We start from the raw sequence: 56,907 nt of genomic DNA on the forward strand, positions 1-56,907 counted from the left end.
GCGCTGAGCGCGATCGAGAGCGGCTCGAGCACCGGGGCCTTGGCCACCAGCGACGGCGTGGCGGTCGAGAGGGCCATCGTCACGTCGTTCCAATCCTCGCCGCTCATCTGCTCGATCGAGGCGTTGTACTCGACCATCACCTGCTGATGTTTGGTGTCGGTGCGGGCGTTATACGAAGGAGACCAGTTGGCCCCATCGACCAGATAGCGAAGCCGCAGCTTGCCCCCGGCCTCTTTCAGATTGACGAACACGACGGCCTCGCGGATCGTCTTGGCCGAACCGCCGGTCAGTACCTCGCGCTGGCGGTTGAGCGTGTTGAGCTTGTCGTTCAAGTCGCGCAATTCAAACATCAGCTTCATCACTTTTGTCGAAATAAGCTGTCGCTGGTCGAAAATGAAGGATGTTAGTGCCTTGAGCGTCTCTGCGTTCAACACTCCCTTCGTCAATTCCGCGTTCGCAGTCGGAGCGGTGAATTGCTCGAGCTTGTTCAGGTAAGCCGTCTCGGTGTTCAGCAGCGTGGTCTGCGCGTTGTTCATTTGGACCGAATCCTGCACGCCGCGAATCTCGTCGTCCAGCTTGCGGACTTCTTCGCGCACGTCCTGCTCGACCGGCCGGATGCGATACAGCACGCTGCGGACCTCGACCCCGTCCGCGCTCTCGGCATACAGGCTGGCCGGCTGCACCCGTTCGGGCAGTTCGGTGACAACCACCTCGCGCAAGCCCGCTGGGCCGGGCACCTCGATCAACCGAGTGACGAGCGCTTGCCCGCGATAGACGGTCACCTCGTCGAGCTTGCCTTTGGTCGAGAATGAATCGTCTTTGGGCTTTGCGTCGTCCTTCTTGGCGGCAGGATCGTCCGCACCGCGCCCGACGGAAGCGAAGGCCAGCGTGGAAAACAGACACACCACGGGAATGAATCGGCGAACGGCGTTCATAGTGGGCGCTCCTCAAAAATCGTGTCCGGGATGAAACAACGGGATGGTGAATTCCCACGACTTAGACGTATCATAGCCGCGGAAAGTTTCCGGCGATTGACAGATCGCCCTGCATGTTACAGCCGCGTTACAAGCACGGCGGATGCGGCCGGAAGACAATCACACGCGCTTGCTCAACCGATCCGCCAGCCGGCGCAGGGCGCTGCTGTGGTCGTCGAGCCCGATATGCGCCTGGATCAGGCTCATGCCATTGGTGTCGGCCAGGGCGCGGCGGAGCGCTTCGTCGAACTGGCCTTCGGTGCGAACCTCGTAGCCGGCGCCGCCGTTGAAGATTTGCGGCAGCTTATGGTATTGCCACGGGTTGATGTCGTTGAAGTTCCCCGGATGCAGCACCCGCTCGGTGCCGTAGCCGCGATTGTCGAGCACGATCACGATCGTCGGGAAGCCGTGCCGGACGATCGTCGACAATTCGTTGCAGGTCATTTGGAACGCCCCGTCCCCGACAATGGCGATCACGCGCAGCGTCGGCTGGGCGACCTGCACGCCGAGCGCCGCGGGCACGGCAAAGCCCATCGACGTGTAATAGGCCGGGGAGATGAACGTCGTGCGGGTGCGGACGACCAATTCCGTCGCCGCGAACAGCGCGTCTCCCACGTCGGCGATGATCGCCGTGTCGTCGGTCAAGGATTCGTTCAGCCGGGCCATCAGGCGGGCGATCGTGATCGGGGCGTCGGGCTGGAGCTGAAACCGCTCGTCCCGGCGCTTTGGCGGCGATGGGAGAGGGCGAGCCGGCGGCCTCGGCCGAGCCGCGGCGAGCGCCCGGATGAAATCCGGCAGCAGCACGCCCTGGAAATGATGATGCCGAATCCGGAGCTGCTCGCTCGTGGCGTAAATGCAATTCGCCGAATTGAGGTTGGCAGTGAAGACGCCGAGATTCAGATCGGTCATGAACGTGCCGAGCAAGATGACGCAATCGCTCTCCTCGACGAACGTCGTCACCTCCTCGTGCCCCATCGCCCCTTCATACAGGCCGACATAGAGCGGGTGCAATTCGCTGATGACGCTCTTGCCGAGAATGGTCGCGGCGAAGGCGATGTTCGATCCCTCGGCCAGAGCCACCACGTCGTCTTGCAGACCGAACCGATGGATCTCGACCCCGGCTACGATCACCACCCGCTGGCTGCGATTGATCCACTCGATCGCTTCGGCGACTGCCTCGCTCAGTGTTTCCGGTTCGCTCACCGGCTCCAGCGAACGGAACGGATAGGGCACGTCGGGGACGACGTTCACCATGTCGCGCGGCAGCTCGATATAGACGGGGCGCTTCGTGCGGGCGGCCGTGTCGAGCACGCGGTCGATCTCCCGAAACGCGGTCGAAGGCTCGGTCAATTCGGCGCACGCCGCGCAGATCTTCTCGAAGACTTCTGCCTGGGTCCGAAAGTCCTTCACCTTATGGTGCAACAGCGGATTATTGATCCGCTCGCGCATCCCGGGCGAGCCGCTAATGACGACCACGGCGGATTTTTCCGCATACGCCCCGGCGATCGAATTGCACAGGCTCAATCCGCCGACGCAATACGTCACGCAAACGGCCCCCATCCCGTTGACCCGCGCATAGGCGTCGGCGGCGAAACCGGCGCAATCCTCGCGCGTGCAGCCGACCATATTGATCGGGCTCTCGTCGAGCATGTGGTAGAAGCTGAGGATGTAATCCCCAGGAATTCCGAACACATCGCGAATGCCGTAATCCTGCAGGCGGCGGATGAGATACTCGCCGATCGACAGCCCGGCGAGGGTCGTGGCGGCGGAAGTCGCCTGGGCAGCGGCGATGCGCGAACGCGACATGGCAGACCCTTGATTTTGTGCTCTTCAAGCTCCGCGCGACGATTCCTCATGCGGCGTGTGAGGAACGCATTCGCCGGGCTCCTCGTCCTCGGGATCGCGGCGGCCGCGGCGAATCGCAAGCGCCGTCAGCCAAACCGCCAGGAAAATTGCCACGCATACGATCGTGGTCAACGAGCGGAGCAGATTATGATTTCGCAAAAAATCGCCGACTGCAAGATAGATTCCCCACACCACGAGGCCGCACACGATCCACGGGATGATTTGGCGGTGGGGCTTATTCTCGGGCATAATCGAGCGCAGAAAGGACAGAAAGGAACTGTGAACCAGCCGTCCATAGTAACCATAGCGGCCGCCAGAGAAGAAGCAAGCCAAGATGGGGCAAGCGGTTCGGCGCGTCGGGCATGACGCGGCGGCGGCTGTCTCGGAACTCGAATAATTGGTGAAGGCCGAGCGAATCATCGACGCATAGAATTGAATGGCTACAATATTGGCCGATACCCGGATTCTCGGATTCATCTGGAGGTTAAGAGCCATGAAACAACGGATATTGGTTGCCGATGCTAGCCGAGCGAGGGTTTTCTCCGTTCCCGAAAACAACAAACCGAACCAGCCGTGGCTCTTGAAGAAGGAACTGGACCATCCGGCAAGCCGCGCCAAGGCGACCGATCTGACCACGGACGTGCCGGGCCGCGTGCGGCAGAGCTTCGGCGCGGGAAGCCGGCCGGCGATGGATGATCCGACCGATCCCAAGGAAGTCGAGGCCCAGGCGTTCGCCCGGTCGCTCGCCGAGTTCCTAGAGCAGGGTTTCAATCACAATCGGTTTGAGCAGCTTGTGCTGGTCGCTCCGCCGCATTTTCTCGGCCTGCTGCGGGAGACAGTGTCCGAACAAGTGGCAAATCGGATTCGGCATTCGATCAACAAAGACTACACGCAATTGCCGGCCCGAGATTTGCCGAGCCATATCAAACTCGGTGAGGAGTGAGGGTCCCGCGGAAACCGACGTAGTCTGGCGAAGTGTGCGAGACCCTCGCCAAGAATCAATTGGCTATCCTTCGGGAAACATCTTGTCGAATGTTGGCCCGTCCAGCAAACTTTTCCACCAGCTTTTCCAGAACGCCCTCTGGTCTTCAACTGAGACCAAATCCAGATCGCCTCCCGTGGCAAAGATCCCCACGAGATCCGATCTCGTCGACACGCGGCCAAGGTATAGCTTATATGCCTTCAGACCTCTGCCCATGTCGCGAGCCATCCCCGACGGATAAACATTTCGACTTGCCCCATAACACGCTGGACGATATCCGATTGCTTCGAGTTGATTCCGAATCTGGCACATCGCTTCGAAGTAATCGAATGCTTCGCCCGTAATCTCGCCATCGTCGTGTCGAAAAGTGAGGCGACATTGGCGATGTGGCAAACCCGGTACAATCGCGAATACCCCTTGAAAAGTGCCGCCTTGTTGGTGGACCAGTTGAACTGGAAATTGTTCGCTAGCCATTGCGATCAACCTCTCCCGAATCGGGTTCGCATCCCGACGACCGGAAAGCCCGAGGACTGGGGATCATCCTTGCTCGCTAGAGCGTTGCCAGCGCGTCGATCACCTGCTGATCGTGCCCGGCGACTTTGACGCTCTTCCAGACCTTCGCGATTTTCCCGTCGCAGTCGATCAAGAAGGTCGAGCGTTGGATGCCCATGAACTTCTTGCCGTACATGTTCTTTTCGCGCCAGGCCCCGTAGCGCTCGGCCACTTTGTGATCGAGGTCGGCCAGGAGCGGGAAATTCAAACTGAATTTGTCGCGAAACTGACCGTGGCTTTCGAGCGTGTCGGCGCTGATGCCGAATAGCTTTGCCCCGAGTTTGGCGATCTCCGCCTTGCGGTCGCGGAAGGCGCAGGCTTCGGCGGTGCAGCCGGGAGTATCGTCCTTGGGATAGAAATAGAGCACGACTGGATGCCCCTTCAGCGCCGATAGCTTGACCTTCGTCCCGTTGTCGGAGGAGAGCGTGAAATCCGGCGCCTTATCGCCTTCCGCGGCCCAATCGCTCATGATCGAATCTCCCTATTTTCCGGAAGCGAACATTCTATTCAAATCCATTGTCTTCGCCACTGGATTGGCTGAAAGGGTAGAGTAAAATAGAGATGAAATCCCTTACGCGCCGGCATGCGGAATAGACCGGATGCAGTTTTTCTCACAACGAGGGCCATTTGGCAAGCTCCACCATCCGTCGGGCGGCGACCCCAGCCGAGCGCCCCGACCGCAGTCTGCAGCTCGCTTTAACTGCCGCCAAAGTCGCGGAAGAGAATCGGGGCCGCGACATCGTCATTCTCGACATGCGGGAGCTGACTTCCATCTTCGACTACTTCGTGCTGGTGACTGGTTCCAGTCGCCGGCAAATGCACGCCATCAGCGAGGAAATCGACCGCACCCTCGAGGAAACTCTAGGCGACCACCGGCTCGGGATCGAAGGCTACGTCGAGGGGCGCTGGATTCTTTTGGATTACGGCGACGTTGTGGTCCACCTCTTCGACGAGGAAGCCCGCGAGTATTACGCGCTGGAGCACTTGTGGTGCGGTGCGCGGCAGATTCCCCGCGAACCGGCTATCGCGAAACCGAAATAGCGAATCGACCTTTCCCTCACGCTTCAGGCTCGCAACTGAGCGCCATGCGCTTTTGCGCACGCGGCAACTACCGCGTCGCGAGCTTGATCGGCCTCGGCGCTGGTGAGCGTGGCTTTTCGGCCGCGCAGGATGAGCGTGAACAAGAAGCTCTTCTTGCCGATTCCCAATCGCTCGGGATCGCGATACGTGTCGCGATAGACGAGCTGCTCGAGATTCTCCCCCGCCGCGGCCTGGATTGTCGCGGCAACGGCGCCCCAGCGAACTTGTTCCGCCAGCACGAGATTGACGTCGCGCTCGACCGCCGGATACGGCGACAATTCGCTCGCTTGCGGGGCGAGATTGGCGATACTTTCCAACAGCGCGACGCGAACTTCGGCCACGGTGCTCGGCCCGCGAAGTTCGAATTGCTTCAAGCCATCCACCCCGATTTCGCCCACATAACCGAATCGCTCGCCGGCAAGCCGCAATTCGCAGGCTCGCCCGGGCGCGAATAATTTGTGCTGAAATTCGGTCACTTCGAGCGCGGCGGCTGGATTGAGGCTCTCGAGCACCGCTTCCAGAATCCCCTTTACCGCGAAGAAATCGCGGCCGCTCGTGATCGCCAGCATCATCTCCTCGATGGGCAATTCGCCCTCTCGCGGCAAATAGGTGCGAGCGGTCTCAAATAGTTCGACCGGCGGATTGGCGAGCGTTTCATTCGTGCGCCGCGCGATAAGCAGGCTCGGGATCAAACTCCGCCGCAAGAGATCGGCCCGGCGAAGGATCGGGATGGAAAGCTGCAGAGGCGCGGCGTCGGTCCAGGGGCTGAACGCCTCGGACGCGGCCGGCTCGACGACGCTGATCGTCATCGCTTCATCCACTCCGGCGGCGGCGAGGACCTGCCGCACCTTCGCCAGCACGAGGTCCAATCGGCCCCGCGCCGAAGCCGCCATCGGCACTCCGACATCCTCGGGAATCGCATCGTAACCATGAATTCGCGCGACCTCTTCCACCAGATCGATCTCGCGCGACAGATCGCGCCGCCAGCTCGGAGGAACGACTTCAATCCCCTCGGCATCGGCTCGAACCTCGCGATTGCCGAGCGATGCGAGGATCCGGCGGACCTCGGCGGGATCGATTTCAATACCGAGGATTCGCTTGAGTTGGGAGAGCCGCAGGACGACTGGTTCGCGAGGAACCGGTTGCCGGCCGACATCAACCACTCCGCTGGCCAATTCTCCGCCGGCCAACTCCAAGATCAATTCGCAAGCTCGGCGGCTCGCCCAATCGACGCCGTTTGGATCGACGCCGCGCTCGAAGCGATATGACGAATCACTGTGCAAGTTCAATCGTCGTGCGGTCGCGCGGATCGAGACGGAAGCGAACTCGGCCGATTCGATGAGCAAATCGGCAGTGCCGGCCGACACCTCGGTGTCCGCTCCTCCCATGACGCCGCCGATCGCGACCGCTCGGCGGCGATCCGCGATGACGCACATGCCGGCTTCGAGTTCGTATGACTTGTGGTTGATCGCCTCGAACGGCTCGCATGGTCGGGCCGCCCGGACGATGATTTCGCGCCCTTCGAGCTTGGCCAAATCGAAGGCATGCAGCGGCTGGCCCGTCTCCATCAGCACGTAGTTCGTGATATCGACGACATTGTTGATTGCAGCGATTCCGAGCGTCGCCAGCCGCGCGACCAGCCACGTCGGGCTAGGACCGACCTTGACGCCGCGAATCACACGGGCCGTATACCGCGGGCAAAGCGTCGTGCAATCAAGCGTGACGCGCGTCAACTCCGCGGCAATGGCTTTGCCCTCGCGCGGCTTGGCCTCGGGCAGCTTGAGCTGCCGACTCAACAGCACCGCCGCCTCGCGGGCGATCCCGATATGCCCCAGGCAATCGGGCCGATTGCTGGTCACCTCGAGATCGATGGCCAAGTCTTCGCCGATGCGGCTGGTCTCCTCGTGGTTTAAGCCGGCCAGCATCAACCGCCGCGTCAGCTCTTCAGCCGGCACATCGATCGCCGCATAGTCTTTGAGCCAGTTAAAGGAGACGATCATGGAGAGGGGCGAGGGATGAGGGGTTTCAGAACTGATGCAGGAAGCGGATGTCGTTCTTGTAGAATTCGCGGATGTCGGAGACGCCGTGACGGCGGGCGCAAACGCGTTCAACGCCGAGGCCGAATGCGAAGCCGGTGACTTCTTCCGGATCGTAGCCGACCGCCCGAAGCACGTTCGGATCGACCATACCGGCGCCCCCCATCTCGATCCACCGCTCTCCCCAGCTCATGTCCACTTCGACGCTGGGCTCGGTGAACGGGAAGAACGATGGCCGGAAACGGATATGCACGTCGCGGCCCAAGAAGCTGCGGGCAAACAGCCGCAGAACGCTCTTCAAATCGGCCATCGTCACCTGGCGATCGATCAACAGACCTTCGATCTGATGAAACATCGGGTAATGTGTCGCGTCGGCAGTGTCCGGGCGGTAGACTCGCCCCAGGGCGATGATCCGCACCGGTGGCGGCTGCTGCTCCATGACCCGGATTTGCACCGTGCTCGTTTGGCTGCGCAATAAGAGCGGCGATGACGCGCTCCCCGGCGCTGCGCTCTGGGTCGTGGCTAAACGACGGACGGCGCCTGCCACCTGCGTCTTGAGATCTCCGACCTCCGACCTCCGACTGCCTCCTGCCTCCTGCCGCCTGCCGAATTCCCTTCCCGCCGTCGCCAAGAAAAAATTCTCCAGCGGGTCGCGCGCCGGATGGTCGGCCGGAATGTTCAGCGCCTCGAAATTGTGCCGCTCGTCTTCGATTTCGGGACCGTCCGCCACGGTGAAACCGAGCCGGCCCATGATCTCTTTGAGTTCTTCGATTGTCTGCGTGATCGGGTGCAGATGGCCGAGCGTCGGGCGAATGCCGGGAAGCGTGGGATCGAATGGGGTTGCACCGCCGACAGCCGCAGTCGTGCTCAGTCGCGCTTGCGCCGTGGACAGCGCCGCCTCGAGCGATTGCTTCACGTCGTTGAAACGCTTGCCAGCCGTCGGCTTGTCGGTGGCGGGCACGGCGCCGAGACCTTTTTGGGCGGCCTTCAGGCGGCCGCTCTTGGCCCCGAGAAACTCGACCCGCGCCGCTTCGAGCGCATTGGCATCGGGCGCGGCGTCGAAGGCGGCCTGCCCCGCGGCTAAGAGTCGCTCAAGTTCGCCAAGGAAATCCGCTAGAGCCACGTTCGCGTTCTCGATCGTGATTCGTTGGTTCCGCAGGCCGACATCGGCGTGGAGCAGGAATCAACAAGCCCCGATCATAGGATACGCGGAGCGAGGCGCAAAGGAGAATGCCGACGACGGATCAGGCCGAGACGAGCGAACTCTTGACCTGTTCGACAATGGCGTCGAATCCGGCCGGATCGCTAAATGCGATTTCGGCCAACGACTTGCGATCCAAGCCGATTTGTGCTCGCTCGAGGCCATGAATGAATTCGCTGTAGCGCAGGCCGCGCTCGCGGACCGCCGCGTTGATGCGGATAATCCAGAGCTTGCGGAAATCACGTTTGCGCAGACGGCGGTCGCGGGTGGCGTAGACGCCAGCTCGGATGAGCGCTTCTTTGGCGGTCCGCAGAAGTCGCCGACGACCGCCGACGTAGCCCTTCACCTTCTGGAAAAGTCGCTTCTTAGCCCGATTACGCGGTACGGCACTTGTAGTTCGCATGGTTCAGATGCTTATGGTCGGTCGGGGACTGTCCCCTTTTGTGGAGTCTTCGGAACAAAAGGGGACTGTCCCCTTCGCCGCCAACACTCAGTAGCTGTCGCCCGCCAAGGCAATCGTGATCCGATTGGCATCCATCCCGTCGAGGACGCGGGTCCCGCGGAGGTTGCGGCGGCGTTTCTTGGTCAACCGGCTATTCAAGTGGCTCGTGCCGGCTTGGCGGTGCATCACCTTGCCGCGAGCGGTGATCCGAAACCGCTTCTTGGAACCCTTGTGAGTTTTCTGCTTAGGCATGGTCGTTCGCCAAATGGAGCGATCCGGGCCGCCGGCAAGCATATCGCTCGCCAGGGGCGGCACCGGAGAATCGCACATTATACGGTTTCCACTGACGGCGAAAAGAGGGTTATTTCGGCGAAAGAGTGCAGACGATCCGCTTGCCCTGCTGTTGCGGCACCGCGTCGACCTTGCCGATATCTTCAAGCTGCGTCAGGATTTGCTTGATCACGCGATGACCCTCTTCGACATGGGCGATCTCGCGACCGCGGAACACGACAGAAATCACCACTTTATCCTTATGGGCCAAAAAGCCGCGGGCCTGATTGACCTTGAAGTCGATATCGTGCTCGCCCGTCTTCGGCCGCACGCGGATCTCTTTGATCTTGCTGTGATGAATGTGCGTTTTGTGCTGCTTCTTTTTCTGCTGGTATTTGAATTTGCCGAAATCCATGATCCGGCAGACCGGCGGCCGCTCGTTAGGGGCGACCTCGACCAAATCCAGGTCGGCCTCGTTCGCAATTTGAATCGCCTGTTCGGTCGGCATGATGCCCAGCAAGGCGCCGTCGCCCGAAATCACGCGCACGGGAGTGATCCGGATTTGTTCGTTGATCCTCTGTGACCGTTCGATTGCCAATTCCTCCTTTGTAAGACTGTTGGACGAAAACTTCCGCCGCTGCAAGCCAATGCCGCACCGCCGATGGCGCCGCACAACCGAGTAAGTATCGGCTGGCGGCCGGTGTTAAGTCAACGGGTATGCGCGCATCACGTCGCCATTCGAAAATATAGCTTGTGCCATTTGAAAGTATGCGTCATAATACGTATAATGATACGTGTAATGCGAGAGGAGTGCGATAAAATGCAAAAGAAACTGACTATCACCGTGGACGAACGCGTTTACCAAGGGCTCCACACTGTTGTCGGAAGACGCCGCATCAGTCATTTCATAGAAACCTTGGTTCGTCCTTTTGTCGTGGGTAAGGACTTGGATCTCGCCTATCGGCAGATGGCCAAGGAAGAGACTCGAGAAGCGGAGGCATTGGAATGGGCGGAAGCCACCATCGGGGATATTGGCGATGAAGCGCGGTGAGGTCTGGTGGGTCAATTTCGAGCCGGCCGTCGGCGGCGAGATACGCAAGCAGCGTCCCGCGGTCATCGTCAGCAACGACGCTTCAAACAAGTATCTCAATCGGGTGCAGGTCATCCCTTTGACCTCCAATGTCGAGCGGTTGTATCCCAGCGAGGCGTACGTGATCGTTAGGGGCAAGCGGCACAAGGCAATGGCCGACCAGCTTTCGACTATCAGCAAAACCCGCCTCAAGAACTCTCTTGGCCGATTGTCGAAAGTGAGTTTGCAAGCAGTCGAACAGGCGATCAAAGTTCAGTTGGCGTTGGTTTAGGCGGTTAATACTCATTCGCGCTGCCATGATCCGCTGCCACCTTCGGCAGCTTGGCCACTTGCCGAACCTGTTTCGATTGCACTTCGGCGGCCAGCTTTTCGATCGCCGTTTCGAGCGGCATCGCCCCTAAATCTCCGTCGATGCGGTCGCGGACCGCGACAGTTCCCGCGGCCGCTTCCTTGCCGCCGACGACGAACATATAGGGGATCAATTCAAGCTGGGCGTCGCGAATCTTCGAGTTGATTTTTTCAGCCCGATAATCGCCGGTCGCCCGGAATCCGGCCGCTCGCAGCTTCGCCTCGACCTCGCGAGCGAATGTCTCCACTTTTTCGCTGAGCGATAGCACGCGCACCTGCTCCGGCGCAAGCCAGAGCGGAAACGCCCCGGCGAAATGCTCGATCAGCACGCCGACGAATCGCTCCATCGAGCCGAGCGGCGCGCGATGGATCATCACCGGCCGGTGAGTGTGGTTGTCCGCGCCGACGTATTCCAGGCCAAACCGCTCGGCGCTCGGCAGGTTGTAGTCCAACTGCACGGTGCCAAGCTGCCATTCGCGGCCGAGGCAATCGGCCACGACGAAATCGACCTTCGGCCCGTAGAACGCTGCCTCGCCGATTTCGGGAATGCAGCCGGGCAGGTTCATCTCGCGGGCCACTTGCTCGATCGCTCGCTCGGCCTTGTTCCAAGCCTCAGCGCTGCCGACATACTTATCGCTCGACGGGTCGCGGAAGCCGAGCCGGGCGCGATATTCGGTCAGCCCGAGCGCCTTGAGCACGGTCTGCGTGAAATCGATGCAGCCGCGGAATTCCTCAGCCACTTGATCCTCGGTGCAGAAAATGTGGGCATCATCCTGGGTGAAGCCGCGCACGCGCGTCAGCCCGCCCAATTCGCCCGACTGCTCGTAGCGATAGACGGTGCCGAACTCCGCCAGCCTCACCGGCAGGTCGCGATAGCTGCGCGGCTTAGCCTTGTAGATCATGATGTGGTGCGGGCAGTTCATCGGCTTCAGCAGATACTGCTCCTCGTCCGACATCACGATCGGCTTGAATTGGCTGTCGGCGTAATACGGATAATGGCCGGAGATCTTGTAGAGATCGATCCGAGCGATGTGTGGCGTGTAAACCGGCGTATAGCCGCGGCGGGTCAGCTCTTCCTTCGTGAAATTCTCCAATAGCCCGCGAATGACGGCCCCTTTCGGCAGCCAGAGGATCAGTCCCGAGCCGATTAGCGGACTGGTGGTGAACAATTCAAGCTGCTTTCCTAGCACGCGATGGTCGCGGCGCTTCGCCTCCTCGACCGCTTTGAGATAGTTCTCCAAGTCCTCCTTGCTGAACCAGGCGGTGCCGTAGAGCCGCTGCAACTGCTCGCGCGCCTGGTCCCCTTTCCAATACGCGCCGGCGATATTGAGCAGCTTGAACGCCCCGATCGCCCCGGCGGCCGGAATATGCCGACCACGGCAAAGATCAATGAATTCCCCTTGGCGGTAGAACGACAGGCTCGCCTGATCTGCCAGTCCTTCCTGGATATGCTCAACCTTGAAATCCTGCCCCAACTCGCGGCAGAGTTCCAGGGCCTTCGCGCGTGGTTCGTCGATCCGCTCGAACGGCTCGTTCTGCTTGACGATCCGGGCCATCTCCGCCTCGATCGCCGGAAAATCGGCCTCGGTGAGCGATCGCGGCAGCTTCATGTCGTAATAGAAGCCGTTCTCGGTCGTCGGCCCAAATGCCAATTGCACTCCATCGAACAGCCGCATCACCGCCCGAGCCATCACATGCGCGCACGAATGCCGCATGATCCGCAGGGCCTCGGGATCGCGTTTGGTGAGCAGTCGCAGAGCGATTTCGCCATCGGTTGGCAGCGGCGTCGTGGAATCAACCGTCTCGCCATTCACCGCAGCGGCGATTGTCGCCTTGGCCAAGCCGGGACCAATATCGCCGGCCACGTCGATAGGCCGGACCCGCTCCTTGTATTCACGCACGCTGCCGTCGGGAAGTTTGACTTTGAGCATCTGGACTCGGATTCGTTTGGCTCAGTGATTTCGGTGCTATCAAGAATTGAAAGTGCCGCTCCGCACATCCTCCCTCTGGGAGAGGGCCAGGGTGAGGGAGGTTCGCCGCGCGGGCCGCACGACAAAGAAAAGTATAGAATTGCCGCGGTTTCCAACAAGTGCGACAAGCGTGGCGGACTCTGAGAGCGTTCACAATATCATCGCAATTGTCGGCCACGTCGGCGGTCATGCTTGCCGAACCAAAACGGCTTGTTTACTGTCCTCGTCAAGCGATAATCGGTTGCACCATGAACATTCTGACGCAATTGCAAGAACGATTTCGAGCGGCGCTTTCCGCGATGACCGGTGATCGGCTCGGTGCGAAGGAATTGGCCGAGTTGGTCGAGATGATTCGGCCGAGTCAGGACCCGAAGTTTGGCGACTATCAGGCCAACTGCGCGATGCCGTTGGCAAAGAAGCTGGGCCGCCCGCCGCGAGAAATCGCGGCTGACTTGGTCGGCCGGCTTGATCTCGCCGAGTTGTGCAAGCCGCCTGAGATCGCCGGGCCGGGGTTCATTAATTTGCGGCTCAAGACTGACTGGCTCGAGCGGCAATTGGCGGCCGCCGCGGCTGATTCGCGGCTTGGGATCGAGCCGGTCGCGAAGCCGCGAACGTTCGTGGTCGACTACTCTGCCCCGAACGTCGCCAAACCGATGCACGTGGGCCACATCCGGTCGACTGTGATCGGCGACAGCTTGTACCGCACGCTCAAGTTCCTCGGTCACTCGGTGATCGGCGACAACCACATCGGCGACTGGGGCACGCAGTTCGGGATGATTATTTATGGACATAAATATCTTCGCGACGCGTTTTCTCTTTCCCATTTGAAGCGGAGCGAAGAGCTGGGATTCATCTATAAGAAAGTGAATCAGCTTGTCAGCTACCACGAAGGGCGCGAGCGGCTCCCGAAACTTCAGGCGCGGCTGACCGAACAGGAAGCCGCTTTGAATCGCGAGGAATCGAAGGCCGCCGCGGGAGACAAGAAAGCCGAGAAATCGCTCCGGCAATCGCGCCGCGCGGTCGAAGATGCGAGGAACGAACTCAACGAACTCCAAGTGACGCTGGCCGCAGTCGGAGATGATCCGACTCTCGCGAAACTCGCGGCGGCTCATCCGGACATCGGCTGGCGAGTGCAGGAAGAGACGGCCAAGCTGCACGAAGGGGACGCGGAAAATCTGCGCCTCTGGAAGGAGTTTCTTCCCGACTGTCTTCAAGACATCAGCGAGACGTACGAGCGGCTCGGCGTGCGGTTCGACCACACGCTTGGAGAGAGCTTTTACCACGACCGGCTCTCCGGGGTGGTACAGGATCTCTTGAAGCAAGGGATTGCGCGCGTTTCCGAAGGGGCCGTCGGAGTTTTCTCGGACGATCAGCCCGACTCCCCGCCATTCTTGATCCAGAAGCAAGACGGGGCGTTCTTGTACGCCACGACCGACTTGGCGGCGATCCAATATCGAATGAACGAGTGGCATCCCGACGCGATCCTTTACGTCGTCGATCATCGCCAGAGCTTGCACTTCCAGCAGCTATTTGTTACGGCGCGGAAATGGGGATACACGCAAGTCGAGCTGCAACATATCAGCTTCGGCACGGTGCTCGGCGACGATGGCCGGCCCTTCAAAGCCCGCTCGGGAGAGGCAGTCGGTCTGGCCGGCCTGCTGGACGAAGCCGTGACGCGGGCGAAGGCCATCGTCAGCGCGAACGATGACGCCAAACCGAGCGGGCCGGAGTTGCCGCCCGATGAGCGGCAGCGGGTTGCCGAGGCGGTCGGCATCGGCGCGCTCAAGTATGCCGATCTGTCGCAGAATCGCACGAGCGATTACGTCTTCAGCTACGACAAAATGCTGGCGATGAACGGCAATACGGCGACCTACATGCAATATGCTCATGCCCGCGTGCGGAGCATCTTTGCCAAGGGTCAGTTGCAGGCGGGAGGTCCGACGATCGTGGGAGGCAGCGCATTGAAGCTCGAACATCCGGCCGAGCGCGCGCTCGGGCTCGAACTGCTGCGGTTCTCAGAGGCGCTGGCCGCCGTGGTCAGCGATTATCGGCCGAATCATCTGACGAACTATCTGTTCGCGTTGGCCAATTGCTATTCGACATTTTATGAACAATGCCCAGTGCTAAAGGCCGACAATCCCGTTCAGCGCGCAAACCGCCTCATACTTTGCGATCTGACGGCCCGCACGCTGCGGCAGGGCCTCGAATTGCTAGGAATCGAGGTGGTGGACAAAATGTAGTGTGTTGTCAACAATCCTTTTGTGGATCAAGACTTACGCATTTTTTGACTTGTCGAAAGATTGCAATTCTCAGCAAATTGTCTTAGAATTTAGCGCACCATCTCTCAAGCAAGTCCTGGCCGCTTGCTTTGCCCAGCACTCGTTGGATACACGCAGGATCGCGTTTTGCCTCCAAGGCGGCGATCGGTTGTTTCGCAATCGCCGCCGTAGAGAAAGGAGTGCGCTATGCTAGCGGCTCAAGGAACTTTAACGATCAATGCTGCCTTCCTCCAAGAGATCAAGGAGGAGAACCGGGAATTGCGGCAGTTGCTCAACAATTGCGGCACGGCCTTGGCGGCAGAAGGCCGAACGCCGGCCGAGCCAAAGCGAATCGTCGAATTGCTGACCAAGCTTCGCGACCAGTTGGCGATGCACTTCGCACTGGAAGAGGCCTACGGCTATTTCGACGACGCGGCCCATGTCACTCCCCAGCTTTCCGACCGGGCGCTAAAACTCCGAGACGAGCACGGCGATTTGTTTCTGCACCTCGGGGGCATCGTCGATCGCGCCGAACACATGCTCTATCACGAACAACCGGAAATGCGACTGGTGAATATCGCCGAAGAATTCACGCAGTTCCAATCCCGATTCCAGGACCACGAAGCGCAAGAGACCGAATTGGTTGTGCAAGTGTTGCACGACGAGACGGGCTGCGGCGACTGAGGTGGGCTCAGTCTCGCGCGAAGCAGAGCAAGCAAATATCGTCGCTCTGCGGAGTGCCGCCGGTAAATCTCTCGACGTCCATCATCAGCCGCCGGCCCAGGGCCTCGACGTGCGGCGCGCCTCGGGCCACCAGATTGTAGACCCCCTTGATCCCGTAGAATTGCCCACCGGGGTCAGAGGCTTCGCTGATTCCGTCGGTGTACATGACGACCATGTCGTCGGGCTCCAGCCGCACGGAACAAGCGGCGTACGTCTGCTCGGCATCATATCCCAACGGCGGCCCTGCCTCGAGCACGCCAAGTTGTTCCACGGTGCCGGCAAGCCCATGCCGTAATAGAGGCGGGATGTGCCCGGCGTTCACGAGTGTGAGCATATGCTCGCGCGGATCGAGCACGGCCAACAGAAACGTGATGAACATATCGCCGAGTGTCGGGCCGGCGAACTCGCGATTGAGCCGGCAGATCGCCTCGACCGGCGTCTTCGACGTGCCGAGGCAAAGCCGCACTTCCGCGCAGAGCCGCGCCATCAACAGCGCGGCCGAGACCCCTTTGCCCGAGACGTCTCCCACCGCGACCGCCAATCGCCCGTCGGCCAGTGGCACATAGCCGAAGTAATCGCCCCCGATGTCCTCGGCGGCCCGATAGAAGCTGTAAAATCGATAGCCGGGCAGGTCCGGGGCTTGCTGCGGGAGGAAATGGAGCTGCACCTGCTGGGCCATCGCCAGTTCGCGCTGGCGGCGATCGAGCTTGATGCTCGCTTCGTGCATGCGGGCATACTCGACTGCTTGCCCGGCGACAGTGGCCACGCTGATCAGCACGTCGAGGTCTTCCTCCGAGAATTGGCGAAGCGGGTCCCTGGTGTCGATGTGGATAATCCCCAGCGGTGTATGTGAGGGACCCATCAGGGGCGCGGAAATCATCGAGCTGACCGGGCCTTCGAGCACGGACGACTCCCGTTCGGCGTCGGAGGTCGCGGTGTCGGTGCTGAGAATTGCCTTTCCCTCGGACATGACGCGCTGAGCGATCGACTGGCTGATCGGACCGAGCGTGAGCGAATCGCTCGGCTCGCCGCGGCCGCGTTTGACGGCCCGCGGAACCAGCCGCCCGGTCGCCTCGTCGCTGAGCATGATGTAGCCGCGATCGGCCTGCGGAAAGATTTGAAACAGCGATTCGATCATGTTGCGCAGAAACACATCGACCTCGAGCGATTTGCCCAAGTTGCGCGTGATTTCGAGCACGGCGCGGAGCTTGGCCTGAGCGCCGACATCGACTCGTGCTTCCGCTCGGGCGTCGATCGCGCCAACGATCGTCGTCGAGCGCAGTCCGGTCTGCAAGTCGTCGCCAAGCTGCGGCTTGGGCAGGGCCAGCGTGGCAGCCGACGAGAACAGGCCGGCTCGCGCCGCGCGCTCGTGAAATTCGAGCACAACGTCGTATAGTCGGATCTTGTCCTCGTCATTCAGCCGCAAGCGGCCGTTAATCCGCTGGCCGTTGACATAAGTGCCGTTCAGGCTGTTCAGGTCCTCGATGAAAAAGTTGTCGGCATCGCGGACGATCCGCGCGTGCTGCCGCGAAATACTGCGGATCGGGATCACCAGGTCGCAGAACTGCTCGCGCCCAAGCTGCGTTTGCTCGCGGGCCAATTCGTAGGTCTGCCCGGCAGTCGGGCCGGAGAGGATGTTGAGCAGCGCCATGTTCGGAACGTCGCGGACCGCCGGTCGGAGTGGATAAGCGTGCGGAAAGTGAGTGCATCTGCGGCTACTCCGACTCATTGTAGTCAATCGGAGATCGAAGCGGAATTCGGGGAGACATGACAGTGACGGGGTGACAAGGTGACCGACCGTCCTTTCGCCTGGTCAGCTTGTCACTCTGTCACCTTGTCACCTTATCAGCATCCCAGCCGTTCATAGCCAGCGGCGAACCGACCATGCCAGCCGGTCGCGGACTCGCTGCCAGAGGGGCCGGCTGCGGATTTCCGCAAGGCGAATGCGGCGGCTGTGGGACATTTCGTGCCGGCAAAAGGCGGTCGCCGCGGCGGCCATCGCCCGCGAACGAACCACAGCCAGAAACTCCAGATTCAATCGCAGGCTGCGCGGATCGAGATTGCAGGAGCCGACGACGGTCCACAACTCGTCGATCACCATCACCTTGCTGTGGAGCATGAAATCCTGCCGCTCGTAGATTTGAATTCCGCGGGCCAGCAGCCGTTGGCAGAGGTGCCGCGTCGCCCAATGCACGGCTTTCACGTCGCTTTCCGCCGGGACGACCACCCGCACTTGCACCCCGCGCCGCCGGGCGCGAAGCAATTCGCGCAGCACGCGCCCGACCGGTATGAAATACGCCATCGAAAGCGTGATGTTGCGGCGGGCGCGGCGGATCAATGGACCGAGAATCCGTGCGACACGTCGCATCCGCCGGCCAGGTCGCGACGCGAAAAAATGGATCGCGTCGTCGCTCACCGCTAGCATCCGGCCGATTTGCCAGTTCGTGCGACGATCGCGGCGGCGCAAGTGCTTCCAATTCCACAATCGCTCGAACTCCTCGGCGATCACCCCCTGCTTTGGCCCGACCAGCCGCAGGTGCAGATCGCGCCAGCCCGCCGACGCCGGTAGATTGCGGAGCTTGGCGTCGGACGGGGTGACGATACCACGCTGATCGACGATATTCATCCCGCCAAAGTACGCCACTCGGTCGTCAACGACCAACAATTTGCGATGGTTCCGACGATTCAGAATCCGGAAGAAACCGAACCGCAACAGATTGTCGCGGATCGAATGGAAGGTGTGGACCTCGACGCCGCCCGCCGCGAGCCGGTCGAAAAACGCCTGCGGCGTAGTCAGGCTGCCGATGGCGTCGTACATGACGCGAACATCGACGCCCGCGGCCGCTCGTTCGAGAAGCGCAGCAGCGATTGCTCGTCCGGCCGCGTCGTCGGCGATCGTGTAGCTTTCGAGCCAGATTCGGCTGTGCGCGGCGCGAATGTCCTCGATCATCGCCGCAACGAGCGTCGTGGCCCCGTCGAACAGCGTCAAATCGTTCCCGGCCACCTGGACCTTCGGCAATCGGCTATCCGCGGCCGGATCAAACGCGCTTTCGGAGGTAGGATGATCCAGAATCGACATGAGAGCCCCGTGGCCAGAAGGTGGATTCTTGCGGCAGACACTGAATTGTAGGAAACGGGGCTAGGGGCTCGGGGTTCGGAACTCGATGGACCGAGCGCGAGCGGGACTCGGCATCGCACCCGGCGGATACTATAGTGAGATTGGTTTCCGCCCAACGCTACGGCAATTGCTTCCCGACCCCCCGCACCTATGGCCTATCCCCAGATGTTTCGCGTGCGGCAGATTTGGGAGCGGCCGCGAGTCGACGACGTGCCGGCGGCCGTCGAAGCCGAGTTGGCCGGGCTGCGATTGGCAGACAAAGTGCGGCCGGGGCAGACAATCGCCATCGCGGTCGGCAGCCGGGGAATTGCCGAGATTTCGTCGGTCGTTCGCGGGGTCGTGCGGCACTTCCTGAACCTTGGCGCCCGGCCGTTCATTGTGCCGGCGATGGGCAGCCACGGCGGCGGAACGGCCGAGGGGCAGCAGCGAATCCTCGAGTCCTACGGCGTCACCGAGGCGTTCTGCGGCGCTCCGATCGGGGCTAGCATGGAAACGGTGGTCGTCGATCAGGCAGCCGAAGGGTTTCCGATCCGCTTCGATCGCCTCGCCTCCGAGGCCGATCACGTATTTGTCTGCGCGCGCATCAAGCCGCACACCTCGTTCGTCGGCCGGATCGAAAGCGGGCTGATGAAAATGCTGCTCATCGGACTGGGCAAGCACGATGGGGCCAAAGTCTATCATCGGGCCATCCACGACTTTAGTTTCGAGCAGATCGTGCGGAAAGTCGGCGCGCGAGTGATCGAGCGCTGCCGCATTCTCGGGGGTATCGCGGTCGTGGAAAACGCTTACAACGAGGTCGCGCGGTTGACCGCCGTCGCTCCTGGCGACTTCGAGGCCACCGATGAAGCCCTGCTCAAACTGGCCAAGCAGTGGATGCCGCGGCTGCCGTTCGATTTTGCCCATATCCTGATCGTCGACGAAATCGGCAAGAACATTAGCGGCACGGGGATGGACACGAACGTCGTCGGGCGGAAGTTTCGCGACGGCCGGCAAGCTTTGAGCGAAACGCCCGTCATACGCCGGATCATCGTTCGCGGATTGACGGCCGCCACGCACGGGGTCGCGCACGGCGTCGGGCTGGCAGATTTCTGCACGACGCGCTTGGTTCGACAGACGAATCGCGAGGCCACCTGGGTCAACGGGCTGGCGAGCGGCTCGGTGGCCATCTCGGCGTTTCCGCTCTATTTCGAGACCGACCGCGAGCTGCTCGACTATTCGCTGGCGATCATCGGTCTGGTCGAGCCGCCGGATGCGAAGGTCCTGTGGATCAAGAACACGCTCGAGGTGGCCGAAGTCGAATGCTCCGCGGCGTATCTGGAGGAAGCCCGCGAGCGCGCCGATTTGGAGATTCTCAGCGGCCTGCACGACCTACCACTCGATGCGGTAGGCAATCTGCCTCACGAGTGGCAACTGGCAAGTGGCAAGCGGCGGGCGGATCGGTAGGGTGCGTCAAGCGGTTCGTCCGCGCAGACGCACCGTGAACGACCAACGCGCGGTGCGTCTGCGGCGGCCTTGACGCACCCTACAATTTGAAATGGAACGTCTGGCCGAACCAGCGCCAGACGCGGCCGCCCAGGCTGACCCAGCGGGTCGCGGAGACTTTCGCGCGACCGCGCAGGCCGACGACCAGGAGCTGATTGTCGTCGTCGAGCGGGGCGACCGCCTGATACGACGGAGTAAGCGGCCGCTCGGCGCCCGTGGTGGGATCGGTCTTGGTTTGCAGATCGCCCCCCGACTTGTGACTCAGCTCGCGCGGGCTGAATTTGAGATCGAGCTTCGAGATTTCGGTGATCTCGCTGGTGAAGGTATCGCCGGGGAGTTCATCGAGCTTTACGACCACCTTCGATCCTGGCTCTTCACCATTGCGGGCGGCAACCATATCGACGTCGGACTGATCGATCACCAGGGCCGCTTGCATCTTCTGCGGATCGCCGATCTGGCAAAAGGGCACGTTGAGCTTCAGAAACGCGCCGACGTTTCTCTTTTCCAGCGGAGTCCCCCACCAGGTCGGCAGCCGCTCCTTATCGTCGCTTTGCGGCTCTGGGACCGGGATCGGCGGAATGACGAAGCCGTCGATCGGGGCGTGCAGCTCGAGATGGTCCAGATCGCGCTGCTTTTTCGCCAATTCGTCCTTGATCGCATCGAGCGATTCTTGGATGTGCGGAATATCCGAGCCGGCCTGCGGATCGCTAAATCGCTCGCGCTGGAGGCCGCTCAATTGGGATTCCAATTGGGCGGCTTGGAGCTTCAGGTCAGACACCTTCAATTCGAGATCGGTGTTCTCCAGGCGCGCGAGCAAGTCTCCCTTTTTCACTTGCTGACCGGCATGAACGCGGACCTCAACAACCGAGCCGGGTTGCTCGACGTAGACCGTCCGGGCGTCTCGGGCTTCGACATCGAGCGTACACATGATCCGATATGGCAGCGGCAGGAACAGCACCGCCAGGATCACCGTGCCGATCACCGCCAGCGAAATTCGGAATCGTTCTTTTTTCACTTGTTCCAACCGTCCGGGGACCCAAAAGAAATGTCCAAGCTTCCACAACGGCCGCACGACCAAACCGCCGATCGCCGCCAATCCGATGATCTGCCCGATGACCTCCAGGCGATATGGCTCGAACACCTTTTGGAGAAACATGAGAATCGAAAAGGTGATAAACCAACTATAAGCCGCGGAGGCGACCGAGTACAACGCGAAGAACACCTGATTTCGCTTCGGCAAAAACGGGTCGTCCGGCTCTTCCATCCCCAAGCACCAGGTCCCCAGCTTGCGGCTTAAGATCGTCGTGGCCTTTTGGCGGAGATTGGGAATTTCCGTGAGGTCGGAGAGAATGTAATAGCCGTCGTACCGCAGGAGCGGGTTGGCGTTGAAGATCACCGTGCTCACCGAGCAGACGAACATCGTGTTCAGGGCCATTTCGTTGACGAACCCCGGCTCGCTAAACCACCACACATAGGTGGCGATCGACGCGATCACTAGCTCGACATACATCCCCGCCGCGCCGATCGACGCCCGATGCCATTTGTTCGGCAGCATCCAGGAATCGGACACGTTGCAATACAGGCATGGAGTGAGCACCAGCATCATGAAACCCAGTTCATGGCATTCGCCGCCGAAATGCTTGCAGCTCAGGCCATGGCCGAATTCATGGCAGACCTTGGTGATCGCGACCGCCAGCGCCAGCCAAAGCCAGTTCCCCTTGGCGAAGAATTGATGGAAGCTCGGCAGCTTCGACCAGAATATGTCGAACTGGACCAGCACCAGCGTCAGCGCGGAGAGCGCGAGCAAGACGCAGATCACCAGCGCCGTGCGCGTGAAGAACCAGGAGACCTTGGGATAGAGCCAGCTAAGAATCCGCTCGGGATCGATTCCCTTGAAGCGGATCGCCAGCACGTTCGAGAGCGTGGCAAGCCATTCCTGCCGCTTCCGCTCGCCGCGGCGCTTGAGCAACTGCTGGCCTTGCCCCGGCATGTCGGCAATCACCAGGTTGCTGCGGTGCAACATGCCGACGAATTGGCCGATCTCCTCGACGCTGATCTGCTGCGGGGCGAACAGGTCTTCGAAGCCGCGCTTCAGATCATCCAGGCTCGCCAGGCCGTCGAGCATCTTGAGCAGGGCGAATTCTTCTTCCTGAAAGCGGAAGTAGTTCAACCCGATCGGGTCCTTCAGCACCCAATACAGCCGCCCCTGATAGCGCTGCTGATGCGCGGTCAAATCCGGCCGCATCCGCAACCCCAACGGCCGGGCGGAACTCGAGAGCAGGCTGTCGGCGAGGGAGGGCAAGTACGAAGTACGAAGGACAAAGGACGAAAAAAGACGAAGTCGTTTAGCCGCAACCCGAGGTCAAACGGAGGGGAGCGCGTCCCCGAATACCGAGCCCCGAGTTCCTATTTCGTGTCGATCGTCATGGTCGCGGTCGCGCCTGGGCGAAGGAGCCAAAGGTCGGTGCGGCCCGGGACGAGGCGGTTATCGACCTCGGCCCACACGCGATAATCGCCCCCCGCTTCAACGAGCGGGCTGACGAAGACAACCTTCCCGGTGAACTGCTCCGGCTGGATTTTATGAGCCAGCTTGATCGAGACAACCACATTGCGATCAAGTATGTCTTGTGGCGAATACACCGCGGAGTTTAAAAAGCCCTCGATGCGGAGCCGGTCCATTCGCAAGATGCGCATGACCGGGTCGCCCGGCTTGACCCATTCGCCCTCGTGCTGGGGAACCTCGACGACGACGCCATCGAGCGGCGACTTGATCTTGCGATGGGCGATTCCTTCATCGGCGGCGGTGACTTCGGCGGCCTTGGCTTTGGCCGTGTCCTCGGCGATCTTTTGCTCGAGTTCGGCTTGCTGGATCTGAAATCCAGCCCGCTGATAGTCCAATTCCAGCCGCTTCACCTCCACCAACGGAACGGAATTCTTGACCTTGTCGTAGGCTTCCTTGTTTTTCTGCCAGGTGTAATAGGCCACGCCCTCCGCGGCCCTTGCATACTTAATATCGACGTCGCTCGTCGCCTTTTTGCTGGCGGCGTCGAGTTCGCCTTGCGCCTTATCTTTTTCCGCCTTAGGAATGATGTCGTCCATCTGCACGAGCAATTGTCCCTTGGTCACTGCGTCCCCTCTCTTGGCCTTGAGACTGACGATAACCCCCGCCTCTTGCGAAGGGACTTGGGCCTCTTCGATCAACGAGACGAGGCAGTTTTTCAACGTCGGCGGTTCTTCGGCCGCGGCAGGCAACCGCCCCGACGACGTAGCGAGCCCCAGGGCAGCCGACAGGATGGCAAATCCGATTCGCATATGAATCCTCAAAACAGCGGGAACAGAATTCTCTTTTGAACGAACGAAATCACATCGTGGAACCAGCAGTAGCCGATCGAAGCGGTGCCGCAATCGACCTTCACGTTGACCGAAGCTCCCTGACGCAGCTCGAGCGCGTCGTGCTGCAACTTGTCGACGGTCACTTTGAGAAGCACTACATTGCCCTCTTCACCTTGCACGTGCGCGGAGCGCTCGATCTCGAAGACCTTGCCGTAGTGCCGGGTGCCGGTTTCCGTGGCGAGGATATAAGAGGCGTCGAGCCGGGGATCAACCTCATTGCCGGATTCAGCCTTTTCTTGCGCCGCCTTCTCTTTCTTATCCTTTTCCGCTTTGGCCACGAACCCCATCCGATCTTCCGGCATCAGCACGTCGAGTTCCCATTCTTTATCCGGATTGGACACGGTCAGGAGCAACTGCCCCATCTCGACCGGGCGGCTGAGCAATTTTTCCCGAATCTGCCAGGTAACGACCTGACCATTGATCGGACTGCGGATTACCAATTTGTCCAACTCTTCGCGTAGCAGCTTGAGCTGGGCCTCGTAGCTCGATTCTTGCTCACGGAATTGCATGGCCTCGCTCTTGAGCCGCTCCTGTTCTTCAAGCGAAAGACGGCTGCGGGCCGCTTCTTGAAGCAACCGCTCCTTGGCGGCCGATTGCGATCGGGCGGCGTTGCGCTTCCCTTCCGTGTCTACCAACTTCACATCGAGATCGTTGTTGCGCAATTTGATCAGCGGTTGATCTTTTTTGACCATATCGCCGTGCTGGACGAGAATCTCATCGACGTCGCCCGCCACTTCGGCAAACACGTCGCGCTTGTCCACCGGCTCGAGCGTCCCCTTCCCCGAAAGCTGGAACTTCATCGGGATAACGAACAGCGCCACGAGCAGCACCAGGACGGCGCCGCCGATCGAGAGCGTCTTCGGCAGCGTGCGGGCTTGCACCAACCACCGCGATTTGCCGATCGCTCGCCAGACCGGCATCAGGAAGAGTTCATTGTGCTCGCGGGCGTTGGAGAGAGCCAGCGCGCTGTGGTCGGTCACGACGTCGATCCGCCGCCGCATGCTCTCGGTCAGATTATCTTCGGTGATCTGCTCGATCACCAGCGCGCCGAGAAACTCGGGCGGTTCGTTCTCGTCGTCCTTGTCGCCGCGCGGCCGTTCGAGCGGCAGCACGGCCACCATCTTGGAATGCGATTCGTCGGCATAAGTTTCGACCGACTCTTCGATCTGCGGCGGGAGGTTCGAGGTGTCGCCGCTATACCAAAGGTCTTCGCCCCCCGCGACGACGATCGACGCCAGCTTGCCAAGCAGCGTGACCGTGTTCGAGCGGTTGTCGAGCAGTTCCTGCCCGCTGATCGCCTCGACGCGGCAACGATTACCGCGCTTCAGCGCGACGCTCACTCGGTCGCAGCCGATGAGCCGCCGCCCTTCGTTGGCGATCGTGTAGGCCGTCCGCCGCGGATCGAGCCCTTCGTGAACGAGCCGAGTGAACTGCTCGAGCTGCGACCACATGATCTGCCGGTCGGCGAACGACCGCAGCCGGCGGGTCTTGAGAAAGTCGCCGGCCAAATCGCACATCTGCATCAGAAACCGCAGATAGCCGCGCTCGACCGTCGGCCGGCCGCCGGCCCGCTGAAAGACTTCGACGATCCCCTGCACTTCCTGGTCGCTCTTGAGCGCGCCGAGCACGAGCAGGAATTCGGTCGGGTTGGCGGCCTCGCCATTTTCGCCATCGCCGGAGTGCGGTTGCACGAGCAGCCCTTGCCCGTCGGCCGCCACTTTGTGGAGCAAGCGGCCGTGGCGCAGTTGATCGTCTTCGTTGTCTCCGAGCCGCGCTTGCTGGAGATTCATCTGATAGGCGAGCTTCAGACCGCCCCCCTCGTCGAGCGTCCAAATCGCGCCGCCGATCGCGGCCAGCGCCGTCACCACCCGCGTGAGAAACCCTTCATAAAACTCGCCGGGCGACATTTCAGAGCGCGAGAGCCCCTCGATCTCATGAACCAGCGTGCGAAGCTGCTGCCGCGTCTGGTCGATCAACTCGGGATCAAAGGAGGAGGCAGAACTCATAAGGGCGATCGAGGCTCGTCGAGCCGAAGAGAAAATCGTGCAAGCTAGGAGGGTGGAGTTTCCTGGCCGGAACCGGCAAGTCTTAAGCCAACCCTACCTTGAACTTAAGCCCAGTCGGGCCTTTTTTCGGGCGTCTGCCGACGATGCACCCGGAGATCCGTTAAAATTGGGTCGAACGTTACCTCATCGTCCGGCCGCTGGCAGCTTCCTTAAATTGAACGATACCGCCGTCGAATTGCAACCCTATCGGCGCTTTATCAGTCACCGGAGCCAACATGACAGACCGAGTTGACGACATTTGCCCCCGTCCCGCTAAACTGCCTACGCAACCAACCGAGCCGTTGGTTGAGCCGATTTATCCGAGTTCGGTCTACCGCTGCGCTGACCCGGCGCAGGCCGCCGCCATGCTTGCGGGCGAAGCACTTGGCCACGTCTACCGCCGCGACGGCCATCCCAATTCCGAACTGCTCGCGGAGAAATGCCGTCAATTGCACGGCGCCCCGCAGGCGGCGATCGCGGCCTCCGGGATGGGCGCGCTGGCCCTGGCCCTCGTCTCGCAGTGCCAGCAAGGGGATCATATCGTCGTCGGCAATCAGCTTTATGGCCGTAGCTTTCTATTGCTCTGCGACGAAGCGCGGCGGCTGGGAATCGCGACGACCGTCGTCGACACGTGCGATCTCGAAGCTACGGCAGCCGCAATCATTCCGGCGACTAAGCTGCTCGTCGTCGAAACGATCACCAATCCACTGCTGCGCGTCTCGGATATTCGCGGCCTCGCCGAAATTGCCCATCGCCGCGGGGCGTTGCTCCTGGTCGATAATACGCTGGCTTCGCCGCTACTCTGCCGGCCGCTTGAATTCGGCGCCGATCTGGTGCTGGAGAGTCTCACAAAGATCATGAACGGCCACAGCGATGTGCTGCTCGGCTTGCTCTGCGGTCGCGAAGAGGTCTGGCAGCGGGTGCCGACTACGCTTTCCACTTGGGGCTGGAGCGCCGCGCCGCTCGATTGCTGGCTCGCCGCTCGCGGGCTCGGCACGCTGCACCTGCGGGCGGAGCGGGCCTCGGCCAACGCGCTCGCCGCGGCTCGATTTCTCGCCGCCCGCCGTGAAGTCGAGATCGTCTACTATCCAGGACTCGCCGAGCACCATGACCACGAGTTGGCCACGCGGCAGCTCGGCGGCCGGTATGGCTCGTTGGTAACATTCACGCTGCATGGCGGCACGGAGGCGGCGGCGCGTTTCATTTCCGCGGCACGCCGCATCCCGTTCTGCCCATCGCTCGGGGAACTTTCGACGACCCTCACCCATCCCGAATCCACGAGCCATCGCGCGATGACCCCAACGGCACGCGAATCGCTCGGCATCAAAGGGGGCACGATCCGCCTCTCGGTCGGCGTGGAGTCGAGCGAGTTCGTTATCGAAGCGCTGATCGAAGCGCTGGCCGCGGGATAGCGTATTCGTAGCCGACGCTGCCAGCGTCGGTCACGCGGATGCTGGCAGCATCCGCCACGCCTCAGCTTTACAAGAAGAAATGCAAATGATAGGATAACATTCACTTATGAATGGTCGGCGCGGTTCGTGGCAATCCTTGCAGGGCCGCCCGCAGTTCTCATTTGGAACCTCTCGCAAAACTGCCTCGGCGGTTTTGCGAGAGGTTCCAACACCCGGAGATGCCTATGGCGCAGAAAGAAAAAGAAGAAGCGTTGGAGGTTGAGGGCACGGTGCAGCAAGCGCTGGCCAACACGCGGTTTCGCGTGCAAATCGAAGGGGGCCACATCGTGACCGCCCACGTCGCCGGACGGATGCGAAAAAACTTCATCCGCATCGTGCCGGGAGACAAAGTCAAAGTCGAACTCTCTCCCTACGATCTCACGAAGGGGCGCATCACGTTCCGAGAACGTTGAGGGCTGCCTAGCTATCGTGGACGGCGCGGGACAGCGCCATAATCTTGCGAAATGCGCGGCGCTTGCTTTATGCGCCCATGGAGCGCAATTCATCGGAGTTCCGATGCGTGAATTCCGCGGCCAAGGGACGCCAAAAGGCCCAGAATTCTTCCGAATTCGGTTACGGAAATCGCGACGTTCCTCGCCGCTTGCCGCGGCGTAACCTACGCTTGTGCAAACAGTCGGCGACCGGCCGGCCCCCTCAGGGGTGGATGCGGCGGCTCGGGGTTTCTGCCAAATTCGGAATCCTTAAAACCTTGCCGTCGCGGCGAGGGTATTAGTTTTCGGCGTTCCAGCGGCGCGTTGTCGGCAGTCGTATGATCGCCGGCCGCCGCTTTAGATTCCCAATTTTTGTCGAGGAGTTTCCATCGTGCGAAAAACATTGCTCTCTTTGTTGGCGGTGGCGTTGATGTTGACTGGCGCCGCCCGCTTGTCCGCCCAGGATAAGCCCGTCGCGATTCTGTCCGTGGCCAGTTACGACACGTTGCAGGCGGACCTGAAATTCGTCGGTCAATTGGCCGACGCCCCCGATCTCGATAAGAGCCTCGACGGAATCATCGCCCTGGTGACGCGCGGCCAAGGTCTCAAGGGCCTCGACAAATCCAAGCCGCTCGGCCTGGCGGTGTTCATGGACGGGCAGACCCCCAAGGGCTTCGCGTTTCTGCCGATCGCCGATCTGAAAGGATTCTTGGCGCTGTTTCCCCAGGTGAACGTGCAAGACAGCGACGGCACGCTCGAGATTCAAGGCCCCAACGGCCCGCCGGGCTACGCCACGCAGAAGGGAAGCTGGGCGTTCATCAGCAACGACAAGGACACGCTGAAATCCGCTCCCGCCGATCCAGAGAAACTGCTCGGCGATCTGAGCAAGGACTATGCGATCGCGGTGCAATTCAACGTGCAGAACGTGCCCGCTGATCTGCGCGAGAACGCCACTCAGATCTTCCGAGCGGGCGTCGAAGTCGGCTTGCAGCAGAAGCCGGGCGAGGACGACATCGCCTATGAGTTCCGCAAGAAGATGGCCCAAGCCCAACTCAAGCAGATGGAGACTTTGATCAAGGACCTCGATCAGTTCACGATCGGCTGGGCCATCGATCCGTCGGCGAAGACCACGAATCTCGATATCAGCTTGACCGCGGTTGCCACTTCGCCGATTGCCAAGCAGTTCGCCGAGATGGCGAATGTGAAGTCGGATTTCGGCGGGTTCCTGCTTCCGGACGCGGCAATAACGCTTAATGTCTGCTCGAAGTTCGATCAGGCCGACGCCGATCAAGCGATTGCCCTGATCCAGACTGCACGGACGAAGGCCAACGAAAGCATCGAGAACGACAGCACGATTCCGAACGAGGAAGGGAAGAAGCAGGCCAAGGAAGTCGTCAGCCAATTGCTCGACGTGGCGGAACACACTGTCAAGTCTGGTAAGCTCGACGGGGGCGCCGCCTTGACGATGGAGCCGAACGCGCTTTCATTCGCGGCCGGTGGATTTGTCAAGGATGGCCCGTCATTGGAAGCAGCCATCAAGAAGCTGGTGGCCCTCGGGGCGGCCGACCCGAACTTCCCCGTCGTGAAGTTCGATATTGAAAACCATAACGGGATCAAGATGCACAGCCTCGCGATTCCGATGAACGACGACAACGCCAAGAAAGTCTTCGGCGATACGATGGATGTCTACATCGGCATCGGCGCCGAGAGCGCCTACGTCGCCTTCGGCAAGAACAGCCTGACGCTGCTCAAGTCGATCATCGACAAGCCGGCCGCCACGGGCCAAAAGAACTATCCGTTCCAGCTCAACGTGGCGCTCACGCCCATCTTGGAGTTCATCAACTCTACGAATCCAAATCCGGGCGCGATGATGGCAGCGCAACTGTTATCGGCCACTCCAGGCAAGGACCACATCCGACTCACCGCCAGCGTGATCACCAACGGCGTGAACTACCGGATTTCGGCGGAGGAAGGCGTGCTCAAAGCGATCGGCGCCGGAGCGAAGATGGCCAGCGGCATGGCCGGCGGCGGCGGCAGGCGGCCCGGGCGGTAGTCGCGCGGAAGTCGCCACTTTTATCACCGAGCGCGGCACCGGCGGGAAACCTCGCCGGCGCCGCTTTTTTTGCGCGCCTGCCTGCGCAGCACATCGTATCGAACCACTTCTCTTCGCTGCGGGTTTGCGGTACGGTTGTGACTATATGCCTTCCTTCCCGACCATTCGCACTGAAATCGCCGGCGTTCCGGTTGCCGACCTGGCGCGGCAATTCGGCACGCCGACTTACATCTACGATTCCGCCAAGATCGTCGAGCGGATCAATGACTTGCGGCAGTTCGACACCATTCGCTATGCCCAAAAGGCTTGCTCGAATCTGGCGATCCTCGACTTGGTGCTCCGCCAGGGGGCGCTCGTCGATGCCGTGAGCGCTGGGGAAATCCGCCGGGCGCTCTCCGCCGGCTTCCAACCGCATGGCAATCCTCCGCCGCTGGTCTACACGGCCGACCTCTTCGATCGCGAGACGCTCGATCTGGTAGTCGAACTGGGGCTGCACGTCAACTGCGGCTCTCCCGACATGATCGACCAACTCGGTGCGCGCGCTCCCGGCAGCCGAATCACGCTGCGGATCAACCCCGGCTTCGGCCACGGACATAGCCAGAAGACGAACACCGGCGGCGAGCAATCCAAGCACGGCATCTGGCACGAAGAGCTGACTGACTGCCTGCGCCGGGCCGATCGATATGGCTTGGAGATTGCTGGGCTGCACATGCACATCGGATCGGGGACTGATCTCGAACATCTGCGGCACGTTTGCGAAGCGATGGAGCGCATGGCCCGCGAAGTGGGCCGCTCGCTGACCACGATCAGCGCCGGCGGCGGCTTACCGGTCCCTTATCGCGAGACGCAGTCGTACGTTGATCTCGATGCCTATTTCCAACTCTGGGACCAAGTCCGCTGCCGGCTGGCGGAAGCGTTCGGCCACTCGCTGACGCTGGAGATCGAACCGGGGCGGTATCTGGTGGCGGAATCAGGTTATCTCTTGACCGAGATTCGCGCGATCAAGCGGATGGGAGACAACACTTTCTATCTTGTCGACGCGGGCTTCAACAATCTGGCTCGGCCCATCCTGTACGGGGCGTATCATCCGATGTCGATCGTCCCCGCAAAAGGGAACGGTAGCGATCGGGCGCTGCGCGATGTGGTGGTCGGCGGGCCACTTTGTGAATCGGGCGACATCTTCACGCAGGAGGAAGGGGGTTTCGTCTCGACGCGCGAGCTGCCGGCCGCAGAGGTCGGGGAATGGCTCGTGATGGAGGTCGCCGGTGCGTACGGCTTCGTGATGGGCTCGAACTACAATTCAAAGCCGCTCGCCGCTGAATTGCTCATCACCGACGGCATGCCGCATTTAGTCCGCTCGCGCCAGACTTTCGAGGACCTCATCCGCGGCGAAACGATCCCACAGCGGGAATGACGAATGTCGAATGACGAATGTCTAAAGAAGTCCGAATGACTAATATCTAAGAGCAAGTGCAACGCAAAGTCCATTCGACATTCGGCCTTCGTCATTTTTTAGACATTCGTCATTAGTCCTTCGTCATTGGCCTATTTCCCCGCCATCGCCGCCGCCAAGATCCGCGAGGTGCTTTCGCGCATGATCCGCGGGTCAACCTGCTTGCCTTCCAGCAACGTCTTGCGGACGTCCTTGCCGGAGATGAAGACGGGCTTTTCGTCCTTGTGGTTGTCCATCAGATCGACCCGGCCGGACGAATCGTAATAGGCAGCGAAGCCCACTTTGACCGGCTGAATCTTCAAGTCCCCCTTCAGCTTGCCGAAAATCTCCTGGGCGTCGAAATCGCCCCAGATCGCCGTGCCGTCGTGATATGGGGCGTCGGCATGTTTGCGGCCGATCACAATGTCGGTGAAGCCGAAATTCTGGCGATAGATCGAGTGCATAATGGCTTCCTTCGGCCCGCCATAAAACATCTTGATATCCAGCCCGAGCAGGATCACACGATCGGGGACGGATTCGCCGCGCGGTCCCCATAGCGACTGGTCACTATCCCCTTCGCCTAAACCGCGTTGCTCGATGAGCGCTTCGTAGGTGTGCATCCGCACATCGGCGTCCACGTCGTCTCCCTTGGTCTCGCCGATGAGCGGGTTGAGGCAGGCGCCGGCGTTGTGCCCCGCCCGCAGCAGCGTTTCGAGACCATAGACGAGCGCATATTCGTGCGCGCGATGCAGCGGATTGCGGGTCTGAAAGGCGACGACCCGATTCCAGCCCTTGCTGGCCAGCAGTTTGCGGACCTCGCGCGGCGAGAGGACGTATTTGCCGAACTTGGGATGCTTCGGCTGCGGCAGCACGCGGATCGTGCCGCCGAGCAGATGCGTCTTGTCGGCATCTCCCTTGAGCACCATGTCCGCGCCCGGATGATCCGTGCGCTCGGTGAGATAGACGCTCTTGATGTACTTGGGCTTGTCCCAAGGAAAGATGTCGTTGATCTCCAGCGCCGCGACAACGGCCCCGGCCGAATTCACCAGCGCCACGCGCTGGCCGACCTTGAGCTGCGCCGCGAGTTCTTTCGTCACCGGCAAGGCCAACGGGATCGTCCAGGCATAGAGCTTCCCTTCGTGCTCGATGACCGATTCATCGAGCACCCGATTGTAAGTGGCGGAATTCATCGGGCCGGTCAGCGGGCTGAGCGCCCCGTCGCCAAATCGATAGACGGTCGAAAGATCGGCGTCGGAGACCGGCACCTTGGGCAGCCCAGCCGCTTCGGCTTGAAATCGCCCGATTTCCTCGGCAGCGACAGTGCGACTCAACGGTTCCTTCAAACCACCATGCGGGGGAATCAGATCGGCCATAGTTCAATACCTCGTTGGTCAGTGTAGTAGGCACACTCCGTGCGCCGTAACCGCGAACGGCACACGGAGTGTGCCTGCTACTTAGTCTGCGACTATGAAGTGGATCAGTATAGGAAAACCCTTCCGGCCGAACAACCGTGGGTCACGCCCACGCAATCATTCCCGCGGCCGTATCTCCAGAATCACGCTCTCCGAGTCCGTGCCGGCCAGCGGATACGCCGCGAGCTTGCTCAGCCGCAATCCTTGCATCAACCGCCGCTCGCGGGCGGCGGCCCGCTCATCGACCCACGATGGTCCCTTGATCAACAGCAAGCGCGAGAATGAATCCCAATGGGGATTGAACCAGGTCAGCAGCTTCGCCATCGGCGCCACGGCACGGACGACCAGTGTGTCGAACTCTCCGTCGTCCAAGAGATTCTGCGCCGGCGCATGGCGCACCGCGATCGTCAGTCCGGCCTCTTTAACGATGGCGTCCAGCGCCCTGGCCTTCTTAGCGACCGAATCAGAAAGCGTCACGGCGAGATCGGGGCGGATCACGGCCAGCAAAACGCCCGGCAGACCGCCGCCGCTCCCCACGTCGAGCACCCGGTCGCCGGACTCCAGAAACGGCTCCAATTTAACGGCGTCGATCACGTCACGGCGGACGAACTTTTCATAGTCGGTGTGCCGCGTCAGGTTCAGCCGCTCGTTCCAATCCCAGAGTCGTAGGCAGAAGCGATCGAGCTGCGCGATTTGATCCTCCGGCAGTTCGATCCCATGCCGCGCCAGCGCGGCGGTGAGCGTGTCGGCGGCAGGATCGGAGGGGAAAGGCATCGACGGTTCGAAGTCAAAGCCGACGTCCGTTAGCCCCGTGGCTTGCCACGGGATGGAATCGCCGAACGTCGTAATGTAGCAGGCACACTCCGTGTGCCGTCCGCCCGTTGCGGCACACGGAGTGTGCCTACTACGTTAGCAGTCGCCGCCGCGCCCCGTCGAGGATAAACTGATTACCATGTGGCCGCAATCGCACGAAACGCAAAAGCTGCTCTCCGACGCTCGGGCCGGAGATGCCGAGGCGGTCAACCGTCTCCTGGAGCGGCATCGAGCGGCGCTGCGACGGATGATCGACCTGCGAATGGATCACCTCGTGCAGCGGCGCGTCGATGCCAGCGACATTGTGCAGGACGTGCTGATCGAGGCCCATCGCCGACTGCAAGACTATCTTGAAGACCCGGTCATGCCGTTTCATCTCTGGCTGCGCCACATGGCCCGGGATCGACTGATTGACGCCCATCGGCGGCACCGGGTGGCGGCGCGGCGCAGCGTCGACCGCGAGCAGCCGCTGGTGGCCGCCGCCTTCCTCGACCGTTCGACGCTCGATCTGGCCGGCGAGCTGAAAGACCCCGAACTCACCCCGGCCGCCGCCGCGACCTGGCATGAGCTACAAATCCGCTTCCAACAAGCGATCGACACGATGGACGAACAAGACCGCGAGGTCGTGCTCCTGCGCCACTTCGAGCATCTCTCGAACGGCGATGTCGCCGAAGTCCTCGGCCTCAGCGAACCCGCCGCCGGCATGCGCTACCTCCGCGCGATGCGCCGGCTGCGCGTGAAGCTACAGGCACCGAAAGATGAACAGGCGGACGACAAATGAAAGGTGGCTTGTTGAAGGGGTTTTCGATCGATGGAACTAGCGGTGGACTGCCCGTCGCGGAACTCTACATTTCGATCGCGGAAATACGTCAGATGAGATGATGGCGAAGCCAACTATGCGATACCACTTGCGATTAAAGGAGTTTGCCGCTCAGCGTGACCTTGAAGTAGAAGAGGAAGGGTCCGATCTCTCAATTTACTCGCACTGCAAGCGTTATCGGTACGCATTCGCTAGGACGTGGTTGGCAAAGGGGCCCGTGATGCTTTGGGTGATGATCAATCCCGGCACTGGTGACACTGAGAAGCGGCGGCGACCGACCCTCGAGAGATGTATCAACTTCACGCGCTCGTGGGTCTCCGATCCAGCCGGGATAATGCTCGCCAATTTATTTGCCGTTAGGACCAAGAAGGCGAATGGACTCCGCAGCATTCAGGATCGAGATCGAGTCGGACAGCACAACTATGACACGTTGGACCTGTTGAGCAAAATCGTTAAACCTAAATGCACGATCTTCGCCTGGGGCAATTGGGGTGCGCGATACCCGCTGCCGGTCGCGGTGATTCGATTGTTCCGCGAGCCGCAATGCTTAGGCTTAGCGGCGAAGGATCAGCCGTGTCATCCGCTTCCAGTGCCAGGCAAAACCACCCCGGTGCCATACCTGCTCTAATAGAGTATTTCGCGGTATACTTTGATCGAGCGGGCGCGCCGCAGAGCTTAAATAAGCCGGCTTTGTGTTGAACCTCCACTTGGCGTTCAGCATGAAATACAATTTACGGAGTTTTCCCATGAAAGAGTTGACTCGCATTACCCTCGATCCGGCCGTCATGGGTGGCAAGGCATGCATCCGCGGCTTGCGGGTCACCGTTGGAACAGTCGTCGGGATGCTGGCGGCGGGACGGTCGCGGAGCGAAATCCTCACGGCATACCCCTATCTAGAGCCTGAAGACATCGACGAAGCACTGGCGTATGCGGCTTGGCGCGTCGAGGAGCGAGAGGTCCCGCTGGCTACCGCATGAGCATCAAAATCGTGATCGACATGAATCTGTCTCCCGATTGGGCGCCAGTGCTTGAGCATCACGGTTGGCCGGCGGTCCATTGGTCCAAGGTAGGCGATCCGCGAGCCATTGACCGGGTCATCATGGACTGGGCGACCGCGAATGACTACGTCGTGTTTACTCACGACCTGGATTTCGGCACGATTCTGGCCCTGACTCACGCGCAGGGGCCAAGTGTGCTTCAAGTTCGGGCCGAAGATGTGTTGCCGGACCATCTGGAAGGCGTAGTGGTCGCAGCTCTCAAACAGCACGATGCCGACTTGGCTTCGGGCGCTCTCGTCGTAGTCGACGAACGAAAATGCCGAGTTCGCGTCTTGCCCATTTGATGGCGCATCCATGCCCACGCCGACCTGCTGACGCAGGTGCCCGCATGGGTATGGCGCCCAATTCAGCCCAAAATCCAATTCGACTGATGTCGCTCACTACCGATCAACATGACGAAAAGCTGGCTCGCGTGCTGAATGAACTTGCCGACGCGCAGCGGGCGGGGCGGGCGCCGAGTTTGGAGGAGGCGGCGCGGGAGCATCCCGATTTGGCCGATGAGCTGCGCGATCTGTGGGGCGCGGTGATGGTGGCGGATGCGGTCGCCTCGCATGCTTCCGTGGCCGCGACCAAATCTGCGGCTTCGTCGGCCGAGCCGGCGCCGCTTTTGGAATTGCCGGCGCGGCTGGGCGACTACGAGCTGCTCGAAGAGATCGGCCGCGGCGGGATGGGGATCGTTTATCGCGCGCGGCAGATCAGCTTGGATCGGATCGTGGCCGTGAAAATGATCCTGCGGGGAACTCTCGCCTCGCTGGATGATCTGGCCCGCTTTCGGGCCGAGGCGGAAGCGGCCGCGCGGCTCGATCATCCCAATATCGTGCCGGTCTATGAAGTCGGCGAGATCGAAGGGCAGCCCTATTTCAGCATGAAGTTCGTCGCCGGCACGACGCTCGCCCGGCGGCTGGCCGAGGGGCCGCTCGTGCCGCGCGAGGCAGCCGCGATCATGCTGCCGGTCGCCCGAGCGATCCACTTCGCCCATCGGCAAGGGCTGTTGCATCGCGACCTCAAGCCCTCGAACATCCTGATCGACGAAGAGGGGCAGCCGCACATCACCGATTTCGGCCTGGCCAAGCGAATCACCGACAACACCGGGCTCACGCACACCGGAGCGATCATCGGCACGCCGAGTTACATGGCCCCCGAGCAGGTCGGCGGCAACCGTGGCGAGATTGGGCCGACGAGCGACGTCTACAGCCTCGGCTCGATCCTATATCAGATGCTCACTGGCCGGCCGCCGTTTCAGGCCGCCTCCCCGGTCGATACGCTGCTGATGGTGCTCGAGCAAGACCCAGTGCCGCCGCGGCTGTTGAACGTCAAGGCCGATCGCGACCTGGAAATGATCTCGCTCAAGTGCCTGCAAAAGCCGCCGGACTTGCGCTACCCCTCGGCCGACGCGCTGGCCCACGATCTGACGGCCTATCTGGCGGGCGACCCGGTCTCCGCCCGCAGCGGCGGCGTGATGCAGGTCATGTCGCGGCTGTTCCGCGAGACGCACCATGCCCCGATTCTCGAAAACTGGGGCCTGCTCTGGATGTGGCACAGCGTGGTGCTATTCGGCCTCTGCCTGGCGACGAACTTGCTATCGTGGGAGGGCGTCACGAACCGCTGGCTGTATCTCTGGGTTTGGGCCGGCGGGCTGGCCGTCTGGGCGCCGATCTTCTGGTGGCTGCGAAGGCGCTCCGGGCCGGTCACGTTCATCGAGCGGCAGATCGCGCATCTTTGGGGCGCGGCAGTGATCGCCAGCGTGCTGTTGTTCATCATCGAATGGATGCTCGACCTGCCGGCGCTCAAGCTATCGCCGGTGCTCGGCCTGCTAGCGGGGATGGTCTTCTTCGTGAAAGCTGGCATCCTGGACGGGGCGTTTTACTTTCAAGCCGCCGCGCTGTTCTTGACGGCCGGCGTGATGACAATTTGGCCGCAATTTGGCGACACGATCTTCGGCCTCGTCTCCGCCGCCTGCTTCTTCATCCCCGGCTGGAAGTATTACCGGCAGCGGCGACGGGGAATGACGAATGCCGAATGACGAATGTCTAATGAATGACGAAGCACTAATGTCGAAGATCCGCCGCGGCTGGACGAATCGCAAGCGGTAATGGCGATAAATTCGTCATTCGTGCTTCGTCATTCTTTCGTCATTTTGTCATTCGCCATTAGACATTCTCCCGCCCTCTCTCCTTGCACGGTCGCTGGGAGCGACTTAGGCTTTATGAACGTGGGCAGGGGTGAAAATGCGTATGCGGGGAGGAGCGGTTATGTCGCGAAAAATGATCCTGACGGGCCTGTTTGTCGGCCTGACTGCGGGAGCCGTTTTGCTCGGAGCGTATTCGTCGTGGGGCCAGGAAAAGCCGCCGGCGAAGACCCCGGCCCCGATCAAGCCGCTGCCGCCAGCCAAGCCGATCGAACCGCTCAAGCCGAAGGAGCCAGCCAAGCCACGACCGGCGGACAAATCGCTCGATGCCGGTCAGCCGACCGTCATGGGATCGATGCCGGACGACGCGACTCGGGCGGCGCTGGCCAAGAAGGTCGAGTTGGATTTCGCCGATGTCCCGCTGCAAAAGATCGTCGATGCCCTGGCCGCGCAGACCAAGCTGGAAATCATGGTCGCGGCCAAAGATTCGGCCGCGACCGACGCCGGCCCGAAACAGAATCTGACAGAAAACGGACCACGGACAACGGACCACGGACCAACAACCGCGCCCGACGCCGCCCCGAAGCAGAATCTGACCGTCCATCTCAAGGGAGTTTCGGCTTTGAGCGCTCTCGATCTCATCTCGCGCGATTTGGGCTGGACGTGGTTCGCCGATGAAGGGGCTGTGGTCATCACGAATGATGATCGGCTCCCATCGGTCGCGCAGGTTTACAACGTGCGCGACCTGGTGCTCGCCCATCCAAACTCGACCGGACATGAGGATGAAACGCTCGACTACGATTATTCATCGCTGGCTGAGGTCATCACCGGGGCGATTTCATCGCCCAATTGGTCGGCCGACGCGAACGTGCTCCAGGATTGCAGCCCCTTCCACGGCACCTTCACCCTCGCCCAGGATCAAAAGGTCCAAGACCAAGTCGCCGCGCTCTTGGCCGCCTTGCGCAAATCGCGCGACTTGAAGCCGCAGCAGTACGACGCCAGCGTGAACGCCGGCTTGGGAATCTCGCCGACCGATGAGACGGCGATCGACAAGGCGCTGGTGAAAGAGGTCTCCGCGCAGCCCACCGCCGCGAAGCTCGACGATCTGGCCGAATGGATTCGCAAGGCGTTCGGAATCCCGGTGCATGTGGACGCTCATGCCCGCGAGGCCGGCTTGCCGAACACGGCCGCGGCGCAGAATGCAACCGCGGTTCCCGACGCAGCAGCAACAAAACCCGCGGCGCCGAACTCGCCCGAGGCGCCGGTGACCGTCGTTGGCTCGCCGCTCGGCCAGGCGCTCGATATGCTGTTGGAGGATTCCAAGTTGGCGTACACGGTCAAAGATGAGGTGCTGTTGATCACGACCAAGGACGACGAAAAATCGCTGCGCACCGTGCGCGTCTATCCGGTCGGCGACCTGATCGGCGGCGATTTCGACAAAGACGGCGTCGACGAGGAATACGGCCGGCTGCTCGATGTGATCACCCGGTCCATCGATCCCGATTCCTGGGCCTCGCTCGACAAACCCAAGTCGGGCAATGCCTACATCAGCTATCTGCCGACCGGCCGCGCCGTAATTTGCACTCAAACCCGCGCCGACCACGGGCACGTGGCGGAAATCGTGGCCAAGCTCCGCAAAGCGATCGGCGAGCAGCCCGCCGCGACCGCTCCACAGCCAGCCTCCGCCGACGGTTCGGCGAAGGAGGGGAACCATCCGCTGAGCATGAAAATCTACAAGCTCAACGCCGACCTTCCGGCGGACGATTTCGTCGCGGTCGTGAAAGACCTCGTCGAGCCGAAGAGTTGGACCGGCGAAGCCTACATCCACGGCGTCCCCGGCGCGATCGTCGTCAAGCAAACCGGCGCGATCCAAAAGCGCGTCGAGAAGATGCTGATCGACCTGAATGCCATCCCCGACCCAAAGAAATCGCCACCATCCGGCACGCCGACGCTGGTGGGGAAGCGGAAGGCGATCTAGCGGCGATTATCTGCCCCGACGTTTGTTTAACGCCAAATCGCACCGACGGGAACGCGTGTCGGTTCCGCTGCAAAAATCGGACGGGCAACACGCGCCACAGTCTGCTGGTCGGCTTCAAACGCAGGCTCCGGGAGCAATGGCGATGGCAACGAGTGGCTGTCGGAAAACGGCGTTGACTTCACTTTCTCGTTGTGTGCATGCACCATGAGTGCGTGAAGGGCAATCGTATCGCGGATATTGTATGCCAAGAGCGTTTCAAGGGCCTTGGCGTTTTTCCGCCGTTCGTACTCCCTCCAAAGCAGAACCGCGGCGAAGCCATCGACGTCCTCCAGGCCCGGGCGAGCAATACCCACTTGGCGTTCGCAGCCCTTCAGACCGCCCTTGATGCCAAGGCTATTAAGCGCATATCTCAAGTCGATGTGCGCAAGAGGAATATTTACGCAGAAGAATCGCTCGATGAATGGGACATCGAAGCAGCGGCCGTTATAAGTTACCAGCAGAGAATAGTCCAACAAGTCCTTCGGAAAGTCGTCTAGGTTCTCTCCATTGACGTAGTGGCGGACAGACAGGCCATCGTAAATGACTGCGGTTGTAACTTTGTGCCACGCATACAGCCCGGTGGTCTCAATGTCCACGAATGCGCAGGAATCGTGGAAGTCGCGGAAAAGTCGCCAGAGCTGACTGCTCGGTAGATTCTCGGCGAAGTATCTGGCGTTCCGATCCGCGTACTGCCGGCCGGATTCCTCGATATGGCGAGACCACGAATCTCGCCAATGTCGTGGCAGGCATTGCGGTGTCGCTTCACGGACCGCGTTCCAAGAGGTTATCCCAGTCGACCACAGGGCCCGCTCGGTCGTCTCGCCGATACCAGGAATATGGCAGAAAGTGTTGGTCAACATGGCATCCCTCTCGCTACTTTGCTTGGCTGATCGAACAGCTTGCGCGAAACTCACATGAATTGCATTTCCACGCCTCCGGGAGACGGGCGATTGCACCAACGTCTACCAAATTGAATGCGGACAACGTCCCCTCAGCGTTGGCGATATCCACCGGCTCCTCCCAGGTTTCTGTGGTCTCGTTTTGCAAGACGTGAATCTGTACTCGCTTTTTCGGTCGGATAAAGAAGTACCCGTACAGGTCGGCTTGGGCGAATGCGACTGGTTTCGTGAAGCTTAGCAGCGACCGGCTTCGAGTGCTTTTGTATTCGTATGCGAATTCATCGGTGATACCGTCGGGCATACCCACGACGACGTAGCTCCTCCACGGAAAGTGCCAGCGCATCGTGGGATATTTTTCTGCCCGTAATGCTTGATCGATCTTTCCTCGCAACATGGCCTCGTCCCTGGAGACGATGACGCGAACACGGTGCGCCGCTGCATTTTCTTCTTGGAGCTTCCGTTGCAGAGGTCCACGGTCCGGGTCAACCATCTGAGCTCGGCTGCCGTTTCCGCCCATCCGTCTTATCCTCACAAAGGTCGGACTCGCTTTCGAAAAGTGCCGGTTGCGCTCCGAGGTCTGTCGCTGATCCTCCTCACAGAGTTTTTGCACATCGGCGAAAGTGATTTTACTTCCGACGCCTAAAAGGGAATCATCATCCGTTGGCAGCGCGTTGATGATGCCCAAGCGGTCCGCAAACCTAACGCGGTCAGCCAAATAGGTGGTGAAGAAAGTCAACTCGTTTGCGCGGCTCTTGAGCACCGCTTGTTGTTCGCACCAGCGCTGTTGAGCCACGTCGGCAATTCCGACAAAGACCAGCCTGTCCCGCGGCGCGCCCCGGCGATCCTTTTCGAGCATTAACAAATGGCGCAGCCATTCGCGGTTGTTGCAAACCCGAGCCAGACTCCTCATCACTTCGTTCATGGCAATTCAAATCGTCGTTTCGGTCGCTATTCGTTTGACGTATCACAAAAACCGCGGATTCATGCGCTCTTGCTTTTCCGTTTTGCTGTTGCTGATCGTGCGCTCTTAGTCGATTCCGTTTGGCCTGCCGGATTCCGATGCCACCGACGGCGAAACGCCAACGTCCACCACGGGTCTTTCTTAATGTCGATTCCCGCGTCCCGTTGCTCCCAAAACCATTGAATTACGGCAATGACGCCCCACGCATGGGCGTAATCCAGTTTTCGCAGCGATTCGGCCAGACTTCCGACCGCCGCCTCCCGATCCTTGCTTTCCGATTCCCCAAAATACCACTCGTCACCAGCGCTCTCCAGCCTGTGTGTGTCTTCAACGGCCGTCGCCAATAGTTCACCTGGATTTGCGAAGTCCGGGTCGAACCGCTTGCCGCGAACCACCGTTGCCAAGAGTGCCCAATCGTGCAGCCGGTGCTCGAGTACGCGATCGCCGATAAAGTCTGAGTAGGATTCTGAGAATGTGCGGGCGTTATCCGCCATCGCTCGAGAAAGCAAAGCCGCCCAACATTCCACTGCCTGATTGAGGGCCGGAGCCGAATTGCCTACGATTTCAATCGCTTTTGGGGCGGGATACACCGAGTAACGTGTGTCGGAACGGGCCATAACCTCCTCCTTAATTGACTACAGCTTATCCAGGCGTCGCCAGGTTGTCAACATTTATTATGACAAAATGGTGACACAGGGATTCGGAGCCTCACGGCTAGAAGTGCCGAATCGTCGAGTTCAACGATTTATCCACGTCGATTCGTGATATAATCGTCATCCCGCATTTATTCTGTCGCCGGGTTTCATTCCGATTGGTGGCGCCCGCTGCCGATTGCCCCACCTTTTCGCTGACTGATAGAAAACGACCAAATGCATTGGCATCGTCTAATTTGCGGCATTACCGTCTTCGCGATGGTTGCGGCCTCGTCAGCTTGGTCGCTGGCAGCCGACAATTCGAAGAAGCCGACAACTTTCGATGCCGCGAAGCTCCCGCCCGCGACTGCGCGCGAGGTCGATTTCATTCGCGATGTTCGCCCGCTGTTCGAGGCCCGGTGTTGGAAGTGCCACGGGGAGGCGAAGCATGAATCGGGGTTGAGCCTGTTTCGCAAGGAGTCGGCGTTTGCGGGCGGGGATGGCGGCAAGGCGTTTGAGCCGGGGAAGAGTGCCGAGAGCCGGTTGATTCGGTATGTCTCGGGGCTCGATTCCGAGACGGTCATGCCGCCGGAGGGAGAAGGGGAGCGGTTGACGGCAGAGCAAGTTGGCTTGTTGCGAGGCTGGATCGATCAAGGGGCGAAATGGCCGGCGGAAGCGGATACGGCCGGGGCGTCGGCAAGCACGCACTGGGCGTATAAGAAGCCCGAGCGGGCGACGATTCCCGCGGTGAAGAACTCGGCTTGGCCGCGGAATGAGATCGACTATTTCGTGCTCGCTCGGCTGGAAAAAGAGGGGCTCGCGCCGCAGTCCGAGGTAGATCGCGCGCGACTGATTCGCCGCGTCTCGCTCGATCTCGTCGGCCTGCCGCCGACGGTCGAAGAGGTCGATGCGTTTCTGGCGGATAAGGGCCCGGACGCGTATGAAAAAGTGGTCGATCGGCTGCTCGCCTCGTCGCGCTACGGTGAGCGCTGGGCGCGGCCCTGGCTCGATCTGGCCCGCTATGCCGATACGCACGGCTACGAGAAGGACACGCGGCGGAGCATGTGGCCCTATCGCGATTGGGTCATCAATGCTTTGAACAAGAACATGCCGTTCGATCAATTCACGATCGAACAATTGGCCGGCGATCTGCTGCCGAACGCCACGCTCGAGCAGAAGATCGCCACCGGCTTTCACCGCAACACCATGATCAACATGGAAGGGGGCGTCGATCCGGAGGAGTATCGCGTGGCGGCCGTGATCGATCGCGTGAACACGACGGCGACCGTCTGGCTCGGCACGACGCTCGGCTGCTGCCAGTGCCATAGCCACAAATACGATCCGTTCAAGCAGAAGGAATACTACCAGTTCATGGCCTTCTTCAATAACACGGCCGATACGGGTTCCAACGAGAACCCGAAGGTCGAGGTCGCGGCGGAGGGGCGAGGGACGAGGGACGAGGGACGAGGGGACGCAGACCGCCGAAAAGTTGAGCCCGTTGTGATTGCGGCGATCGAAGAAAACGCGACGGATGTGAAGAGCGAAAACGGCGCGAAGAGCCAAAGCGAAGCCAAGAACGATTCGTTAGTCGGCTCGCTTGCGAGCCGATCCGCAGCCCCCGCCGAGACGAATGATAAATCCGCCGAAAAGAAACCGAAAGCCAAGAAGAAACCCGAGCCGCCGAAGCTCACGACGCTCGTGATGCAGGAATTGCCGAAGCCGCGAGAGCAGCATCTGTTCGTCGGCGGGAGCTTCTTGAATCCGGGAGAAGTGGTCTCACCGAACGTGCCTGCGGTCTTGAATCCGTTCCCGGCCGATCAGCCGCGCAATCGATTGGGCTTGGCCAAATGGCTCGTCGATCCGGCCAATCCGCTCACGGCGCGAGTCGCGATCAACCGCATCTGGGCGCAGTATTTCGGCAGCGGCATCGTGCTCACCATCGAGGATTTCGGCACCAAGGGGGAGCGGCCGATGCATCCCGAGCTGCTCGATTGGCTGGCGACCGACTTCATCCGCCGCGATTGGGATTTGAAGGCGATGCACCGGCTGATCGTCACCTCGGCCACCTATCGGCAATCGTCGCGAGCGACGCCCGAGCTGCTCGAACGCGATCCGCAGAATCGCCTGCTGGCCCGGGGGCCGCGCGTGCGGCTCGAAGCGGAATTGGTCCGCGATCAGGCCCTGGCCGCCAGCGGTTTGTTGAGCCCCAAGATCGGCGGGCCGAGCGTCATGCCGCCGCAGCCCGACGGGATTTGGAGTTCGCCGTATAGCGGCGACCGTTGGGCCACTGCGGCGGGCGAAGACCGTTGTCGTCGCGGCCTGTACACGTTTTGGAAGCGGACCGCCCCGTATCCGTCGTTCACGAGCTTCGACGCTCCAAGCCGCGAGTTTTGCGTCGTCCGCCGCCCGCGAACCAATACGCCGCTGCAAGCGCTCGCAATCTTGAACGACCCGGTTTACATCGAGGCAGCACAAGCCCTCGCCCGCCGAATGGTGAAGGAACCCGACCGCGCCGACGCGACGGCGCGGCTCGTTCGCGGCTTCCGGCTCTGCCTGGCCCGCACGCCGGAGCCGGCGGAGTCGGATCGGCTCCTGTCGCTGTATAATCAGGAACTCGATCGCTTCCGCGGCGACGCCAAATCGGCCCAGTCGATCGGCGGCAAGCTCGACGGCGCGGCGCCCGCCGCCGAACTCGCCGCTTGGACGGTCGTGGCCAACGTGCTGCTGAACCTCGACGAGACGTTGAACAAAGGATGATTGCTCTAAAGAGTGAATTACGAGGAAGTTTTTATGAGGAACCCAGGAAGGCAGGAGAGTGGATTTAGAATCCGAGGCTCGTTTCCTGGATTCCTGGTCTCCTCATAAAACATGGTGTTGCTATGGACCTGCGCATTGAGCAATTGAAGGCGACGACGCGGCGCTACTTCTTTCAGCGCTCGGCGACGGGGATCGGCGCCGTGGCGCTGGCGGCGCTGGCGAATGAGGGGCTTTTCGCTGGAGATGCGCCGCAAGCCGCGGCAACAATCCCCGCCGCGGCCGCCAATCCGCTGGCGCCTAAGCCGCCGCACTTCCCAGCCACGGCGAAGCATGTGATCTATTTGCACATGGCCGGCGCGCCGTCGCAGCCGGAGCTGTTCGACTTTAAGCCGAAGCTGATCGAATTGAACGGCCAACTTTGTCCCGAGTCGCTTTACAAGAAGGAGCGGTTCGCGTTCATCAAGGGAGTGCCGAAGATGCTCGGCACGCCGTACAAATTCGCCCGTCACGGCGAGTCGGGGATCGAATTGTCCGAGCTGCTGCCGAATCTGGCGAAAGTGGCCGACGACATCGCCGTGGTGAAGTCGATGGTCACCGATCAGTTCAACCACGCCCCGGCGCAGATTTTCTTGAACACCGGCTCGCCATTCATTGGCCGGCCGAGCATGGGCTCTTGGCTCACCTATGGCCTGGGGAGCGAAAGCGAGAACCTGCCCGGCTTCGTCGTTTTGCTCTCCGGGCCGAACGGCCCCGACGGCGGCACGTCGCTGTGGGGAAGCGGCTTTCTGCCGAGCATTTATCAAGGAGTGCAGTTCCGTTCGCAAGGCGATCCGGTGCTATATGTCTCGAACCCGCCGGGGATGGATGCCGCCCTGCGCCGCCGCTCGCTCGATGCGCTCCGCGATCTGAACCGCATGCAGCTTGCCGAAATCGGCGATCCGGAAACGCTCACGCGGATCGAGCAATACGAAATGGCCTACCGGATGCAGAGTTCCGTGCCGGAGCTGATGGACATTCACGCGGAGCCGCAGTCGATTCACGAACTGTACGGCACGGAACCGGGCAAAGTGTCGTTCGCGAACAATTGCCTCTTGGCCCGGCGGCTCGTCGAGCGCGGCGTGCGGTTCGTGCAGCTTTATCATTGGGGCTGGGACAGCCACGGCACGAGCGCGGGGGACGACATCATGCACTCGCTCCCCGAGCGCTGCCGGCAGTGCGAAAAGGCCAGCGCCGCGCTCGTGCAAGACCTCAAGCAGCGCGGGCTGCTCGATAGCACCCTCGTCGTGTGGGGCGGCGAATTCGGCCGCACCCCGATGAACGAAGAGCGCAACGGCTCAAAATTCCTCGGCCGCGATCATCATCCGCATTGCTTTTCAATCTGGATGGCCGGCGGAGGCATCAAGCCGGGCTTCACGCTCGGCGAGACCGACGAGCTGGGCTACCACGTGACCGAAGACAGAGTCCACGTCCACGACCTGCAAGCCACGATCCTGCGCTGCCTGGGACTCGACCACACGAAGTTGACCTACCAATACCAAGGCCGCCCGTTCCGCCTGACGGACGTTTACGGCAACGTGGTCAAGAAGCTGTTGGCGTGAAAGGCCGCGACAGCCGGCGCGATTCGGCTGAGGCAGCGATCATCCGCCGCATCAGGATGCTCGACACGCCGGCCGCGGAAAATGCCGCCGCCACGCCGATTGCCCCGGCCAGCGCGATCCCGAGCGCCGGCGATTCGATGCCGGCCAGCTTGTAGTCAGTGATCGGCGTGGAGACGAGCCGCGCTCCCCCTTGCTCAGCGAGTCCCAAGCGGCCGGCGACTCTCTCCAGCCCGTCGGGCGCGGTTGAAGCCCAGGGAGCCAGCATAAGCGCAATGAGCAGCGCTGCCGCGAAACCGATCGTCGATGCTTTGCGCCAGCCAGTGGTCGAACTCGCGCCAAGTTGCCGCGATGAATCGTACAGCATGGCAGGCGCAATGCGCATCAGCAGCACGATGACGGCCGCAGTGATCAATGCCTCGCAAACGCCCATCAGGGCATGCACGCTGACCATCGCCGGCAGCACATCACCGAAGCGAAATGTCCCGGCGGCGGCCAGTTCGCACGAACAGAGCGCGGCGGCGGCGATCACAGTGACCCAGCTCGCCGCCGCGGCCGCGACCACTTTTCCCAGTGGGCTCGACGCGAAGCGCTGAATGCCCTGGTAAGCCGCGTAGCCGAACATCGACCCGATCACGCCCATGTCCAGGATATTCGCCCCGAGCGTCGAAACTCCGCCGTCGCCGAACAGCAGGCATTGCACGGCGAGCACGATCGCGATCGCCCATGTTCCGAGCCACGGACCGAGAATCGCCCCGGCGAGAACACCGCCAATCAAATGCCCGGATGTCCCAGCGGCGATCGGAAAACTGACCATCTGCGCGGCGAAGATCCCGGCGCTAGTGGCGGCCAAAAGCCGCGCCGACGGGCCTCCCTCGCGCCGGGCTTGAATCGCGGCAAACGCCAGCGCCCCGGCCGCCGCCACGGATGTGACCGCACAGGTGGTCGGGTCCAAATAATGATCGGGCAGGTGCATCGTTGATTCCTTCGCTGATTGAACAGGCGAGCACGAAACCTTGAATCCATGCCAGTTCCCATTCTGCCGAACGAGCGAACTCGTGGCAAGCTGGGTTTCGAGTCCCCTTGCAGGCTGAGAATCCGGCGTCAATGATGTAACGATTGTCGATACTCCGGCGTGATTGTTGAAAGGCTTTTTTATGAGGAGGCCAGGAATCCAGGAGGAAGGCTCACGATTCAAAACCGTTCCTCTCCTGCCTTCCTGGCTTCCTCATAAAAACTCTTCTTACTTTTGGTCTGCAACGGCGCTTGGATGTATATTGGCTCAACTTTAATCGAAGCGACATTTGCCGAGGCGTTTCGGTTGCGTTTCGTGCGATTGGTCGTCACGGCACACGACGATTATTGGCGGCGGGCCGCGGCCGGCGAGGCGACCGGCTACGCCAGCTCGATTATCGGCTGCGATGCCGAGGCCGGGATCGAGCGCTGGCTCGAGCCGGAGGAAACGCCCGACCGCCGGCCGGGAGTGGCGCTCCTGGCGTTCGGGTTTTCGACCGAGAGCCTCGGCAAGGCGATTCTGGCGCGCACCGGGCAATGCCTGATGACCTGTCCGAGCACGGCGGTTTACGATGGATTGCCCGACGCGACGGATCGCGTGCCGCTAGGCCGACTGCTGCGGTTCTTCGGCGACGGCCATCAGAAGAGCAAGCTGATCGGCTCTCGGCGGTATTGGCGAATTCCGGTGATGGACGGCGAGTTCCTGGTCGAGGAATCGCTGGGCGTCGAAAAAGGAATCGGTGGCGGAAATGTGCTGATTCAAGGCACGTCGCTCGAAGGCACGCTCGACGCCGCACGCCGCGGCATCGCGGCCATCGCGCCACTGCCGGGCGTGATCGCGCCGTTTCCCGGCGGCGTCGCGCGCAGCGGCAGCAAAGTCGGCTCGCGCTACAAAGCGCTCAAGGCCTCGACCGCCGAGGCCTTCTGCCCGACGCTCTGCGGCCGGGTCGAAAGCCAATTGCATCCGGAGGCGAATTACTGCCTAGAGATCGTGATCGACGGGATTGACGAAGCGGCGATCCGCCGCGCAATGACCGTCGCGATTCGCGCCGCGGTGGGACCGGAAATCGTCGCCATCTCCGCCGGTAACTACGGCGGCAAGCTGGGAAAGTTTCATTTCCAGTTGCGCGAGCTGCTGGCGGCGGGAGAGAGTGGCAAGTGACAAGTGGCAAGTGTTGTGCGACGCCGGCGTTGTCGAATGAGCACGTTTTTTCGATGCAGTGTCGCTAGAATTTGGGACATGATCGACGAGCCAACCAAAGCTGATCCGCCCATCGCCGCCGGCAAGCCGTGCCGCCGCTGGTTTCAGTACAGCCTGCGCTCGCTGATGGTGTTGGTGCTGCTGGCAGGCATCGGGATGACGTGGCTTGTCGCGATCAAGAATCGGGCCGAGCGACAGAAAATGGCGGTTGAGACAATCCTGAAAGGCGGCGGGTTTGTCGTGTACGACTTTCAGATGCAAATACTTCCGTCCGGCGCATCGAACTACACAGATAATGCGACGCCGCCTGGACCAGCATGGCTTCGGAAGGTGTTGGGAGACGATTTTTTCACAAACGTAGTCGGGGCGCGAATCGTGACAGAGGCCGGTTTGGATCAAATCGAACTTTTGAGCCGGCTTCAAAAGCTTGAATTGAACGGCGTAATGATCACCGATTCTAGATTGGAACAGCTCAAGCAAGCGATCCAGCTCGACGCGTTGACACTCGATAACACAAATATCGCTGACGCCGGGCTGGAAAAACTCGCCGGATTGAGACGACTTGAAACGCTCAGCCTTGCCAGGACCCAGGTCACCGATGCCGGGTTAGAAAAACTTGCCCAATTGAGGCAAATCAAGTACCTGGACCTTAGTTGGACCAAGGTCACTGATACTGGGTTGAAGCACCTACGTGGACTGACCCAACTTCAAGAATTGCGGCTCGGAAATACCCGGATCACAGGCGTCGGGCTAGAACAACTTTGCGATCTGCCCCAACTTCACAACTTGTACGTTGACGACACTCAACTCACCGATGCAGGCGCATTATCTTTGTCGCGACTGAGCCAACTCCAGAAGTTGGATTTGGACGGCACTCCGGTGACGGATACCGGTATGGAGGCGCTTCGCGAACTTAAGAATCTGCGCGGGTTGCAACTTTCTAGAACTCGAACCCACGTCACCGACGAGGGCGTCGCAAAACTTCATCGAGCACTCCCGGACTGCCAAATTTACCGCTAGTAAGACAAGACTCTCCAATCAAGAAAGCTCCGTCATGAGAAAGATCGAAGCCGTCATTCGCCATTTCAAGCTCGAGGAAGTCAAGGACGCGCTCAATGCCAAGGGGGTTCAAGGTATGACCGTCACCGAGGTCCGCGGATTCGGCCGGCAGAAGGGGCAGAGGGAGACTTATCGCGGGGCGGAATATGCCGTCGATTTTCTTCCCAAGGTCAAGATCGAGGTCGTCGTCGCGGACAACGACGCAGCCGACCTGATCGACACGATCATGAAAACAGCCCGCACCGGTCAAGTCGGCGACGGCAAAATCTTCCTCAGCGAGCTGCTGGAAGTGATCCGCATCCGTACGGGGGAGACCGCGGAAACGGCGGTGTGAGCGGAGGGGGCTCGGGACTGGGGGCTAGGGGCTCGGAAATGGCTGCCGCTTCGCGGCGAACGCGTGAGATCATCGTAGTTGGTGTGCCTGACCTTCGTGAACGCGCCGAGTCCGCTTGCGCGTCCCCTAGTCCCCAGCCCCCAGTCCCTAGCCCCTAGGAGCGGCCGAGCGGATTTCGTCGCTGGCTTGGTCGGCGTATTTGGCAAAGTTCTGCTGGAAGAGCGCGGCGAGATTTTTGGCTGCCGTGCGGTAGGCCGCCGGATCGGGCCACGTCTTCTCGGGTTGCAGCATCTCGTCGGGAACGCTGGGGCAGCGCACTGGCGCCGCTAGCCCGAAGATCGGATCGGTAACAGTCGGACTGTCCGCCAGCGCGCCGCTGTGGATGGCGTCGATGATGGCCCGCGTGTAGGCCAACTTCATCCGCGAGCCGACTCCATACGCCCCGCCGGACCAACCGGTATTCACCAGCCAGGTTTGCGCCCCGTGTTTCTTGAGCTTCGCGGCCAGCATCTCGGCGTAGACCGTCGGATGCCGCACGAGGAATGCCGCGCTGAAGCAAGCGGAGAACGCCGCCTGCGGCTCCTTCACGCCCACCTCCGTGCCGGCCACGCGGGCCGTGTAGCCGCTGATGAAGTGGTACATCGCGTGGGCCGGAGTGAGCTTGCTCACCGGCGGCAGCACGCCCGAGGCGTCGCAGGTAAGAAAGATAACGTTCCGCGGATGGCCGCCGACGCAGGGAATCTTGGCGTTCGGAATGTAATCGATCGGATAGGCCGCGCGCGTGTTCTCGGTGATCGCCGCGCTCGAGAAATCAACATCGCGCGTCATGGGATCGAAGACCGTGTTCTCCAGCACCGTGCCGAATCGAATCGCGTCGTAGATCTCTGGCTCATTTTCCGCCGAGAGATGAATGCACTTCGCGTAGCAACCCCCTTCGATGTTGAAGACTCCGTCGTCGCTCCAACCATGCTCGTCGTCGCCGATGAGCCGCCGACGCGGGTCGGCGGACAGCGTTGTTTTTCCCGTCCCCGAGAGGCCGAAGAAGAGCGAGACATCGCCTGCGGGACCTTCGTTCGCCGAGCAGTGCATCGACAGCACACCATGCTGCGGCAGCACGTAGTGCATGAGCGTGAAGATGCCCTTCTTCATTTCGCCGGCATACTCGGTGCCGAGGATCACATACTCGCGCCGCTCGAGGCTCAGCGCGATGCTCGTCTTCGACGTCATCTGGTTCGTGTGCGGATTGGCGGGAAACTGGCCGGCGTTGAAGATCACATAATCCGGATCGCCGAACGAATCGAGTTCGGCCCGGGTCGGGCGCAGCAGCATGTCGTGCATGAACAGAGCGTGATATGCCCGAGCGCAGATCACGCGAATCTTCAGCCGATGCCGCGGGTCCCAGCCGGCGAACCCGTCGAGGACGTAGACCGTGTCGCGGGTGTTCAGATAGTCGATGGCCCGCTGACGGTTGATGATGAAAATGTCTTCGCCGAGCTTGATATTGACCGGTCCCCACCAGATATCCGCGCTGCTGTCCGGATGATCGACGATCCGCTTATCGAGCGGGCTGCGGCCCGTCTTGGCGCCGGAGCGAACGACGATCGCCCCGCTGGAAACGACTGCCGCCTTCTCGTTGATGATGGCGTCTTCGTAAAGCCGCGCCGGCGCCGCATTGCGAACGACGGTCCCGGCCTCGATCTCGTAGCGACTCAAGTCAAGAGATGTCGGCATCCAAGGTTTTCCTTTCCCGCTTCGACCGCGACCAATCGAGCACAAATCCGTTCGGCAGCCGAGATTATACGGCGATCGCGCTTGCGGTGTCAGGGCAGTTGCGGCCCCCATCGCGCTACCCCGCCAATGTGCTCACCGATTTCGCTCTGAACTAGTGGGCAGTTCAGTTAGGGCGGTCGAATCGGTCAGAACGAATGAGCAAACACGCCTCGTCTCTGATGCCTATGGCACCCCAACGAGCGCCGGGTCGAGAATCGTAGCGTCGGCAAAACGTTTGAAATCAGCGACGTTGAAAGTGAGAATGTGCGTGAGTCCGTGACGCAGCATTGCAGCGACGAGTCGGGCGTCGTGGGCGGGCTTGCCTCGTGTTTCGGTCGCCGCGACAAGTTGCTGCCAGCGCAGATAAATCCCGCGTTCGTCGAGCAGAAGCGGGAAGAAACGCTGCGCTTGAAGCAACTCAGACATCGCTTGGTGGCAAGAGAGGTCCAAGCCATTGTTCTCAAGTGGGCGCGTGCAGACTACCCAGAATTCGTACAAGACCAGTGGCACCACGACCAACTCGTGGTCGGCGCGGTCGAGTGTGGCCAGTGCGTTGACCACAATTGGATATTGCGTATGGTTTGGCTGCACCAAGCGCGCCAAGATATTCGTGTCCACCAGAATTCGCATTAGCCACGGTCGGGATAAATGCTTTCGCGGCTATCGTCGACAAAATGATTGACGGGCGGATGGCTTTCGGCCCATGCTTTGAGTTCCGAAAACCACTGTTCGCGCGGCGGGCGCGGCGGGGACGAGGCCGCTGCCGGCGGGCCCGCTAGTGTGCTTTCCACCGCTTGCAGAATGAACGACTCAACATTCTGGCCGGCTGCGCTGGCATGCAGGCGCAATTGATCTTCAAGCTGCTGCGGAATATTGAGTTGCAGATTCATCGGTTTCACCATTCCCCTCGCCCAATTGTACCAAAACGCAAGCCGTCGGTCAGGCCGGAAACGACGCGGGATAGCGCGGCTCAGAGTTGATGTGTCCGGCATTTTGCCCTGCGCGGTCGACTGAGATTGCGAAGAGACGTGCTATCCGCGGCGATAATTCGCCACATACTCGGGCAGCTCAATTCCGCCCATCAAACGAGAATCCGCGAGCGCCGACTCGGCCATTTGTTTCAGCGGCAAGACGCCGGCCCAGACTGGGAAGTCATAGTCATCTTCGTCGTCGATTGGGCCGCCGGTGCGGGTCTTGGCCGATGCACTTTCGATGGCCACGCTGACGACTGTCGTCGCTTCGAGTTCCTGCGCGTTCGGCCGCCGCGCTTCGGCCCAGCGGCCGGGCGCCACGTGGTTGGTGATGATCTCCAGCGCGCGCAGCTTGTCTTCCGGAGTTACCAACTCATGACCGCGGCCGAATACGACGGCCGAGCGGTAGTTGAGGGAATGATGAAACGCCGAGCGGGCGAAGACGATTCCATCCAGGATGGTCATCGCCACACAGATCGGATTGCCCGCGGCAACGTGCTTGAGCAGGCGGCTGGCTTTGGCTCCGTGGAGCAGCAGCGTCTCGTCCGACCGAGCGTGAATGGTGGGGATGACAAACGGCTGTTCCTCCTCGACGAACCCGACATGGCAGATCAGAGCCTCGTCGATGATTCGGTGGATGACGTCGCGGTCGTAGCTGGCACGCTTTGCCAGGCGCTTGACTTGATTTCGACTGGTTACGGAAAACTCGGGCATGGAATCAAGTCCTCAGACGGGACCAATTGGCCGGTTACAACGCCGCCCTACTATCAGATCGACAATCTATGTTCATTGCGAGCGCAGTGCAGTAGAGACGCCGAACCCAGTAAAGGTTCGGGCCGTAGAATGTCCGGTTCAGGGCCAACAGGGATGATTGGCCGACGGTGCCGTAGATGCAATGGAATTGCTCTTGTCTCGCGACTCTAACGTGTTATTATCGAAGCGGTTCCGTCGCGGGCGATTGACGGGAGCGGGCTTCGCGGCGCGCGGCTCGTCGGTAAGCCCATAGTTGAAATCCCAAGCAAGCCCTTCGCTACTTCCGAGCATGCTGCGCCTTCAAAACGTCAAGAAATCGTTCCGCGAACCGGAAGGCGACATATTGCCGATTCTCGATATCGAGCTGTTTGAGGTCGCGGCGGGGGAGCAGGCGGTTTTAGTCGGCCGAAGCGGATGCGGAAAGTCGACGCTGCTGCACATCATCTCGGGCATCACGCGGGCCGATCAAGGCAAGATCGAGATCGACGGGCTCGATATTGGTCGGCTGCCGGAAACGGCGCGCGATCGGTTTCGAGCCGATAAGCTGGGATACATCTTCCAGACGTTCAATCTACTGCCGGGTTTTTCGGCGCTGGAAAACGTGCTGCTGGGGATGGCCTTCGCCACCGGCAAACCGGATGTCGCTCGCGGCCGGCATTTGCTCGAGCGAGTCGGGCTGGGGCACCGGATAAAGCACAAGCCGTCGATGCTCTCGGTGGGCGAGCAGCAGCGAGTGGCCGTGGCTCGGGCCTTGGCGAACCGGCCGAAGCTGCTCTTGGCCGACGAGCCGACGGCGAACGTCGATACTCGCCATCAACAGCAGATCATCGATCTGATCCGCGAGACATGCCATGAAGAAAACGTCGCGCTCGTGCTGGTGACGCACACGCCAGAGGTTGCCCGGCAGTTTCCGCGCGTGGACAATTTGGAGGATTTCAACCGTGCGCTTACGAACGGCGTCGCGTCGGGCGACGCCACGCGCTCGCCTTCAGCTCGCGGCTAAACGTATTATTCGCACTTCGCACTTCGCCCTTCGTACTTCGTCCTTGTTATGTCGCTCTGGAAAATCGCCTGGCGCAGTATTCAGCAGCGGTCGCTCTCCTCCGCGTTGACGGGGCTTTCGATGGCACTGGGGGTGACGCTCGTCGTTACCGTGCTCGTCGTGGGGGTCGTAGTTAAGAACTCATTTCAGTCGGGCAATGGGCTGGGCTACAACATGATCGTCGGCGCCAAGGGAGGCCGGTTGGATCTGCTCCTAAACACGGTCTACTATCTCAACCGGCCGATCGAAAACATCCCCTGGGATTATTACAAGCAGTTTCTCCCCGCCGCCGCACATAAGGATGGCAAGCCGGGCAAATACTCCGACTACGTCGAGCTGGCGATACCGGTCTGCCTGGGGGACGTGGTCGGCGAGAGCGGTCAATATCGCGTGGTGGGGACCACGCCCGAGATGTTCAGGAAGCTGCTGAAGAAGAGCGACGACGAAAACCTCTTCTCCGAGGGAGAGAACTTCAAGCAGAACGAATTCGAGACCGCAGTCGTTGGAGCCGAGGTTGCCAAGCATTTGAACCTGCACAAGGGAGACAAATTCAAGCCCCAGCACGGCGTCGGCGGGGATTTCCACAACGCCTTCACGATTGTGGGCGTTCTAAAGCGAATGGGCACGCCGAACGATCGGGCGGCGTTCGTGAATATGGAAGGGTTCTTCTTGATTCCCGATCACGCTCGCGGGCACGTCGAGGAAGCGCCGGCAAAACCCGGCGAAGACAACTCAGCCGAAGTGCTCAAGGAGCCGCTGCCCGAGGATCAGCGGGAAGTCACGGCCATCTTGATCCGCAATGCCAGCGTGGGGGGCGCGCCCGCCGAGCTGGTGGCGCCCGACCTGATGAAGGCGGTCAACAAGGACTTCACCGCCCAGGCAATCCAGCCGATCCGCGAAATCAGCGTGCTGAACGACACTTTCATCCGCCCCACGCAGATGCTGATGCTGGTGCTTAGCGTGCTGATCGTGATTGTGGCCGGTGTCGGAATCATGGTGAGCATCTATAATTCCATGAGTGAGCGGCGGCACGAGATTGCCGTGATGCGTGCGCTGGGGGCGCGGCCAGTCACGGTGATGTTCATCGTGCTCCTGGAGTCGATCCTGCTGGCGCTGGGGGGCGGTCTGCTGGGTTGGTTCGCGGGGCACTTACTCGTTGGCGCGGCGGCGCCGATCATTACCGACTATACTGGAGTGGCGGTCGCGTTCTTGCAGTTTGCTCCGTATGAGTTAGTTTTAATACCTGGGCTGGTCGCCCTGGCATCGCTGGTGGGATATCTACCGGCGCTGGCCGCTTATAGGACCGACGTTGGCAAAGCGCTCACGGCGACTCCGTGAGCCGCAAAAGGAGAATCGGATATGACACGATGGAATAGATTGACGGCCACTGGTTTCGCGCTAGTCGGGCTGTTGTCTGCATTTCCAATTGCGGCTCGGGCGTGCCCTTTCTGCGGGGCGGTGAAATCGACGTTTGCCCAAGAGATCAAGGCCGTCGACGTGGCGGTGATCGCGAAGCTCGTGGTAATTCCGAAACGGGCCGAATCGAAAGAGGGCGAACTGAACATCGACCCGCCGACGGCCAAATTTGAAATCGTCGAGGTGCTCAAAGGCGCGGATCTGGTGGTCGGCGAAAAGCAAATCGAGGTCGTCTATTTCGACGACAAGCCCATCGGCACTGAATTTCTCATCGAGGGCGCGCAGCCGCCGGTCATCGCTTGGACGCCGCCGGTCGCGCTGACTCCGCGCAGCCACAAGTATCTCGCCGAGCTGATGAAGTTGCCCGACGATTGGTCGAAGCGGTTGCCGTATTTGATGAGCTACCTGGGAGACAAAGAGGAGTTGCTCGACAGCGACGCCTACGATGAATTCGCGTTGGCCCCGTACGCGGCCCTCAAATCGATCAAAGACCTGATGCCGCACGACACGTTGGTCAAGCGCATTCAGGACCCGGACGAAAAGCCCAGCCGCCGCCGCTTGTATCTGACGATGCTCGGCGTTTGCGGCAGCGCCAACGATCTGCCGATGCTGGAAGAGTTGCTCCGCGCGAAGGACCCGAAATTCAAGGCCGGGCTCGACGCGACCGTCGCCTGTTATTTGGTGCTCCGCGGCGCGGACGGGCTGCCGTTCATCGAAGACATGTTTCTCAAGAAAGAGACCGACGAATACACCGACATCTATTCGGTCGTGATGGCGCTGCGGATTCTCGGGCAGGAGAAGGACGCGCCGATCCCCCTGCCGCGGATCGTGCAGTCGATGCGGCTGGTGCTCGATCATCCGCGGGTGGCCGATCAAGCGATCATGGACCTGGCCCGCTGGCAGGATTGGAGCGTCATGGACCGGATCGTCGAGTTGTTCAAGAGCAAGGATTCGGAAGTGACGAGCTGGGTGCGCGTGCCAGTGGTCAACTATTTGCGGGCCTGCCCGTTGCCAAAGGCGAAAGACTACATCGCCGAATTGCGGAAGATCGATCCGAAATCGGTCCGTCAATCCGAGAC

51 protein-coding genes (1 of these 51 only partly in view) are annotated in these 56,907 nt (G+C 60.9%); 26 read left to right on the top strand and 25 right to left on the bottom strand.

Features of this window, described 5'->3' with window-relative positions:
- From VGY55_08535 to VGY55_08545, 3 genes are all read right to left on the bottom strand, one after another.
- The coding region (locus tag VGY55_08535; protein HEV2970023.1) for a mucoidy inhibitor MuiA family protein at positions 1 to 935 on the bottom strand (935 nt) is incomplete at its 3' end.
- Positions 936 to 1,094: 159 nt separating this feature from the next.
- A complete protein-coding gene (locus VGY55_08540) occupies positions 1,095 to 2,780 on the bottom strand; it encodes a thiamine pyrophosphate-dependent enzyme (protein HEV2970024.1) in 1,686 nt (561 codons plus the stop codon).
- Positions 2,781 to 2,804: 24 nt separating this feature from the next.
- The gene (locus VGY55_08545; GenBank protein ID HEV2970025.1) at positions 2,805 to 3,068 is read right to left on the bottom strand and encodes a hypothetical protein; all 264 of its coding nucleotides are present in this window, start codon (positions 3,066 to 3,068) and stop codon (positions 2,805 to 2,807) included.
- A gap of 244 nt (positions 3,069 to 3,312) precedes the next feature.
- On the opposite strand from VGY55_08545, the gene VGY55_08550 reads away from it, so the two are divergent.
- Positions 3,313 to 3,762 (top strand): host attachment protein, encoded by a 450-nt coding sequence (locus tag VGY55_08550; protein ID HEV2970026.1) that lies wholly within the window; start codon positions 3,313 to 3,315, stop codon positions 3,760 to 3,762.
- Between the two features lie 589 nt (positions 3,763 to 4,351).
- Here the strand turns inward: VGY55_08550 and bcp are convergent.
- Positions 4,352 to 4,822: a thioredoxin-dependent thiol peroxidase gene (gene bcp, locus VGY55_08555; protein HEV2970027.1), complete on the bottom strand. Its 471-nt coding sequence runs from the start codon at positions 4,820 to 4,822 to the stop codon at positions 4,352 to 4,354.
- Between the two features lie 158 nt (positions 4,823 to 4,980).
- Here bcp and rsfS point away from each other — a divergent pair, with 158 nt between their 5' ends.
- Complete coding sequence (gene rsfS, locus VGY55_08560) at positions 4,981 to 5,394, top strand: ribosome silencing factor (GenBank protein ID HEV2970028.1); 414 nt, start codon at positions 4,981 to 4,983, stop codon at positions 5,392 to 5,394.
- A 23-nt stretch (positions 5,395 to 5,417) separates the two neighbouring features.
- On the opposite strand, the gene pheT is transcribed toward rsfS, so the two are convergent.
- The 5 genes from pheT to infC form a co-directional block, all read right to left on the bottom strand.
- Entirely contained in the window at positions 5,418 to 7,433 is a 2,016-nt protein-coding gene (pheT, locus tag VGY55_08565) for a phenylalanine--tRNA ligase subunit beta (protein HEV2970029.1), read from the bottom strand.
- A gap of 25 nt (positions 7,434 to 7,458) precedes the next feature.
- Entirely contained in the window at positions 7,459 to 8,592 is a 1,134-nt protein-coding gene (gene pheS / locus VGY55_08570) for a phenylalanine--tRNA ligase subunit alpha (protein HEV2970030.1), read from the bottom strand.
- 121 nt (positions 8,593 to 8,713) lie between these two features.
- On the bottom strand, positions 8,714 to 9,073 hold the full coding sequence (gene rplT / locus VGY55_08575) for a 50S ribosomal protein L20 (protein HEV2970031.1): 360 nt from the start codon (positions 9,071 to 9,073) through the stop codon (positions 8,714 to 8,716).
- Between the two features lie 87 nt (positions 9,074 to 9,160).
- The gene (rpmI, locus tag VGY55_08580; protein ID HEV2970032.1) at positions 9,161 to 9,364 is read right to left on the bottom strand and encodes a 50S ribosomal protein L35; all 204 of its coding nucleotides are present in this window, start codon (positions 9,362 to 9,364) and stop codon (positions 9,161 to 9,163) included.
- A 109-nt stretch (positions 9,365 to 9,473) separates the two neighbouring features.
- Positions 9,474 to 9,980 (bottom strand): translation initiation factor IF-3, encoded by a 507-nt coding sequence (gene infC, locus VGY55_08585; GenBank protein ID HEV2970033.1) that lies wholly within the window; start codon positions 9,978 to 9,980, stop codon positions 9,474 to 9,476.
- Positions 9,981 to 10,202: 222 nt separating this feature from the next.
- On the opposite strand from infC, the gene VGY55_08590 reads away from it, so the two are divergent.
- Positions 10,203 to 10,433, top strand: a complete 231-nt coding sequence (locus tag VGY55_08590) for a hypothetical protein (GenBank protein HEV2970034.1) — start codon at positions 10,203 to 10,205, stop codon at positions 10,431 to 10,433.
- Positions 10,420 to 10,743, top strand: a complete 324-nt coding sequence (locus VGY55_08595; GenBank protein HEV2970035.1) for a type II toxin-antitoxin system PemK/MazF family toxin — start codon at positions 10,420 to 10,422, stop codon at positions 10,741 to 10,743. The genes VGY55_08590 and VGY55_08595 overlap by 14 nt, the downstream gene beginning before the upstream one ends.
- A 4-nt stretch (positions 10,744 to 10,747) precedes the next feature.
- Here the strand turns inward: VGY55_08595 and thrS are convergent, their stop codons facing one another.
- Entirely contained in the window at positions 10,748 to 12,751 is a 2,004-nt protein-coding gene (gene thrS, locus VGY55_08600; protein HEV2970036.1) for a threonine--tRNA ligase, read from the bottom strand.
- A gap of 287 nt (positions 12,752 to 13,038) precedes the next feature.
- On the opposite strand from thrS, the gene argS reads away from it, so the two are divergent.
- Both argS and VGY55_08610 read left to right on the top strand, forming a co-directional pair.
- Positions 13,039 to 15,030 carry an arginine--tRNA ligase gene (gene argS, locus VGY55_08605; protein ID HEV2970037.1) on the top strand — a complete coding sequence of 664 codons (1,992 nt, stop codon included), beginning with the start codon at positions 13,039 to 13,041 and terminating at the stop codon, positions 15,028 to 15,030.
- Between the two features lie 225 nt (positions 15,031 to 15,255).
- On the top strand, positions 15,256 to 15,732 hold the full coding sequence (locus VGY55_08610) for a hemerythrin domain-containing protein (protein HEV2970038.1): 477 nt from the start codon (positions 15,256 to 15,258) through the stop codon (positions 15,730 to 15,732).
- A gap of 7 nt (positions 15,733 to 15,739) precedes the next feature.
- Here VGY55_08610 and VGY55_08615 read toward each other — a convergent pair whose 3' ends face one another.
- The gene (locus VGY55_08615; protein HEV2970039.1) at positions 15,740 to 17,422 is read right to left on the bottom strand and encodes a SpoIIE family protein phosphatase; all 1,683 of its coding nucleotides are present in this window, start codon (positions 17,420 to 17,422) and stop codon (positions 15,740 to 15,742) included.
- Between the two features lie 210 nt (positions 17,423 to 17,632).
- Positions 17,633 to 18,850 carry a phospholipase D-like domain-containing protein gene (locus VGY55_08620; GenBank protein HEV2970040.1) on the bottom strand — a complete coding sequence of 406 codons (1,218 nt, stop codon included), beginning with the start codon at positions 18,848 to 18,850 and terminating at the stop codon, positions 17,633 to 17,635.
- Positions 18,851 to 19,039: 189 nt separating this feature from the next.
- Here VGY55_08620 and VGY55_08625 point away from each other — a divergent pair, with 189 nt between their 5' ends.
- Positions 19,040 to 20,332 carry a [Fe-S]-binding protein gene (locus VGY55_08625; protein ID HEV2970041.1) on the top strand — a complete coding sequence of 431 codons (1,293 nt, stop codon included), beginning with the start codon at positions 19,040 to 19,042 and terminating at the stop codon, positions 20,330 to 20,332.
- Between the two features lie 79 nt (positions 20,333 to 20,411).
- On the opposite strand, the gene VGY55_08630 is transcribed toward VGY55_08625, so the two are convergent.
- The 3 genes from VGY55_08630 to VGY55_08640 form a co-directional block, all read right to left on the bottom strand.
- The gene (locus tag VGY55_08630; GenBank protein HEV2970042.1) at positions 20,412 to 22,673 is read right to left on the bottom strand and encodes a biotin/lipoyl-binding protein; all 2,262 of its coding nucleotides are present in this window, start codon (positions 22,671 to 22,673) and stop codon (positions 20,412 to 20,414) included.
- 104 nt (positions 22,674 to 22,777) lie between these two features.
- Positions 22,778 to 23,683: an HlyD family efflux transporter periplasmic adaptor subunit gene (locus tag VGY55_08635; protein HEV2970043.1), complete on the bottom strand. Its 906-nt coding sequence runs from the start codon at positions 23,681 to 23,683 to the stop codon at positions 22,778 to 22,780.
- An 8-nt stretch (positions 23,684 to 23,691) separates the two neighbouring features.
- Entirely contained in the window at positions 23,692 to 25,770 is a 2,079-nt protein-coding gene (locus tag VGY55_08640) for a biotin/lipoyl-binding protein (GenBank protein HEV2970044.1), read from the bottom strand.
- A gap of 275 nt (positions 25,771 to 26,045) precedes the next feature.
- Between VGY55_08640 and VGY55_08645 the strand changes: the two genes are divergently transcribed.
- From VGY55_08645 to lysA, 4 genes are all read left to right on the top strand, one after another.
- Positions 26,046 to 27,221 (top strand): aminotransferase class V-fold PLP-dependent enzyme, encoded by a 1,176-nt coding sequence (locus VGY55_08645; protein ID HEV2970045.1) that lies wholly within the window; start codon positions 26,046 to 26,048, stop codon positions 27,219 to 27,221.
- Between the two features lie 224 nt (positions 27,222 to 27,445).
- Entirely contained in the window at positions 27,446 to 27,673 is a 228-nt protein-coding gene (infA, locus tag VGY55_08650) for a translation initiation factor IF-1 (GenBank protein ID HEV2970046.1), read from the top strand.
- A gap of 409 nt (positions 27,674 to 28,082) precedes the next feature.
- Positions 28,083 to 29,744, top strand: a complete 1,662-nt coding sequence (locus tag VGY55_08655; protein ID HEV2970047.1) for a hypothetical protein — start codon at positions 28,083 to 28,085, stop codon at positions 29,742 to 29,744.
- A 145-nt stretch (positions 29,745 to 29,889) separates the two neighbouring features.
- The gene (lysA, locus tag VGY55_08660) at positions 29,890 to 31,158 is read left to right on the top strand and encodes a diaminopimelate decarboxylase (protein HEV2970048.1); all 1,269 of its coding nucleotides are present in this window, start codon (positions 29,890 to 29,892) and stop codon (positions 31,156 to 31,158) included.
- Positions 31,159 to 31,289: 131 nt separating this feature from the next.
- Here the strand turns inward: lysA and VGY55_08665 are convergent, their stop codons facing one another.
- Both VGY55_08665 and rsmG read right to left on the bottom strand, forming a co-directional pair.
- Positions 31,290 to 32,549, bottom strand: a complete 1,260-nt coding sequence (locus VGY55_08665) for a hypothetical protein (GenBank protein HEV2970049.1) — start codon at positions 32,547 to 32,549, stop codon at positions 31,290 to 31,292.
- Positions 32,550 to 32,705: 156 nt separating this feature from the next.
- Positions 32,706 to 33,362, bottom strand: a complete 657-nt coding sequence (gene rsmG / locus VGY55_08670; protein ID HEV2970050.1) for a 16S rRNA (guanine(527)-N(7))-methyltransferase RsmG — start codon at positions 33,360 to 33,362, stop codon at positions 32,706 to 32,708.
- A 178-nt stretch (positions 33,363 to 33,540) separates the two neighbouring features.
- Between rsmG and VGY55_08675 the strand changes: the two genes are divergently transcribed.
- From VGY55_08675 to VGY55_08700, 6 genes are all read left to right on the top strand, one after another.
- A complete protein-coding gene (locus tag VGY55_08675; protein ID HEV2970051.1) occupies positions 33,541 to 34,182 on the top strand; it encodes a sigma-70 family RNA polymerase sigma factor in 642 nt (213 codons plus the stop codon).
- A 115-nt stretch (positions 34,183 to 34,297) separates the two neighbouring features.
- Positions 34,298 to 34,849 carry a DUF1643 domain-containing protein gene (locus tag VGY55_08680; protein HEV2970052.1) on the top strand — a complete coding sequence of 184 codons (552 nt, stop codon included), beginning with the start codon at positions 34,298 to 34,300 and terminating at the stop codon, positions 34,847 to 34,849.
- Positions 34,850 to 34,967: 118 nt separating this feature from the next.
- Positions 34,968 to 35,198: a DUF433 domain-containing protein gene (locus tag VGY55_08685; GenBank protein HEV2970053.1), complete on the top strand. Its 231-nt coding sequence runs from the start codon at positions 34,968 to 34,970 to the stop codon at positions 35,196 to 35,198.
- Positions 35,195 to 35,563 (top strand): DUF5615 family PIN-like protein, encoded by a 369-nt coding sequence (locus VGY55_08690; GenBank protein ID HEV2970054.1) that lies wholly within the window; start codon positions 35,195 to 35,197, stop codon positions 35,561 to 35,563. The genes VGY55_08685 and VGY55_08690 overlap by 4 nt, the downstream gene beginning before the upstream one ends.
- 86 nt (positions 35,564 to 35,649) lie before the next feature.
- On the top strand, positions 35,650 to 37,302 hold the full coding sequence (locus tag VGY55_08695; GenBank protein HEV2970055.1) for a serine/threonine-protein kinase: 1,653 nt from the start codon (positions 35,650 to 35,652) through the stop codon (positions 37,300 to 37,302).
- A gap of 229 nt (positions 37,303 to 37,531) precedes the next feature.
- Positions 37,532 to 39,385, top strand: a complete 1,854-nt coding sequence (locus VGY55_08700) for a hypothetical protein (GenBank protein HEV2970056.1) — start codon at positions 37,532 to 37,534, stop codon at positions 39,383 to 39,385.
- Positions 39,386 to 39,411: 26 nt separating this feature from the next.
- Here the strand turns inward: VGY55_08700 and VGY55_08705 are convergent, their stop codons facing one another.
- From VGY55_08705 to VGY55_08715, 3 genes are read right to left on the bottom strand one after another with little or no spacing between them, the layout of a single operon-like run.
- Positions 39,412 to 40,284 carry a ribonuclease H-like domain-containing protein gene (locus VGY55_08705; GenBank protein ID HEV2970057.1) on the bottom strand — a complete coding sequence of 291 codons (873 nt, stop codon included), beginning with the start codon at positions 40,282 to 40,284 and terminating at the stop codon, positions 39,412 to 39,414.
- A gap of 13 nt (positions 40,285 to 40,297) precedes the next feature.
- On the bottom strand, positions 40,298 to 41,245 hold the full coding sequence (locus tag VGY55_08710) for a hypothetical protein (protein HEV2970058.1): 948 nt from the start codon (positions 41,243 to 41,245) through the stop codon (positions 40,298 to 40,300).
- 59 nt (positions 41,246 to 41,304) lie between these two features.
- A complete protein-coding gene (locus tag VGY55_08715; GenBank protein HEV2970059.1) occupies positions 41,305 to 41,901 on the bottom strand; it encodes a hypothetical protein in 597 nt (198 codons plus the stop codon).
- Between the two features lie 252 nt (positions 41,902 to 42,153).
- On the opposite strand from VGY55_08715, the gene VGY55_08720 reads away from it, so the two are divergent.
- Together VGY55_08720 and VGY55_08725 are read left to right on the top strand one after the other, a co-directional pair.
- Positions 42,154 to 44,673 (top strand): PSD1 and planctomycete cytochrome C domain-containing protein, encoded by a 2,520-nt coding sequence (locus VGY55_08720; protein ID HEV2970060.1) that lies wholly within the window; start codon positions 42,154 to 42,156, stop codon positions 44,671 to 44,673.
- Between the two features lie 122 nt (positions 44,674 to 44,795).
- Positions 44,796 to 46,271, top strand: coding sequence for a DUF1501 domain-containing protein (locus tag VGY55_08725; protein HEV2970061.1), 1,476 nt, complete (start codon positions 44,796 to 44,798; stop codon positions 46,269 to 46,271).
- Here the strand turns inward: VGY55_08725 and VGY55_08730 are convergent.
- A complete protein-coding gene (locus VGY55_08730; protein ID HEV2970062.1) occupies positions 46,252 to 47,244 on the bottom strand; it encodes an energy-coupling factor ABC transporter permease in 993 nt (330 codons plus the stop codon). The genes VGY55_08725 and VGY55_08730 overlap by 20 nt on opposite strands.
- 294 nt (positions 47,245 to 47,538) lie before the next feature.
- Between VGY55_08730 and fhcD the strand changes: the two genes are divergently transcribed.
- The 3 genes from fhcD to VGY55_08745 all read left to right on the top strand — a co-directional run bounded on the left by fhcD (position 47,539) and on the right by VGY55_08745 (position 49,876).
- Positions 47,539 to 48,444, top strand: a complete 906-nt coding sequence (gene fhcD, locus VGY55_08735; protein HEV2970063.1) for a formylmethanofuran--tetrahydromethanopterin N-formyltransferase — start codon at positions 47,539 to 47,541, stop codon at positions 48,442 to 48,444.
- Positions 48,445 to 48,522: 78 nt separating this feature from the next.
- Positions 48,523 to 49,503, top strand: coding sequence for a hypothetical protein (locus VGY55_08740; GenBank protein HEV2970064.1), 981 nt, complete (start codon positions 48,523 to 48,525; stop codon positions 49,501 to 49,503).
- Between the two features lie 34 nt (positions 49,504 to 49,537).
- Complete coding sequence (locus VGY55_08745) at positions 49,538 to 49,876, top strand: P-II family nitrogen regulator (GenBank protein ID HEV2970065.1); 339 nt, start codon at positions 49,538 to 49,540, stop codon at positions 49,874 to 49,876.
- Between the two features lie 147 nt (positions 49,877 to 50,023).
- Here the strand turns inward: VGY55_08745 and pckA are convergent, their stop codons facing one another.
- A complete protein-coding gene (gene pckA / locus VGY55_08750) occupies positions 50,024 to 51,607 on the bottom strand; it encodes a phosphoenolpyruvate carboxykinase (ATP) (protein ID HEV2970066.1) in 1,584 nt (527 codons plus the stop codon).
- Between pckA and VGY55_08755 the strand changes: the two genes are divergently transcribed.
- The gene (locus VGY55_08755) at positions 51,598 to 51,762 is read left to right on the top strand and encodes a hypothetical protein (protein ID HEV2970067.1); all 165 of its coding nucleotides are present in this window, start codon (positions 51,598 to 51,600) and stop codon (positions 51,760 to 51,762) included. The genes pckA and VGY55_08755 overlap by 10 nt on opposite strands.
- A gap of 67 nt (positions 51,763 to 51,829) precedes the next feature.
- Here VGY55_08755 and VGY55_08760 read toward each other — a convergent pair whose 3' ends face one another.
- The 3 genes from VGY55_08760 to VGY55_08770 form a co-directional block, all read right to left on the bottom strand.
- Positions 51,830 to 52,276, bottom strand: a complete 447-nt coding sequence (locus VGY55_08760; GenBank protein ID HEV2970068.1) for a type II toxin-antitoxin system VapC family toxin — start codon at positions 52,274 to 52,276, stop codon at positions 51,830 to 51,832.
- Entirely contained in the window at positions 52,276 to 52,536 is a 261-nt protein-coding gene (locus VGY55_08765; GenBank protein ID HEV2970069.1) for a hypothetical protein, read from the bottom strand. The genes VGY55_08760 and VGY55_08765 overlap by 1 nt, the downstream gene beginning before the upstream one ends.
- Before the next feature lie 141 nt (positions 52,537 to 52,677).
- Positions 52,678 to 53,331 carry a pyridoxamine 5'-phosphate oxidase family protein gene (locus VGY55_08770; GenBank protein HEV2970070.1) on the bottom strand — a complete coding sequence of 218 codons (654 nt, stop codon included), beginning with the start codon at positions 53,329 to 53,331 and terminating at the stop codon, positions 52,678 to 52,680.
- A gap of 328 nt (positions 53,332 to 53,659) precedes the next feature.
- Between VGY55_08770 and VGY55_08775 the strand changes: the two genes are divergently transcribed.
- The 3 genes in view from VGY55_08775 to VGY55_08785 are tightly spaced (at most 48 nt apart) and all read left to right on the top strand, a layout consistent with a single transcriptional unit that may run on beyond the window.
- A complete protein-coding gene (locus tag VGY55_08775; protein HEV2970071.1) occupies positions 53,660 to 54,373 on the top strand; it encodes an ABC transporter ATP-binding protein in 714 nt (237 codons plus the stop codon).
- A 48-nt stretch (positions 54,374 to 54,421) separates the two neighbouring features.
- On the top strand, positions 54,422 to 55,750 hold the full coding sequence (locus tag VGY55_08780; GenBank protein ID HEV2970072.1) for an FtsX-like permease family protein: 1,329 nt from the start codon (positions 54,422 to 54,424) through the stop codon (positions 55,748 to 55,750).
- A gap of 21 nt (positions 55,751 to 55,771) precedes the next feature.
- On the top strand, positions 55,772 to 56,907 hold the 5' portion of the coding sequence (locus VGY55_08785) for a hypothetical protein (GenBank protein ID HEV2970073.1). Its footprint extends 361 nt past the window's final position; 1,136 of the gene's 1,497 nt are visible here — the first part of the coding sequence; the start codon lies at positions 55,772 to 55,774; the stop codon falls past the right edge of the window.

The sequence above is a fragment of the Pirellulales bacterium genome, assembly GCA_035939775.1.
Classification (GTDB): Bacteria; Planctomycetota; Planctomycetia; order Pirellulales; family DATAWG01; genus DASZFO01.

Excerpts from the sequence above, each read along its gene's own strand:
- argS (HEV2970037.1), top strand. The coding sequence starts at position 13,039 with ATGAACATTCTGACGCAATTGCAAGAACGATTTCGAGCGGCGCTTTCC.
- VGY55_08640 (HEV2970044.1), bottom strand. The coding sequence starts at position 25,770 with ATGAGTTCTGCCTCCTCCTTTGATCCCGAGTTGATCGACCAGACGCGG.
- VGY55_08635 (HEV2970043.1), bottom strand. The coding sequence starts at position 23,683 with ATGCGAATCGGATTTGCCATCCTGTCGGCTGCCCTGGGGCTCGCTACG.
- VGY55_08625 (HEV2970041.1), top strand. The coding sequence starts at position 19,040 with ATGGCCTATCCCCAGATGTTTCGCGTGCGGCAGATTTGGGAGCGGCCG.
- fhcD (HEV2970063.1), top strand. The coding sequence starts at position 47,539 with ATGTATATTGGCTCAACTTTAATCGAAGCGACATTTGCCGAGGCGTTT.
- VGY55_08685 (HEV2970053.1), top strand. The coding sequence starts at position 34,968 with ATGAAAGAGTTGACTCGCATTACCCTCGATCCGGCCGTCATGGGTGGC.
- VGY55_08550 (HEV2970026.1), top strand. The coding sequence starts at position 3,313 with ATGAAACAACGGATATTGGTTGCCGATGCTAGCCGAGCGAGGGTTTTC.
- VGY55_08760 (HEV2970068.1), bottom strand. The coding sequence starts at position 52,276 with ATGCGAATTCTGGTGGACACGAATATCTTGGCGCGCTTGGTGCAGCCA.
- VGY55_08705 (HEV2970057.1), bottom strand. The coding sequence starts at position 40,284 with ATGTTGACCAACACTTTCTGCCATATTCCTGGTATCGGCGAGACGACC.
- VGY55_08710 (HEV2970058.1), bottom strand. The coding sequence starts at position 41,245 with ATGAACGAAGTGATGAGGAGTCTGGCTCGGGTTTGCAACAACCGCGAA.
- VGY55_08720 (HEV2970060.1), top strand. The coding sequence starts at position 42,154 with ATGCATTGGCATCGTCTAATTTGCGGCATTACCGTCTTCGCGATGGTT.
- VGY55_08755 (HEV2970067.1), top strand. The coding sequence starts at position 51,598 with ATGTCGGCATCCAAGGTTTTCCTTTCCCGCTTCGACCGCGACCAATCG.
- pckA (HEV2970066.1), bottom strand. The coding sequence starts at position 51,607 with ATGCCGACATCTCTTGACTTGAGTCGCTACGAGATCGAGGCCGGGACC.
- VGY55_08680 (HEV2970052.1), top strand. The coding sequence starts at position 34,298 with ATGCGATACCACTTGCGATTAAAGGAGTTTGCCGCTCAGCGTGACCTT.
- VGY55_08690 (HEV2970054.1), top strand. The coding sequence starts at position 35,195 with ATGAGCATCAAAATCGTGATCGACATGAATCTGTCTCCCGATTGGGCG.
- pheT (HEV2970029.1), bottom strand. The coding sequence starts at position 7,433 with ATGATCGTCTCCTTTAACTGGCTCAAAGACTATGCGGCGATCGATGTG.
- VGY55_08620 (HEV2970040.1), bottom strand. The coding sequence starts at position 18,850 with ATGTCGATTCTGGATCATCCTACCTCCGAAAGCGCGTTTGATCCGGCC.
- VGY55_08645 (HEV2970045.1), top strand. The coding sequence starts at position 26,046 with ATGACAGACCGAGTTGACGACATTTGCCCCCGTCCCGCTAAACTGCCT.
- VGY55_08545 (HEV2970025.1), bottom strand. The coding sequence starts at position 3,068 with ATGCCCGAGAATAAGCCCCACCGCCAAATCATCCCGTGGATCGTGTGC.
- rsmG (HEV2970050.1), bottom strand. The coding sequence starts at position 33,362 with ATGCCTTTCCCCTCCGATCCTGCCGCCGACACGCTCACCGCCGCGCTG.
- VGY55_08765 (HEV2970069.1), bottom strand. The coding sequence starts at position 52,536 with ATGAATCTGCAACTCAATATTCCGCAGCAGCTTGAAGATCAATTGCGC.
- VGY55_08610 (HEV2970038.1), top strand. The coding sequence starts at position 15,256 with ATGCTAGCGGCTCAAGGAACTTTAACGATCAATGCTGCCTTCCTCCAA.
- rpmI (HEV2970032.1), bottom strand. The coding sequence starts at position 9,364 with ATGCCTAAGCAGAAAACTCACAAGGGTTCCAAGAAGCGGTTTCGGATC.
- rplT (HEV2970031.1), bottom strand. The coding sequence starts at position 9,073 with ATGCGAACTACAAGTGCCGTACCGCGTAATCGGGCTAAGAAGCGACTT.
- VGY55_08695 (HEV2970055.1), top strand. The coding sequence starts at position 35,650 with ATGTCGCTCACTACCGATCAACATGACGAAAAGCTGGCTCGCGTGCTG.
- VGY55_08590 (HEV2970034.1), top strand. The coding sequence starts at position 10,203 with ATGCAAAAGAAACTGACTATCACCGTGGACGAACGCGTTTACCAAGGG.
- VGY55_08665 (HEV2970049.1), bottom strand. The coding sequence starts at position 32,549 with ATGGCCGATCTGATTCCCCCGCATGGTGGTTTGAAGGAACCGTTGAGT.
- VGY55_08540 (HEV2970024.1), bottom strand. The coding sequence starts at position 2,780 with ATGTCGCGTTCGCGCATCGCCGCTGCCCAGGCGACTTCCGCCGCCACG.
- VGY55_08715 (HEV2970059.1), bottom strand. The coding sequence starts at position 41,901 with ATGGCCCGTTCCGACACACGTTACTCGGTGTATCCCGCCCCAAAAGCG.
- VGY55_08745 (HEV2970065.1), top strand. The coding sequence starts at position 49,538 with ATGAGAAAGATCGAAGCCGTCATTCGCCATTTCAAGCTCGAGGAAGTC.
- VGY55_08595 (HEV2970035.1), top strand. The coding sequence starts at position 10,420 with ATGAAGCGCGGTGAGGTCTGGTGGGTCAATTTCGAGCCGGCCGTCGGC.
- bcp (HEV2970027.1), bottom strand. The coding sequence starts at position 4,822 with ATGAGCGATTGGGCCGCGGAAGGCGATAAGGCGCCGGATTTCACGCTC.
- infA (HEV2970046.1), top strand. The coding sequence starts at position 27,446 with ATGGCGCAGAAAGAAAAAGAAGAAGCGTTGGAGGTTGAGGGCACGGTG.
- VGY55_08770 (HEV2970070.1), bottom strand. The coding sequence starts at position 53,331 with ATGCCCGAGTTTTCCGTAACCAGTCGAAATCAAGTCAAGCGCCTGGCA.
- lysA (HEV2970048.1), top strand. The coding sequence starts at position 29,890 with ATGCCTTCCTTCCCGACCATTCGCACTGAAATCGCCGGCGTTCCGGTT.
- thrS (HEV2970036.1), bottom strand. The coding sequence starts at position 12,751 with ATGCTCAAAGTCAAACTTCCCGACGGCAGCGTGCGTGAATACAAGGAG.
- VGY55_08700 (HEV2970056.1), top strand. The coding sequence starts at position 37,532 with ATGTCGCGAAAAATGATCCTGACGGGCCTGTTTGTCGGCCTGACTGCG.
- VGY55_08725 (HEV2970061.1), top strand. The coding sequence starts at position 44,796 with ATGGACCTGCGCATTGAGCAATTGAAGGCGACGACGCGGCGCTACTTC.
- VGY55_08780 (HEV2970072.1), top strand. The coding sequence starts at position 54,422 with ATGTCGCTCTGGAAAATCGCCTGGCGCAGTATTCAGCAGCGGTCGCTC.
- VGY55_08740 (HEV2970064.1), top strand. The coding sequence starts at position 48,523 with ATGATCGACGAGCCAACCAAAGCTGATCCGCCCATCGCCGCCGGCAAG.
- VGY55_08675 (HEV2970051.1), top strand. The coding sequence starts at position 33,541 with ATGTGGCCGCAATCGCACGAAACGCAAAAGCTGCTCTCCGACGCTCGG.
- VGY55_08730 (HEV2970062.1), bottom strand. The coding sequence starts at position 47,244 with ATGCACCTGCCCGATCATTATTTGGACCCGACCACCTGTGCGGTCACA.
- VGY55_08775 (HEV2970071.1), top strand. The coding sequence starts at position 53,660 with ATGCTGCGCCTTCAAAACGTCAAGAAATCGTTCCGCGAACCGGAAGGC.
- VGY55_08615 (HEV2970039.1), bottom strand. The coding sequence starts at position 17,422 with ATGGCGCTGCTCAACATCCTCTCCGGCCCGACTGCCGGGCAGACCTAC.